The following is a 57,671-nucleotide window of genomic DNA, read 5'->3' as shown; positions in this document are numbered from 1 at the left end:
CGCGCAGTTGGGCGCAATCAAACCGTCGAAGCTTCGGCTCGCGGATGGCGAACCCGCAACGGAAACGGACGGCGTGACGCAAGGCTGGATCACGTTCGAAACGGGCGTCGCGCGCGGCAACGGCTTTATCCGTCTGAAGGAAGGCCGGATCTGGACACTGCTCACCACAATGGCCGAGCTCAAGGGTCATGAGGAACCCAAAGGATTGCGCCGGCCGATGGGCGCCGAACACGGTGCGCGTCGCGACCGCACGAGCTGGAAAGAGCGGCGCGAGGCCGAGCTCGACGCGCTCGGCGTGTCGGAGGAACCGTATTGCCTGATCGTCGGCGGCGGCCAGGGCGGCATTGGACTCGGTGCGCGGCTGCGGCAGCTCGGCGTGCCCACCATCATCGTGGATAAGAACGAAAGGCCCGGCGATGCATGGCGCAAGCGCTACAAGACGCTTTGCCTGCACGATCCGGTCTGGTACGACCATATGCCTTACCTGCCCTTCCCGGACAACTGGCCGGTCTTCACGCCGAAGGACAAGATCGGCGACTGGCTCGAGATGTACACGAAGGTCATGGAACTGAACTACTGGGGCTCGACCGTGTGCAAATCGGCGCGCTACGACGAAGCGAACGGCGAATGGATCGTCGAAGTGGAGCGAGCCGGACAGCCCATCACCTTGCGGCCGAAGCAACTCGTGCTCGCGACCGGCATGTCCGGCAAACCGAATATGCCGAGTTTCAAGGGCATGGATGTGTTCAAGGGCGAGCAGCATCATTCGTCGCAGCACCCCGGGCCGGACGCGTATCAGGGCAAGAAGGTCGTCGTGATCGGCGCCAACAATTCGGCTCATGATATTTGCGCGGCGTTGTGGGAAGCGGGTGTCGACGTGACGATGGTGCAGCGCTCGTCTACGCACATTGTGAAGTCCGATTCGCTCATGGATCTCGCACTCGGCGACCTGTATTCGGAGCGCGCGGTGTCCGCGGGCATGACAACCGCCAAGGCGGATTTGACCTTCGCATCCATTCCGTATGCGATTCTTCATCAGTTCCAGATTCCGGTCTTCAATGCGATTCGCGAGCGCGACGCCGAGTTCTATGCGCGCCTTGAAAGAAGCGGCTTTATGCTCGATTTCGGCGATGACCACTCCGGCCTCTTCATGAAATATCTGCGCCGCGGCTCGGGCTACTACATCGACGTGGGCGCGTCAGAACTCGTCGCCGACGGCAAGATCAAGCTGAAAAGCGGCGTCGACGTGGTCGAACTGAAGGAGCATTCCGTACTGCTTAGCGACGGCAGCGAACTCGAAGCGGATCTCGTTGTGTACGCAACGGGTTACGGATCGATGAACGGCTGGGCGGCGGACCTCATCTCGCGCGAGGTGGCGGACAAGGTCGGCAAAGTGTGGGGCCTTGGCTCGAATACGACAAAAGACCCGGGGCCGTGGGAAGGCGAACAGCGCAACATGTGGAAGCCCACGCGGCAGGAGGCGCTGTGGTTTCATGGCGGCAACCTGCACCAGTCGCGACATTACTCACAATATCTGTCTTTGCAACTGAAGGCGCGCATGGAGGGTATCCCGACGCCGGTATTCGGATTGCAGGAAGTGCATCACCTGTCGTAGGCGACAACGCTTAGCGGCCGGCTCGTCGTTTTGCCGGCCGCTCTATGCACTCATTTCCGCGAGAAGGAAATCGACCAGTGCGCGTTGATGTACATTCAGCACGCCGCCGGAACTGACGAGCGCGAGCTCTGTCGGCGGCAAAGGCGGAAAGCCGCTGCAGACGCGGTGCTCGGGAAGTATTGCTGTGGTGGGCAGAACGGAAATGCCGAGGCCCGAAGAAACCGCCGCCTGGATACCCGTCAGGCTGTGACTTCCGAATGCGACGCGCCAACGCCGATGGGCCTTGTCGAGCCCGCGAATCGCACGTTGCCGGTAGACGCAGCCTTGCGGAAAGAGGGCGAGAGGAACGGGTTCGTCGGAAGACTGCTCCGGCGCTTCTGCATTCGCCCCTTGCACCCAGACTAGCGACTCGGGCCAGGATGCGAGGCACTCGCCGCTCCCCGGCTCCCGCTTGATCAGTGCAATTTCTATTTCACCACCCGACAGCCTGCGCTGCAGGTCTGCACTCATGCCGGCCACCGTTTCAAGCCGCACGCCCGGCCTCGTTTTCACGAAACCCGACAGCATCGCCGACATGCGGCGCGCGTCGAAATCTTCCGGCACGCCTATGCGAAGCGGCGTGACTGCTACGTCGCTTGTCAGCGCGTCCTGAGCTTCCTGCGCGAGCGCAAGCAGACGTCGCGCGTATTGCGCGAGCAGTTCGCCGTGCTCGGTGGCCGTCACCTGATTGCCCGTGCGATCACGCATCAGCAAGGTGCGGCCAACCAGTTCCTCCAGCCGCCGCACCTGCTGACTCACCGTGGATTGCGTGCGATGCACGCGCTCGCCGGCACGCGTGAAGCTGCCCTCGTCGACGACGCAAATCAGCGTATTCAGGAGATCGAGATCAAGCATGAGAGGCTCGCTTCGTTATTTGCGATGCAACTGACGTTAAGAGGTTAATTTAATTTTCCAATAACTGTCAATGCGCCTAATCTGGACGCCATTCGCAGAACCCATCACTCCAGGAGCCCATTCAATGTCATTGCACAACACTGCACGCCCACGCTGGCTCACGTTCGACTGCTATGGCACGTTGATCCAGTGGGACGAGGGTCTGCAGGCGGCGGTACGCGAGATTCTGCAGACAAAGACCGGTCACAACGTCGATTCAGCGAAAGTCATCGAGGTTTATGACCGGCATGAACACGCACTGGAGCAGACCGCGCCGCATCGGTCGTTTCGCGAAGTGGCAGGCGCCGGTCTGCGTCTTGCGCTCGCCGAACTCGGTTTGGAGAGCAATCAAGAGGATGTACGCACGTTGACGGATCGCATTTCAGCCATGCCGGCGTTTCCGGAAGTGGTCGACACATTGCGCCGACTCAAGCAAGATGATTATCGGCTGTGCATTGTGTCGAATACCGACGACGACATCATTGCGGGCAACGTCGCACAATTGGATGGCTTGATCGACCGCGTGATTACCGCGCAGCAGGCGGGCGCATACAAACCCGACCGAAGGTTATTCGATTACGCGCACGCGCAACTGGGTGTGACGCGCGATGAAGTCGTGCATATTTGCGCGAGTCCGCACCTCGATCATGCGGCCGCGCGCGACGTGGGCTTTCGCTGCGTATGGATCGATCGGGGAACGGGCCGCACGCTGTTGCCCGATTACACGCCTGACGCAACGCTTTCTACGCTCGATCAGGTGCCTCTGCTTTTTGCTACGCTCGGCTGGTAACTTTCAGGAACATCCATTATGGCGCACACGCTTTCTTCCATTGGGTCGGCGAAATCGTCGTCGACCTTGCGACTCGAATCCGACGCCGTCAGCGAGGCGCGCGTTGAGCTCGCCGCCTGCTTTCAACTTGCGGCGCAATACGGTTTCGAAGAAGGAATCTGCAATCACTTTTCCGCGGTCGTGCCCGGACACGACAATCTTTTCTTCGTGAATCCGTATGGTTATGCGTTCTCGGAGATCACGGCATCGCGACTTCTGATTTGCGATTTCGACGGACATGTCGTGGCCGGTGAGGCCAAGCCCGAAGCAACGGCGTTTTATATTCACGCGCGTTTGCATCGGCTGAAACCCCGCGTGAAAGCCGCTTTTCACACACACATGCCAAATGCGACGGCGTTGTGCCTGCTCGAGGGTCCGCCGCTGCTGTGGCTTGGGCAAACGGCGTTGAAGTTCTACGGCCGCACTGCCGTCGACGAAAGCTACAACGGCCTCGCACTGGACGACTCGGAAGGCGACCGCATTGCGCAGACAATCGGCGACGCGAATATCGTGTTCCTCAAGAATCACGGCGTGCTGGTCGCAGGCGAGAGCATTGCCGAAGCGTGGGATGACCTGTACTACCTGGAACGCGCGGCGGAAGTCCAGCTCAAGGCCATGAATAGCAATCGCCCACTCAAGGCGGTGCCGCACGAAGTCGCGCAACGTACCTATGAACAGATGCGCGCCGGCGACAAGGAAAGCGCACGTGCGCACCTGAACAGCGGCATGCGCGAGCTACGCAGGCGCAAAATCGCATTCGAGCAGTAGAGCTATTTACGTGCTCTATGCGCGGAGGCAAGTGCATCGAGTCCTGCCATCACGAAGCGCGTAAAGTCTTCCACCAGCGCATTCTTGTCTTTTCCAACGGCAGGCAGCAAGGCTGCCTGCACCTGCCGCGGCGCAATCATCAACGCGATGCAGGGAAGCACGCTGAACATCAACGCTCGCTGCACGGCCGGCTCATGCGGATTCAACTGCAGTACTTCCCCGACCAGGCCGAGCAAGACAGTTGCCTTTGGCCGCACCGCCTTTTCGATGAGCGCAGGCATGGCCGGCGACGGCGACAGCACTTCGCGCAGCATCAGCATGAAACCCCACGGCGCGCCTGGGCCGGCCGAAAGCCCCACGAATCGCGAGATAACCGCGCGCAACTTGTCCCGCGGATCGCCCGGCGCTTCTGTCAGCGCCGACAATTCGTCGAGGCTCACGACCTGACGGTGCGCTTCCACGAGCGCCGCTTCGTACAGCGCCTCGCGACTGCCGAAGTGGTAGTTCACCGAGGCCATCGGCGTGCCCGCGCGCTCGCAGATTTCCTTGCTGGTGGCGTCGGCGAAACCGCGCGCCGCGAATACCTGGCCTGCGATGTCGAGCAGATGCTGGCGAGTTGCCGCGCCGTCGGGACGGCTCGCGCGCTTTGCGCGTCCTGATTCTTCCGCCTGTTTGCGCTGCTTCACTTCTTTCTGCTGCTTTGCATGTTCCGTGCGCATCGTGCGCGCCGCCGCTGTGGGTGTTCTCGCGGCTTTTGCCTCCTTGGCCCGGTCCGTCATTCTTGCAGGGGTGCTCGCGCGTTTCGTCGGCATGAGGGTGTGAAGGCTCAGAAAAATAGTTTGAATTCGAATTTGAATTCACATATATTTCATTGTACTTCATCCGGGTGGAAGACAAGCAATGAAGTACTCCATCAACTGGGCAAAGCGGCCAGTACGGCTGTGGATCATCGGCGCGCTGCTCGCGGGATGCTCGCATCGCGAGCAGAACGCATACCAGGGCTATGTGGAAGGCGAATACGTGTATCTTGGGTCTTCCCTCGCGGGCAAACTCACCCAGCTGCAAGTAGCTCGCGGCGAAACCGTCAAAGCCGGCACGCCGCTCTTCGCGCTCGATTCCGTCGACGAAACCGCCGCATTGCAAGAGGCGCAGCAGCAACTCGCGGCTGCGCGTTCGCAATTGGCCGACATCCAGACCGGCAAGCGCGTGCCGGAGGTCGACGTCAACCGCGCGCAACTGGCAGAGGCTGTAGCGAACGCACGCAAGGCGGCGCTGCAACTCACGCGCGACGAGGCGCAGTACAGCGCGGGCGGCATTTCGAAAGCGCAGCTCGACGATTCGCGCGCGAACGCTGACGCCCGCTCCGCGCAAGTGCGCGAACTCACGAGTCAGGTGGAAGTGGCGCGCTTGCCTGGACGCTCGCAGCAGATCGGCGCGCAGCAGGCCCAGGCCGCCGCGGCCGAAGCCGTCGTCGCGCAGGCTCAGTGGAAGCTGGACCAGAAACGCGTGAACGCGCCCGCCGACGGGCTCGTCTACGACACGCTCTATCGCAGCGGCGAATGGGTGCCGGCCGGCAGTCCTGTCGTGCAGATGTTGCCGCCGCAGAACATCAAGGTGCGCTTCTTTGTGCCGGAGACGCGGGTCGGCGCACTCGCACCAGGCCGCGCAGTGTCGATACGTTGCGACGGATGCGCAGCGGATTTGCCCGCCAAAATCACTTACGTGTCGAATAAAGCCGAGTACACGCCGCCGGTCATCTATAGCAACGAGAGTCGAGCGAAGCTTGTGTACCTGATCGAAGCGCATACCTCCGTTGCGGACGCAACGAAACTACATCCGGGCCAGCCGGTTGCGGTGGTGCTCAAATGAAAACCACTGCGCCCGAGTATGTGATCGACGTGCACGGGCTGAACAAGCATTTCGGCGACAAGCATGTCGTCAACGACGTGTCATTGCAAGTCGCGCGCGGCGAAATCTTCGGTTTTCTCGGCCCGAACGGCAGCGGCAAGACTACGTCCATCCGCCTCATGTGCGGACTGCTCACGCCAGATTCCGGCACAGGCACATGCCTTGGCTACGACATCCGCCGCGAGAGTGCAGAGATCAAGCGCAATGTCGGCTATATGACGCAGCGCTTCTCGTATTGGGAAGATCTGACCATTCGCGAGAATCTCGACTTCGTCGCGCGCATTTACCAGATGCGCAACCGTCGCGAGGTCGTCGACAAATCGCTCGAAGCACTCGGGCTGCAAAGCCGCGCCAGCCAGCTTACGGGGTCGCTGTCCGGAGGCTGGAAGCAGCGTCTGGCGCTTGCTGCATGCATGCTGCACGAACCGAAACTGCTGCTGCTCGACGAACCAACCGCGGGCGTCGACCCGACAGCGCGCCGCGATTTCTGGGAGGAACTGCATCGGCTCGCGGCGCGCGGCATCTCCGTACTGGTGACTACGCATTACATGGATGAAGCCGAGCGCTGTCACAAGCTCGCCTATATCGCATACGGCAAACTGCTCGCGCAAGGCACGTCGAAAGAAGTGATCGACTCGCAGGACCTCGCCACATGGTCGATCCAGGGCGAACGTCTCAGCGAATTGTCGGAGAAACTACGTGCCATGCCGGGTGTCGATCAGACCGTCGTGTTCGGCTCCGCGCTGCATGCGAGCGGCCGCGACCATGCAGCGTTGGAGCGCGCGCTGAGGCAGGCCACCGCCGGCACGCAGCTGCGCCTGCAGCCAATAGAAACAGGACTCGAAGACGTGTTCATCCATCTGATGAGTCATTCGCGAGACAATGTCGGAGCGCGATCGTGAGCGCAGTCACCGCCTTTTCGTTGACGCGCTGGTGGAGCGTAGTACTCAAGGAGTTCCTTCAGCTTCGACGCGACCGCGTCACTTTCGCGATGATTGTCGGCGTGCCCATCGTTCAGCTCGCGCTATTCGGTTTCGCCATCAACACCGACCCGAAACATCTGCCGACGGCTGTCATCGTTCACGATCAAAGCGAGTTTTCGCGCAGCTTTATCGCGGCAATGACGAACTCGGCGTATTTCGACATTGTCGAAACGCTGCCCAACGAAGAAGCCGGGCGCCGCGCGCTCGCCCAAGGCCGCGTGCAGTTCGTGCTGAACGTCCCCGTCGATTTCTCAAGGAAACTGCTGCGCGGCGAACGCCCTGCGCTGCTTGTCGAGGCCGATGCAACCGACCCCACTGCAACGCACACGGCCGTTGCTGCTCTACCCAATCTCGTTCAGCCCGTCGCCGACAAGGACATGATCGGCCCGCTCGCGCACCTGAATGGCGGGCAAAGCGCCTTCAGCGTGCAGGTTCACAACCTGTACAACCCGGAGGGGATCACGCAGTACAACGTGGTTCCGGGCCTCATGGGCGTTATTCTCACCATGACGCTCGTCATGATGACGGGTCTCGCCGTTACACGCGAACGCGAACGCGGCACAATGGAAAATCTGCTCGCCACGCCGGTTCTACCCATCGAGGTCATGACAGGCAAGATCGTGCCTTATGTAGCCATTGGCCTGATTCAGGCGTCGATCATTCTGCTCGCGACGCGCTTCGTGTTTCATGTGCCCTTTGTCGGGAGCACAGTGGCGATTTATCTGGCCGCACTGCTCTTCATTGCCGCTAATCTCACCGTGGGCATTACCTTGTCCTCGCTTGCGCAGAACCAGTTGCAGGCCATGCAACTGACTGTGTTTTACTTTCTGCCGAATATCCTGCTATCCGGTTTCATGTTCCCGTTCGCGGGCATGCCGCAATGGGCGCAATTCATCGGCAATCTGTTGCCGCTAACCTATTTCAATCGTCTCATTCGCGGCATCCTGCTCAAGGGAGACGGATGGACGGACCTATGGCCGTCGGTATGGCCCATGGCACTTTTCACTGCAATCGTCATGGCGGTTGCACTGCGCTTTTACCGGCGCACACTCGACTAGGAAGAAACGCATGAAAACGTTCCTTGTTGTGTGCGCGATCGTCTTGAGCGGCTGCGCAGCAGGCCCGGACTTTCATACACCGGCCGCGCCGGACATCCAACGCTACACACAAGACACCCTGCCCGAACATACGGCCACATCCAACGGCCCCGCGGGCGCGGCTCAAAGGTTTGCGACGGCGCTTCGTCCCATACCGATGTGGTGGCGCGAGTTCGAATCCGACGCGCTGAACCGTCTCGTGGATGAAGGCTTGCGCCACAACCCGACACTCGGCGAAGCGCGCGCGAGGCTGCGTGAGGCGCGCGAAAATTACACGGTGCTTGCCGGAACGACGCAATTCCCGAACATCGACGCAACCTTTTCCGGCGCGAGGCAACAGGTCGATCCTGCTGCGTTCGGTATTCCGCATGTGGAAACTCCCAGGCCGTTTTCGCTGTTCAGCGCATCGGTCAGCGTGTCGTATGTGTTTGATATCTTCGGCGGCAATCGTCGTGCACTCGAGTCAGCCATGGCACAGGTCGATTACGCGTCGTATGAGCTGGAGGCCGCGCGATTGAGCATAGCGGGCAATATCGTGGCCACCGTCGTGCGGCGCGCATCGTTGCAGCAGCAGCTTGCGCTGACGCGGCGCCTTGCGGATGCACAGGCCCATCAACTGTCGATCATGGAAGCGCGTCTCGCCGCTGGAGGCGTTTCGCAACTCGACGTGCGCGGCCAGCGCACACTGTTTGCGCAGACGCGCGCATCACTGCCGCCGCTTGCCACACAGCTTGCAGCCGCGGATCACGAGTTGGCCATTCTGCTCGGCAGAGCGCCGTCACAAGCGGATTTCGACGAACTCACTTTCGATGCGCTGCACTTGCCCCTCAAGATTCCCGTCACGTTACCATCTACATTAGCCCGGACGAGGCCTGACATCATGGCGGCCGAGGCGTTGCTGCATCAGGCAAGCGCGAATGTCGGCGTCGCAGCCGCCAACCTCTATCCGCAATTTACATTGTCGGCCGGAATGGGCTCGGAACGCACACGAATCGGCGACATTGTGAATGGCCTGAACGTGTGGAACATCGGCCTCAATCTGACACAGCCACTCTTTCACGGCGGCGAATTGCATGCGAAGAAACGCGCGGCAGAGGCGGCCTATGAAGGCGCATTCGATAACTACCGGCAAGTCGTACTTCAGGCGTTGCAACAAGTGGCCGACTCGCTCATCGCGCTGCAAAACGACGCGCGCGAATTGCAGGCGCGCGCCGAGGCCGCGGAGGACGCGCAGGCAAGCCTCGACATCGCGAGTCGTCAATATGCGGCAGGCGGCATCAGTCAGTTCGCTCTTCTGGCTGCCGAACGTCAGTGCCTGCAGAGTTCTATCGATCGAACTCGCGCGCAGGCGAACCGTTTTACGGACACCGCTGCGTTGTTCCAGGCACTCGGCAGCGGCCTGACACAGACCTCGGCCGACAGGACTCCGTGACGCAGCGCGAGTTTTGCCCGGTAGCTACAATTGCGCTTCAATAGCCGCTTTATCGATAACCGACCATACCTGTCCGATTCTCTCGCCGCGAAATTCGTAGAAAACGTTTTCAGTGAAAGTCACTTTCCTGCCGTTGACGCCGAGGCCGAGAAACATGCCCTTCGGAGTGCAGTTAAAACGCAAGCGGGCCGCCACATACGCGGGATCGGCAATCAGGAGCTCGATGTCGAAATGTAGATCGGGAATCTCGTGGAAATCGCTCTCAAGCATGGCGCGATATCCTGAACAGCCGATTCGCCGGTCGTTGTAGTAGACGTCGTCATGCACAAATTGCGGCAACTTCTCCCAGTCCTGGTGATTCAGGCAGGCAATGTAACTTCGGTAAATGTTGGAGAGGTCGAGTTCATTCATGGCAATCGTTCCGTTCCTGCTCAACAAGGAAAGCCGCGAATTCCCCGCCGCGCCGTACGGCAATAAGAGCGCGCGACGCGCGGCATAACCATTGCTGGGTTCATGCGATACGGCGCGCCCTGTGCCGCTTCAATGGACGCATTGCACCACTATGAAACCATTCCTTCTGTGCACCGCGATTAGCGCGGTTCTGCTGACCACCGTGGCGGGCTGTAACCGCTCTGGATCCGCGTCGTCCGATCAGACGAGCGGCGCAACCGCCGTAAGCGGCGCCGCGCAAAGCGGACCAGCGGTATCGGCGCCTGCTACAGCAGCAAGCGATGCACCCGCCGGCGCGAGCCAGTAGCGCTGTTCGGCCGCACACGCCGTGCGAGCTTAACTCCACGCGTTTATGCGATCCGCCTGGCGGGAGGAATAGCCGTTGCTAAAACACTGGCTGTTGTCGCGCTTTTCCTTCCACTCGCATGAATACGGAGTCCCTCATGAATGCCATTGTTCTGAATCAGCCCAACGTTCGCCCTGAAAGCAATGCAATTGCGGCTTACGAGTTCGCCGAAAAAGCCGTTGCCGGCTTTGAAAAAGTTGTCGAATTGAACGTACAGGCCGTCAAGACTTCATTGTTCGAACAACGGGCGCTTGTCGATGCGACGCTGTTATCGGAGTCGATGGATCAGATAGTCGATTTGCAGTTCCAGCAAGTGCCCGCAGCGATCAAAAAGGCCTGTGCGTACTGGGCACACGTCGAGGACATTGCCGTCGACACGCACAATGAACTCGCGGGCGTCGTACAGGACAGCCTGCAAAGCTACTTGTCCGCACTCTTTTCGTTGCTCGATAGCGCGGTGTCGATAGGCATGGGATCAAATGGCCGCAGCAACGTCACGAGCCCGCTTGCCATCGAACAGCCGCCGGCCCCGCCGAGCGAACCTGTGGTGATCGTGGACAGTTCGGGTAATGTCGTTTCGTCAAGCCCGCGGACCGACCTGCACTAGGTTAGACCACGGCGGCGCGGCCAGTCGGCGCGTCGCCGACGGCCGCTCAGTCAGGTGCCGCGCGCCACTTCGATAAGTTCTTTCACGCGTCGGGCAATATGGGTCAATATGTTCTGCGACGAAGCGGCCTGTTGCTTGCGATGCGGCATACGCTGCAAATCGTCCCAATCGCTTTCCAACGCACGCGCGTGGCTCTCCGGCGCGAACGGCCACTCCATGGCGACCGCGCGCACCGGCGCATCGCGACGACCTTCTCCGGAGCGCTCGACATAGGCATTGATAGCCGCCGCTTCCCGCACCGCCGCCTCTCTTGAAGCTGCCGCGATGAAATCGTCGGGCCCTTCAATATGGACGCACCACAATTGTTCGCTCACGCGACGTTCCTTGCCGGGTTCTGTCATAAGGGACCGGCGTTCAGCAGTTCCCACTTCAGGTCAGAAAAGCAGGGGCCCTGAGTTGCCTCACTGAACTTTACATCGTTGTGCTCGCCGTTCCATTCCATTACCTGCACCTTACCATCACTGTCCACCGTCACGTCCCACCCGATGCAGCGCGCAAAGGGCACCTTCCGATGAAGCAGCAGCACCGTATCGACGCAATCGCGGAATGCGGGCATCGTGAGGCCGGCGAATCCGATCTTCGAATCGGGGTGCTCCCGCGTCGCGCCCCAGTCCGTCAGCAAGCCTTGTTGCGCCAGTTCTCCTGTGACGAGGTCAACGGGCACGCACACTTCGTCATCCACACTAATGTGCGTATGACGCGCTCTGCCGAGCCTCAGAAATGCCGCGCGAAGCGACGTACGACCGAGATCGTCCACCGCCGTCGTCAAGCGCAGGGTGGCAACGGAGTTGGGCGCAAACGCGCTGAGAAGCGGGTGCTGAACGATGAACTTCTGAATGACGCCGTTGCCGAGCGATTTGATCAGACCGCAGTCGAACGATTGACGGTCGAAGAAATGAATGCCCTTACCTTGCGCCGAGCCGTCCAGTTTGAAGACGACTTTGTCGCTCTCGCGGAAGACCACATGCTCGAGCTCCTGCTCCGGCACCACCACATTGCGATCCGTAAAGAAAAGACCATTCGCGAAGTAAGCGATGTCGGGAAACGCGTCACCGCCGAAGATCACGCGGGACATCGGCTTCAGGTTCGAGATGCGCCCGTAGCCGCCTTTCATGCTGGGCACGACTACGCCGCCGTAATAGTTGTCGGGAATCCAGCCTTCCTTGAAGGTCCCGCTAAAGGCGGCATAAACGCGCAGCCAGGGCGCGTAAACGGCGTCACCGAATACGTCGCGCGCGTAGGTATCGGCGAGCTTGAGGTTGGCCGGATCGGGCGGACCATATTTTTTCTGCAGTAAGCGCATAACCTGTTTCGCCTGCGCGCCATGCACCTGGTGGAACGCGTATCGGCCCACCTTCTTCATTGAACGCCTGACTACTCTTTCAACGTCGTTTAGTCTCATAGTCCGCCCAGCGAGCCGATTCACGTATGCAACTCATGTACTGCAGGATCCATGCCGCCACCCGACGAATGGATCAGTAAGCGTTGGGATGATGCAGTCCCTTGAATATGGTCGCGCAAATGATCTTGACGTCCAGCGCGAACGACCAGTTTCTCAGATAGTACAGATCGTGGGCTACACGGCCTTCCATCTTCTCGATTCGATCGGTCTCGCCGCGGAAACCGTTGATCTGCGCCCAGCCGGTGATACCGGGCTTGATCCGGTAGCGGTGAATATAGCCCGACACGATGCCCTGATACAGGTCGTCATGTTCGAGGGCGTGCGGTCGCGGACCCACCACCGACATATCGCCGCGCAGCACATTGAAGAATTGCGGCAATTCGTCGAGGCTCGTGCGCCGCAGGAAGCGTCCGACAGGCGTGATGCGTGGATCGCCGCGCGTCGCCTGTTCCAGCACGCCCTGCTTCTGCTCGTGCAGGCGCATGCTGCGGAACTTGTAAATCATGAAGACGCGTCCATCCGCACCCTTACGGCATTGCTTGAAGAACACAGGACCGGGCGAACTCAGTTTCACCGCTATCGCACACGCGAGAAGAATGGGCGACACGGCAATCAATGCAACCAGTGCAAAAACGCGGTCGAAGAGCTCCTTTTTTACCATTGCATTGGGCGGCAAAGGCGACGCAGCCAGATTGATGGTGGGAAAACCAAGCAGCTCGGTCACGCTTCCATCGAAGAGAGCGAGCGCCCGCACATCCGGCATGAAACGCACATTGATCAGGTCGTTGCGAAACTCGTCGACCAGCTCGAGAATCGCACGCTCTTCCGACAAGGGCAGCGCGAGCCACACTTCGTCCACCTGCTGTTCGCGCACGTACCTGGCAAAGGCCGCGCGCTGGTCGAACATCGGCACGGCACTGGTGGTCTTCTTGCCGGGGCGCAGGTTGTAGACGGCGCTGGCGCGAAAGCCCGCTGCGGGCTGCTTCTCCATTTTGCGCAAGATTTCGTCGCAATGGTCGCCGCATGCTGCAATGGCGACTTTCTGCAAGTTGAGCCCCGCATTGCGCACACGCCCGAGCAGCACGTGAGTCACCATGCGGCCCGCGATCATCGCGCCGCCCGCGATCCCTGTCCAGTAAGCGAACCAGAGTCGCGATACGAAGTCGATGCGGTGCAGCGAAAACATCAATGCAAGCGCGCAGGCCTGAACGACCAGCCAGCCGAGCGCCACCTGTCCCACCAGAACGCGCTTTGAACGGCCGCGCCACGACTGATAGACGCCCAACGCAGGAAACACCGCGAGTGAGAACGCCGCCGCAAACGCGACGAATGCCAGATAAAAGTTATGTTGCGCGACGTCGTCGAAACGGATGTGAGAAGCGACGACCGCACCGCCCAGGATCATCGCGACGTCGAACACTCTCGCCAACAGACCGGTAATCAATCGCATAGCCGCCCCCTCAAACACGCTGTGGTTCGCCACGGTCGATCAACCCGCACGGCCATACTTGTCGTCGAACCGGACGATGTCGTCCTCTCCCAGATAGGCACCGGACTGCACTTCGATAATCTGAAGCGGAACGCAGCCGGGGTTCTCAAGACGATGGCGAACACCGAGGGGGATATACGTCGACTCGTTTTCGCCAAGCAGGAATTTTTCTTCGCCGCGCGTGACGAGTGCGGTGCCGCTCACGACCACCCAATGCTCGGCGCGGTGGTGATGCATCTGCAAAGACAGGCGTGCGCCCGGCATCACGACAATTCGCTTTACCTGGAAGCGGTCGCCGTGATCGATCGAATCGTAAAAGCCCCACGGACGACGCACTTTTCTGTGAGCCTCCGCTTCCGGCGATTTTTCGGCCTTGATGCGCGAGACAAGACCCTTGATGTCCTGCACATGCGAGCGATCAACCACCAGCACGGCATCGTCTGTTTCGACGACGATCAGGTCCTGGGTGCCGACACAGGCGACCAGGCGGCCACCTTGCGAGCGCGCATAGGTCGCCGTCGCACCCTCGAACAGCACGCGCCCGCTCGATGCGTTGCCGCATTCGTCCTTTTCCATTGCCTGCCACACAGCGTCCCAGGAGCCCAGATCGGACCATCCCGCCTGAAGCGGCACGACAATGCCCGCGAATTGCGATTCAGGCTTGCCGATGTGCTCCATCACGGCGTAATCGATCGAGTCCGACGGCGATTGCAGGAATGCTTCGGCGTCCGGGACGACACAACCGTCCGTGAGCTTCGCCCCTTCGTACGCTCGCACGCACGCATCGTGGATTTGCGGCTGGAATTGCTTGATGACCGCGAGCCACACGGAGGCCCGCACGACGAACATGCCGCTGTTCCACCAGTAATTGCCGGATTCGACATATTGCGCCGCGAGTTCGGGCGCCGGCTTCTCGACGAAGCGTTCGATACGATGCGCACCATCGTTCAACGCAGCGCCGAGGCGGATGTAGCCGAAACCCGTGTCCGCACCGGTAGGCGGAACGCCGAGGGTGGCAATCGCACCTGCGTCCGCATACGCTGCTGCAATTTCTATCGCCTTGTGAAGGGCCTTGAGGTTTGCAATTGCGTGGTCGGCAGGCATCGCCACCAGAATGACGTCCTCGCCTTCAGACGCCGCGGTGAGCGCAGCCAGGGTCAGCGCGGGAGCCGTATCGCGGCGCCCCGGCTCCACGACGATGCGCGCGTTCACGCCGCTCTCGCGGGCCTGTTCGTAAGTCGCGAAGTAATGTTCCGCGCCGCATACGATCACCGGCTCGGGCGCTACCTTCCACAGCGGACTGAAGTTGTCCATGCGCCCCATGGTAGCTTGCAGCAGCGTCCTGTCGCCGATCACGTCGATCAACTGCTTGGGAAACTGCTCGCGCGAAACGGGCCATAGACGCGTGCCGGAGCCGCCTGCGAGAATGACCTGGGAGAGCGTGCGGCATTCCTGCGACGCTTCGTTTCGAGCCTCGACGTGCTGCTCGTTAGCGGGTGCAAATACTTTATCCATTCTTATAGCTCCTGAGCATGCAAGCCGGACAGCAATTAATCGCATAAGCGCCGACGAAATAGGCTCAACGTCGGCACTGCTCCGGTCTCACATGTGATCAATGACGGGATGTGGGCATCAACGGGCTCGGCGAGCCGTCCTGTCCGCGCAAAGCTAGGAATGTGTCCCGGTTCTCTCCCGCCGCTCGCAAGGGAAAAACGGCACACATATCGGCGTGGCGCCAGAATGCAGATGCCACTGAAGCATTACTCGATGTGATCAATCATAGTCACCTCACGCTGCACCACAGCAATGGTGGCGCGTTCAGTTGAGGTTTTGGCCAGCCTCGTGGCATTAGCGTGCGCAGCCGCGCAGATGGCCGTTCTTAGTGGCCTCGCGTGTGCGCTACCGCGTGGAAATCAGTGCCTATACGTGGTACCTTCGTGTAGTCGCTTCGCGCAGCACCTTCATGGCAGTGCGAACTTCCTTCGTCCAAACGTAGGACCCCGATCCTGTTCAGGCGTGCTGCCGGTTGGCGCGCCGCCTCTCCAACCAGGTTGTGTTCGCACGTAATGGCACTGTCATTGCAAGCTATGCGCCATTTGTTTTTCGGGAGTCGCAATGGCTTACATTTCGCTACTTGCGCTGTTTCTCACAGTCACGAATTTCGTGCCTGTCAGCGCGGTCGGCTTCGTGCCGATCTTCGTGTACTCGTGGCGTTTTTTTGGTCGGCGTTATCCGGCGTTTATTACGCCGTTGACGGCGCTGACGGTCCTTATCGTCGTCTCGACGCTGCTCTACGACCCGAAATCGTTCACCGAATTCGATTTCTATCGGCGTGACGGTAACTTCTTCATTTCGTATGCTCCCATTTTTGCCGGTTGCCTGTACGTCCATCGCCTCGATCTGAACAAAGTACTTCGCGCGTTCTTCATCTTTGCGGTCGGCATCAACATTCCACCCTACGCTGTGTATATCGTCAGCACGGGGCTGCTCGGCATCTTTACCAATCCGGACAACAGCTTCGGCAGTTACTTTATCGCCCGTAATGCCGCTGGGGGCTTCTTCGCTATGCTGTTCTGCCTGGGCGTGGGGTGCTATCTGCAAAAGCGCAGCAGACTGGTGCTGGCACTGCTGGCCATGAACGCGCTCATGCTGTTTTCCACGTACAGCCGGGGCTCGCTGCTGGGCGCGGCCGTCGTACTGCCCTACCTCTATTTCGGCCGCAAGCGCTGGTTCCTCACCGCCCTGATGGGCCTCCTGATAGTGGGCTCTCTTGCGATGGCGGTCTACCATACCGACCCAACCGTCGACTACATGGGCTACCCATTCAGTATCCACAATCAGGACGCCAAGGTCGCCAATCTCAACATTCGCTACGAATGGCTGTGGCCGCGCGCGCTAACCTACTTCGAGCAAAGCCCCATTGTGGGCCTCGGCTTTGGTTCGTTCGACGACCATATCGGCCGTGTCACCTCCTACTTCCACCTGTTCGGTGCGCCGTCGGAGATTCTGGTCGATCATAGCGATTCGCACGCTCATAACTCGTACCTGAACTTCCTCGCCGAAACAGGCGTGATTGGCCTCTTCCTCGTGCTGAGCTTCTTCTGGAAGCTTGTGGAATGGAGTAAACTCGGCGCGGCCGCCGGCGCGCTGGTGGGAGGCGGTCAGAACTTCGCGGCATTCCGCTTCGTCGAAATCTCTTCCATCTGCCTGCTGGTCATGGCGGCAACGGAGCATCGCCTCGTGTCGCCTTCCAACGTTCTGATTCTCTCGCTCGTCATCTCGCTGCTGCTCGCCTCGCAATCGGCCAATGCGATCTTCGCAGAATTCCATCGACGGAACTCGTTGATCCGCTCGCGCGTCTGACCGACAGCACGCCCACTTCGTTACGCCGGCACGCAAGTGTCCCGGTGTAACGAACCCAACAAGAACGAGAACGCTATGTGGACTTTATTCACCAACATAGGCGATGCGGCCGTCACCTTACCGGTGGCAGCTGTCTGCGCCTGCTGGCTTGCACTATTGGACGTCAGACTGGCCTGCCGCTGGGCCGCAATGCTCGCGGCCGGCATCGCCCTTGTCGGCGCGAGCAAGGTCTTCTACGCCGGCTGGGGCATATCGTTTCCAGTGTCCGATTTCCGCATGATCAGCGGTCACGCCATGCTGTCCACCTCCGTCTGGATGGTCGCCCTCGCATTGCAACTGAAATGGTGGCGACTGCCGGCGTTTCCGGGCATCGTGGCAGGCCTTGGCATCGGCGCACTGACCGCTGCGTCGCGTGTGATGGATCTTTCGCATTCCGTGCCGGAAGTGGTCACGGGCTGGATCCTCGGCGCGCTCGTCGCCTTGCTGTTTCTGCGAAAAGCGCTTGCAGCGGATTTCGAAGGTGCGCGGCCCGCATGGTCGGCCGCGAGTTTTCTGTGCGTGTGCGTGCTCGCGTATGGGCACCAGGCGCCGCTTCAGCGGCTCATTGAAACGCGTTCACCGCAATTGCATAGCCATGCTCATTCGATCATGGCCTTTGCAGGACGCGTTAAATACCGCATTCAGTCTTACGAGGGCACGCTCGCGAGGTGACGTTTCTCGTCCGCGGTACGTTCCCGTACGAGATACGGACGAAGCTGTTCGATCGAGCTGCGCAAAAGCCGCGCGTCGATGAAGTCCGTCAATGCCGTCTTGAAGTTCTCGGTCGAGAATCGTTCGGCGTTCTGGCGGCAATTCACCGGATCGAATAATGGCGCATTGCGCTCGAAGCGCGTCACGGCCTCCAGCAGCGACTCCGCTGTCTGCTCGCCGAAGAAGACGCCCGTAGGCTGCTCGAGAGGCAGGCCGATAACGGACTCGAGTGCGCCTCCCCTGCCGAATGCAATCACCGGCGTGCCGCACGCCTGCGCCTCGACGACGGAAATCCCGAAGTCCTCTTCCGCCGCAAAAACGAATGCGCGGGCGCGGCGCAAGTGGTCAACGAGCACGTCCAGAGGCTGATGGCCGAGTATGGTCACATTCGGCCCCGCAAGCGCTTTTACGCGCTTCATTTCCGGGCCGTCGCCGATCACCACGAGCCTGCGCTCAGGCGTCTGCGAGAAGGCCCGCACGATCAGATCGATGCGCTTATAGGGCACCATTCGCGAGGCCGTCACGTAGAAGTTCTCTTTCTGCGTGCACATGACCATGTTGTCGAGGTCGACAGGCGGATAGATGACCGTGGCATCACGCTGATAGGCCTTCTTGATTCGCCGCGCGATGAAATGCGAGTTCGCCAGCAGATGATCGACGCCGTTCGCCGAGCGCGAATCCCAGCCGCGGATGTAGTGCAACAGCGCGCGCGCCATGATCGACTTCAGGCCCTTGTTCAGGTGCGATTCGCGCAAGTACTGGTGCTGCAGATCCCACGCATAGCGGATAGGCGAATGCACATAGCTGATATGGATCTGGTTAGGCCCTGTCAGCACGCCTTTGGCCACCGCGTGCGAGCTCGAAATGACGAGGTCGTAGGCAGACAGATCCAGCTGCTCGATCGCAATCGGCATCAGCGGAAGATAGGCGCGGTAGCGCTTGCGCGCAAACGGCATGTTCTGAATGAACGATGTGTTGACGGGCTTGCCTTTCACGCAATCGCGGTCTTCGAGAAAGTCGACAATCGAAAAGATGTCCGCTTTCGGAAAGCACTCGATGATGCTCTTCAATACCTTTTCCGCGCCGCCCGAAACTACCAGCCAATCGTGAACAATAGCGACTTTCACTTCTACCTCCCTCTGAGATTACGCACCGGACGCTTCTTCTTTGCCGGCAATCCGGTTCACTCGTTCTGGTTTCATTCGTCCTTGCTCGCGCTTGCCTGAGCTCTCGCGCCCCACGCAAAGCCCAGCATGCCGGCGGCACGGCGCGCGCCCGGCACGAGTCCGACCAGTTCAAGCCGGACCATGATGACCATCAGGATCACCGCGAGCGCCGCTTCGCCGGCTACGCGGGCCATTGCCATGCCCATCGCGCCAAAGCGCGGTGCAAGAATCAGTGCCGCGGCGAGATTGAAGACCCCGGAAGCGAGTCCGGCGAACGCCAGCAGGCGGTCTTTCTTGCGCGGAACGATTACATAAAACGCCACGAATTCATTGAACGCGACGAATGGGAACATCCAGGCGAAGCATTGGAGGATGCGGGCGGCGGGCTCGAATTCCGCGCCGAGAATGAGCGGCAGAACGAAAGGCGACAACGTCAGTGCGCCGCAAAATACGAGCAATCCGTAGCCGAGCAAAAGCGCTGCGCCGCGCCGGGTGGTGGCATGCGCACCCTCCTTGTCGCCGTGGGCGAGCTGCCGCGAAATAGTCGGCACGAACACTTGCGACGCCGGTCCCATCAGGCTCAGCGCGATCGTGGCAAAACGCTCCGCCGCGCCGAAATAGCCGACCTGCGCGGGCGTCGACAACAGCGTGAGCAAGTAGGTGGACGATGCCGTCAGGACCACCGAACCCGACGAGTAGCAAAAGAGCATCGTGGAGTTGCGAATGAGCGGCAACACGCCGTCGAATTTCAGCCGCGGCAGTCCCAGTTGCGAGGTGGTGATGCCATACGAAATGATCGACGACGCGACACCCGCAATCAGCAGGCTCGCCAGCACCCACACTGAGTCGGCCGGCACTCTCACGAGACTGAGTACCAGAACGAGGCTTACGGCAAAGCCGAATACCTCGATCATGATCGGCGTGCGAAAATGCTGCCGGCCCTGAAACAGCCAGCCGAGGTTCATCGCGGAGACAATGCCGAGCAGTGTGGCCAGTACACCGATAAGCGGTCGCTCCGACAATGTCGGCGAGCAGAAGGTCGCAATCAGACCGATCGATCCGCCCAAAACAGCGAGTACGAGCCGCGCACTCACATGCAATGAATAAATCGCATTGCACTCCCTCGCCGAGTGCGCCTTGGCGACTTCGCGCATGCCGACGAACACGAAGCCGTAGCTCACGAGCATCCAGATGACGTTCATGAGCGACATCGACGCGAGCACGCGCCCGTACTCGGCAACACCCAGAATTCTTCCGTAAAACGGCACCACGATGATGAGGTACACGTACCTCATCAGATATCCGCCGTAAACAAACGCAATGACGCTTGCGCTGTCTCGTCTTTCCATTCCGTTCTCCAAAAGCGTCTCCCGACCTTAGCGCTGTGCCACGCGGCGGCGAGCAAGCGGGTTCGATATATAGCGAACCACGAAGTCAGAAAGCGGCGAGTACGGCACGAGGCACAAGCCGGAAAGTACCAGGGTCCCGAATTTCTTCTTCACGCTCCAGAACGGATTGGCCAGGATCGCGTGAAAATAGCCGCGCGAGTCGCGCATCATCCAGCGCCACCGATGAGCGAGCGTGGCGCGATAGACGCTCGAGCAGAAGATCGCTTTTTCATGGCCGAAATCATGGAATGTCGGCGATAGCTCGATGCCCAGACGCGACTTCGCAATGTTGCGCAGGATCGCCCAGCGCATACCGAGCGCCTTGGGCGCTTTAGATATCTGCTCCGAGTTCGCAAAGGAGACGGTGCCGCCATCCGCGTTATGCACGCGATAGCCCCCGAGCGATTTGCGCAGCGTGGCCACTGGACCAACCAATGCGGCACCGTAGATCGCGAAGAAGTCGGCGCCGTAACGATTGATTCCCGGCGCAGGCACGGGAAAAACCTGTTTGAGCGCGCTCACCCGGTAAGCATTGCCCGATGCGGGCGGCGATGGATACAGCCAGCCTGCCTGCAATAGTTCTCCGCAGTTGGCGGGCGGTTCGGTATTCGGCACGTAAGCACCTGTCGGTTGTCCACTGGCGTCCATCACGTCGAGCCGGAACTGCACTTTTGCCCATGCACCGCTCGAGAAGACCTGCATGACTTCCGATACGGCGCTCGGATACAGAATGTCGTCCGAATCGAGGAGAATGGCGTACTCCGTTTGAAGCGCGCCGATCGCACGGTTGTAGGCGGACACCTGTCCGCCGTTTTCCTGGAAGATCGCTGTCACACGGCTGCCGTACTGCTCGATGATGGCTCGCGAGCCGTCGGTCGAACCGTCGTCGAGCACGACAACCTGCGTGCCCGGATAGTCCTGGTCGAGCGCGGAATCGATCGCAGCCGCTAGATAGCGCTCGTAGTTGTAGTTGCAAATGACAACTGTGACCTGGTTCATGGCATTCGACGCTATCTGAGGTATTCGGTGAATCGGAGTTGCTACGCAAACGAACGGACTGCGATATAAGCGAGGTGAGTCGGTGGATCGTTTCCCGCGCCATTGACCCGCTCAGGCACCTTGAAGCCCAATTGCAGACCGTCGTTACTCCAGGTGGTCGTCATCGCGTCAGGTGCACTTACCGTGCCTGTCAACGCGTCTATGAACTCAATCTTTACTTCGCGCGACGGGGGACGCTTCAGGCCCGCCACAGTCACCGTTCGCCAGCCGGGCGACGCATTCACCTGAAGCACGATGTCGCCGCCAGAGCGCAATCCGCTGCCCGCCGCACCTGGACCAAATTTCAACGGATTCGCCAAACTTGCCAGCGGGCCCGAAACAGTCTGATGAAGCACGACGAGGCTTCTCCCCGACACGTTGTAGGTCCGTACGGGCGGGCCGCGATGAGTCAGACGAAAAGGCTCGTAGCCGTCCCAGTGATAGATCATCGAAACGTATTTGTTCGGATCGTCCCAGTTGTGATCGAGCGCCCATACCGCGAAATCGAAAAAGTACTCCGGCAGGTAATGCGGATCCTTCATGTACGCATCGCCGATTTCGGTTTGCCAGATGCCTCTCGCCGGCCCGTTCTTCACGTAGCGCTCATACAGCTCGTTGAGATCGCTGACACCGAGGTAGTGCGTGTCGAGATAGTCGACCCAGTCCAGCATCCGTTCGTTGGAAGCCGCACTTCTATACTCGAGCCACTTGCAGTAATTCGACAGGCCGCCCTGATCCGGCCAGCCGCCGTAGACGACATAGGCGTTGTACTTGCGAATGATGCGGGCGGCAGGCAGGTGGATCCGCTCCACGTAGTCCTGCATCGCACGCTCGTACGGTCGCGCGTATCTGTCGTCCTTACTGAAATTCGGACCGTGCCAGAAGGTTGCCTGCTGCGCGCCGCCCGACAATTTCCCGGCCGCCTCATTCCAGATCTGGAAGTAGCGCAGATTGAACGGCGGTGCGGAGTACTTGCGCACGGCTGCCTCCACGTAGCGGGTCCACGCGCGCACATCCACCGGCGCGGAATTGCTGTCGCCCGGCACCATGGCATTCCACGGCGCCGTATAACCCAGGATCAACAGCGACTTGATGCCATTGCGGTTATTCAGAAGCAGTGCTGACGGAAGATCGTTGTCGAACTGCGACCCCGTCTTGTCGACACGGATGATTTCTTTCGGCGAGTCCGGCTGGCCCGGGCCTACCGAGTCGCGGCCCCAGCTAATGCCCATTTGCCGCCACATTTCGACATCGCGGCTGGCTCCCGCCCAACCGTTTGCGCCGATCAGGTCAGTTATCCTGCGATCGCCGGTGCTGCGCCCTTGCGGCGCTGCGCTCACCGACGGCGAAGTTTTGCCGTACACAAGCGGTACTGCGGCGCCCACGAGAGCCGCAAGGGTTTGCAACGCCCGACGCCTGCCGGCACTCTTCCGAATGCGATACATAGGCCTGCCCACCGCCATGCGCTAGCCCGCCGACGCGCTGGCCGGCACGCCCGAGAGCCGGACGCCCGCCTGCCCCTTGAGGATCTCCAGCACCGCTTGCGCCGTCATGTCCCAGCGGAATTCGCGGGCACGCGCGTATCCCAGTGCCTTGTAGCGTTGCCGGAGCGTATCGTCCGTCATCATGAGCGAGATCTTTGCTGCGATGTCGTCTGCCGATGTCGCGTCGCAATACAGCGCGGCTTCCCCACACACCTCGGGAATCGACGTCCGCGACGAAGCAACCACCGGACAGCCGCAGTACATGGCCTCGAGCGGCGGCAATCCAAATCCTTCGTAGAGTGACGGAAACACGAGGCATCCGGCGTTTTCATAGAGTGCTTTCAATTCGCCATCAGTCACGAAGCCGGCCCACACCACTCTTTCTGACTGCGGCTTTTCTTCAGCGAGCTCGCTATTGAAAATGCGCGTGTTCTTGCCGCCCACCACGACGAACTTCACATGGTCGAGATGGCCGAGCTTTTCTATAGCTTCGAGCACGCGTTGCAGGTTCTTGCGCGGATCGAGGCTGCCGACCACCACGCAATAAGCGTCCTTGACGAGATTCAACCGTTCCAATACCGCCGGCTCCGAGCTGACCCGATCAAGATGATCCGCAGCGGGATGCACCACTGCCACGCGCGACTCGTCGATCTTCAGGTGATGGCAGATGCGCGATCTGGAGAACTTCGACACAGTAAGAATCAGCGGCTCCATTCGCGGCAGCACGAAAAAACACAGGCGATACCACAGCACGAATTTCTTTGAGAATCCGCCGGGCACGTCGTATACCGCCATGTCGTGAACCATCACCACCTGGCGGCGTTTCACGATGGGATTCGTGTTGCACAGATTCAGAAGCCTCACGCCTCTCGCGGCAATGGGCAGCGTGATCTGTTCCCACAGCGTGCCGCGCAACCATGGAAAACGCCGTTGCCATTTCAGCCCCGCGCCTGGCTCCCGCGCATTGCGCGGGACGTAGATTTCCAGGTGCTCCCCTGCGGGAACCCGCATTTGCATTGCTCTCGTCAATTCATACGCGACTCGCTGCACACCCGTGACCGGCTGCGAAGTGAATTTCCCGTTGATTGCAAACGCCATCAGCTTCTCCGTTTTGCGAATTCATCGAACCACGGTGACAACGCACTCACGCTCCGGCAGATCCGCTGGCGGGTTCCGCATCGCCGTAGTCGCTCGCGTAGTTCGTCGCATAGCCATAGGTGCGAGTACTGCGCCGCAGCGGAATGCCGTTGAACACGGCGCCGGCGATGCGGCCTTCCGCGCGCTCCATCTTTTTGATGGTGTCTTCAATCTCCTCTTCGCTTTGCATGCCCGAGCGCAGCACGAGCAGCGACGCGCCGGCTTCGCTGGCAATGATCGAGGCGTCGGTGACCGCGAGGAATGGCGGCGTATCGAAGATCACCAGATCGAATTGCGAGCTAAGGCGTTCCAGCACTTCCTTGAAGCGCGGTCTCGCCAGCAAGGCGGCCGGATTGTCAGGACGCGATCCGCACGAGAGGAACGACAGACCTTCAATCCCCGTATGCCGGAGTGCATTACGCAGTGGCATGCGGTCGGAGAGAACTTCGGAAAGTCCGCCGCGGTTGCTCTGATTAAAGAGCGATGCCAGATGACCGCGGCGCATATCCGCATCGATTAGAAGAACTCGAGCGCCGATCTCGGCTTGCAACGTGGCGATATTGGCCGCGACAAAGCTCTTGCCCGCGGAAGGCGTGGGCCCGATCACCATCAGAATGTTGTTGCGAGAATGAGCGAGGTCACGCGCGAGAGAAGTGCGCACCGCGCGCAGCGCCTCCACGGAGGTATCGTTCGGGAAACGTTCCGCCAGCACTTTCGTGCCGCCGCCCGCGATCTGGATCTCGGATGCGCCGCCGGCTGCCGGCTGCGGCAAACCCGCGCGTGCCGGCGCACCGGGCAGCGACTTGGCTCCCGGATTGGTCCTGTCGAGCAACGACTGCTGCTGGCTAAAGAGAATCTCGCCGAATACCGGCATGCTCATTCTGCGTTCGACATAACGCGGATCGGTCACGCCGGTCAGCACATGGCGGCGCATGAACACCAGCACGATGCCCGACACGAGACCCAGCGCGAGGCCGCCGGGCAGCACGATCAGCGGCTGCGGTTTGACGGGCCGATGCGGCGTAATGGCCTGGTCGACGATATGGGCGCCGCCAGTCGTACTCGCACGACGCACCTGCAATTGCTCCGCCTTTTGCACCATGCCGAGGTAGATCGTTTCGGCCACCTTCTGCGCGCGCAGAAGATCGACGCTCTCGCGCTCGGACGCCGGCATACCGTTGAAGTGGCCGTTGAAATTCGCTTTCGCGCTGTTGAGCTGTGCGAGTTGCGTATCGACGCTCTGCACCCAGCGGCTTTGCGGCGTATAGCGCTCGAGCAGTTGCGTGCGCTGCAATTGCAGTGTCGCGATCTGCCTATCGATGTCGAGGCCGCCCTGCAAGTACGCTTGCGCCTCGGCAGTCGGCTGCATCGATTGCGAATTGGCGCGGAAAGCCTTGAGCGCTTCCTCGGCTTTTCTCAAGTCGCCAAGAAGACGCGGAAGTTCTCCGTTGATGAACGCAAGCGTCGTCGTATCGTTGAGTTGGCGACTCGCAATCGCCGTCGCGAGATATTGCTGACCCAACGCATTCGCGACTTCGGCTGCCTTCGGCGCGCTTTTGTCCGTGTACTCGATCTGAATGAGGCCCGAATCTTTCACCTTGTCGCCGACTTTGATGAGGCTGTCGAAACGCTTGATGGCGTCCACCTCATTCCACCGTACGACCGTGAACTCAGTGCCGGGTCGTGCGACGAGTTCTTCCACGCGCATTGAAATGCCATTGCTTGTGATCGGCTTGCCGACGGTGCCGTGAAGGAAGACCTGATCCTGCGGGCCGCGCAATTCGTATGTGTTGTCTTCACCCGCGACCAGCGTCATTTTTTCTTCTTCGAGATCCTTCGGCACGTCAAGCGTACCGATCTTGACCTGCTCGCCTCCCCATGCGTAGGACTTGAGTCCCAACCATGGCCGCGAGGGCTCGCCCGGCGTCGCGAACTTCTCCGCGATGTCGCCGAGCACCGGCAGTTTGCGCGGAGTCACCGAGACGTCGAAGCGAAAGCGTTGAATGACCGGTTCGAGCACCGAGCGGCTTCGTATCACGCCTATTTCCGTCACCGGCGAGGGCGCGGGCGGTGGCAGGTTTTCCTGATTCTGGAGTGCAAGGCCGAGCGCATTCGGCTCCGGAGGATCGACGCGAATCAGTACGTCTGCGGAATAAATCGGCGACGCAATCAGCAGATAGGCGGCAGCCAGGCTGAAAACGACCACCGTGGTCAGTACGATCTCCCAGATATGGTCGCGCATGAGACGAAGCATGGCACTCGCGCTGAGCTGGCCACGCTCTGTACTACCAGTCGCAGGGAGCGAATTCAGAGGATAGTAGTCCACCGGTTTGATCCTTCCATGTTTGATGGGCACAGTAATGAGTCGACACCGCCTGGCTGCACCAACGGTCCGCAGTCCAGAGCCGTATCCGGCAGGAATGCGTATGGCGTAGCGCGACGCCTGGTCGGAGCTACGTCATGGTTTTGCCAAGCCAAGTGGCTGTCCACCTGCTTGAACGATCAAAGGCTGCGCCGCAAGCAGCACGGCTCGCCCCGTCTCCAGACTCTAGAATCCCCCAGATAGCGGAACGACAGCTTGACGCCGCGCCTCGCCTTTATTTCGTACTACAAATGGTTAACGTGTTCAATACACCGACAGCCCGCACGACTTGCTTCGCCATACGCAGCGCGGCCCCGGACTCGATTGAGCGGTGCCTCTTCGTACGTCGTCAGTGCAAAGCACTTCAGGACACGGCAATAACTACACCTCAATCGACCCACACAAGCGAAAAGGCGAAGAAATTGCGCATTACTGGCATTCGATAGCGCCTACAAGGGCAAACCGCTATTGCTACAGTTGCTGCAGTGAAGCATAGCGCCCGTGCGAATAAGCGTATGCACAGCGGCATAAATTCGGGTGCTATTGGCCGATTCCGCCGAAGCCATTTCTGAGCAACACGCAATCTGCAAAGTCTTGTAGCTATGTGCAATGGATGTAACAGAGTGATACCAGCAACGCCATTTCCTGTCACATACATTTAGTGACACTTCAGTGCTTATCGGACAGCGCGAATGGCGGCGACTCGCTCGTTATGCCTTATCGGACGGGGCTTTCGCGCGGAAGCGTCTTGCGACCCTCAATAACCGCTTGAAAATGATGCGAAGCAAATCTTGCTGACTCAAGGGCCTTTTTGTATGGCTTTATTTAGGCAATCGAGGTAACAATTTCCCCAATCATCCCTATTGCGCCAAAACACCATCGATTACCGGCCAGGTTCGCCAGCCTGATTCGAGTACGCTAATCTCGTCACGTAGACAGTGATTCACCCTGTTTGGAGAACTAAGCGTGACGACTTCCACCGATTTTCTTTCGTCGTACCTCGATACGCACCGGCGCGGTCCAAGAGTGGCGACGCGGAAGCCTGCAAAGCACATCGGGCTTCTAGTTTCGCAGGAATGCTCGATGGCCACTGCCGGAGCAATCGGCGACGCGTTCCGGCTTGCAAACGAATTGTCAGATGGTGCCGCCGACGACTCGCCCTATCGTCTTTCAGTACTGTCCGAAAGCGGCGGACTGGTGACGAGTTCGTCCGGCATTTCGATCTGGACCCAAAGCATCGAGCGCAATCGGCTCGGCGATTTCCATGCATTGTTTGTGGCGTGCCGCGACGCTGCACGCGCGCTCGAGTCCAATGACCGACTGCTCTCATGGATAGCGCGTCAAGGCTCGATTGCGTCGTTCGACATCCAGCAAGGTGCGAACCTGATGGTCATTTGCAAGGACCCGATGCATTCCACCGTGCCGATCTTCCTGTTTGACGATGCGCCCACTACCGCGAGAGCCAATAGCGCGACGCCGACGGATCTCGCACTCGCGCAGATCGAGCGAGACCTGAGCACCGAAGTGGCCCGCAAGATTGCCGACATGCTGCAGACGAATTACGTCGAGTCCGACAAATTCGAACTGGACGATGCGAGCATCACCACGACAACGGAGAAGATCCGCGAATCGGCGCGTTGGATCAAAGAGAACTACAGCAATCCCATTTCCGTTGCGAAGGCCGCCGAATGTGCGGCGATGAGCAAGCGCAACTACCAGCGCCGCTTCAAATTCGAGTTCGGCATGACGCCGCTCGAGTACCTGTTGCGCACGCGCTTTGAAGTCGTCCGCGCCATGCTCCGCAATACCGATTTGCCCGTCGACAAGATCGCGAGACGCTGTGGCATGGGTGACGGCAATCGGCTGGGCCGACTCTTCAAGGAACGCTATGGGATGTCACCCACGCAATTCCGCGCGCAGCAGCGCCTCGAAGTGGCCGAGCGATGCGTGGCGATCGACGATTGACGGCTGAGGCCGACGCAGACGGGCGACGCGCAACTGTTACGTTGCATGGTCCGGCTGCGCACGCGGGTCGGATACCGACCCGCTATTCACCAGGGACTGAACAATGACAACAACCAAGTCAGTGCACTTCCCCAGCGACGCCGCTGTGCCGGCAGAGGTCGCACGCCATCACGGTGGGGAGCGTAAAGAGTCTCTCACAAGAAGGCTGAAAGAAGCGGCCAAATCGATGTTGCCCGCACCCGTGTTTCTCAGCCTGCTACATCATAAGGAAATTGGCCGCTATCCCAACCTGTTTCGCCCCACCACGTTCAACGAAAAGATCCTGCAGAAGAATCTGCGGCCGGACCCATGGTTCGTCGAATTGACCGACAAACTGACGGTCCGTGATTACGTGGCGAGAAAGATCGGCGAACAGCACGTCATACCGCTGCTTGCCGCACCGGAGGCCTTCACGGAAGAAGTATTCGATGCCCTTCCAGACGCGTTCGTCATGAAAGCCAATCACGGCAGCAGCTATGTGGAGGTGGTCAGAAGCAAATCCGCCACTTCATTCGAGCGACTGCGAGACCTGTCGAACTACTGGCTGACGCTCGACTTCTACAAGATCGCCCGTGAAAGCCATTACCGCCAGATCAGGCCGCGCATCTTCTTTGAAAAACTGTTGCTGGACGAGAGCGGCCAGATTCCCGCGGACTACAAGCTGCACTGCTTCGGCGGCCGAACCGGACAGCCCACCATCTACATCCTGGTGATCTCGGACAGGTTTGGTGGGAATACTCGGGGCGATGTCTACGACGTCGACTGGAATCATCTGGACATCGCCATCGGCTACTACAAGCGCAGTCCGATGCCAGCGCCGCGCCCACAGAACCTCGATGCCATTCTGCAAGCCGCCACGAAGCTGTGTGAGGATTTTGACTATGTTCGCGTGGATCTCTATGCGCCGGACAACCGTGTTTACTTCGGCGAGCTAACGTTTACGCCGGGCGCGGGCGTTCTGCCTTTCACGCCGGACAGGATCGACTATGAGTGGGGAAAATTGGTGCCGGACACCTTCTGTCGCTGAAAGATCGCAGTTGCCAATCGCCCGCGCATGCAGGGAAAATGCCGACGCAAATCAACCTGGCCTCGCCCTGCAGGCAGGACGAGAACCAGGTTGATTGACCGTGCAGCGAAGTCAGCTCAGGTGTCGGCGTGCGCGGACGTGAAGCTCGTGAACGCGTTGTAAGGCGCGTCGATCGGCTTGCCGTTGATCATGATGCCGTACGTGCTGTTGCCGCTATCCAGAACGTAGTACATGACCGACTGGATGTTGTGGCTCTTGCGAGCGTCGTAGAACGCCGCGAGTCTGTCCGAGATGTAGGTGCCGCGATAGCTCGCCGACTTCTCCGGACCCGTGTTCCACTCGGTGACGATAAGCGGGACGCCGTAACGGGCCTTGCAATACGTCGCCAGATCAAATCCCGGACCGGCGCCGTCGGTGCCGATGTCGAACAGGTCGCCGTACACTTCGTAATTGTGCCAGGTCGTGATGTCCCAACGCACCTGCGGATAGCCGCCGCTTCCGTCAGGCTGCCGGCCGTCCCACAGCGCGTCTGACGCACCCACGTCTGCCACGCAGAAATTGATGCCGCACTTCGCGGACGGCTGCACCGACTTGACGCCGTCGATCATGCCGCGCATGACACCGCGCATGATGGGCCAGTTCCGATTGTTGAAGTCGCTCGCCTTGGAGCCCGCGTACGTGAAGTCCATCACGGTCGCGTCTTGTCGGGTCAACTCGTTGCCGCATTCATAAATCGTCACGCCATACGGCTGCAGCGCCTTGGCTACAGTGGCGGCGATCGAGTAGCCGCGATCGTAGGCGACGGATTCGCTCGCCATCACCCCGCCCGACTCATATACGCCCTGGTCGATCAGCACGAGCAGCGTGAGTCCGGCCGACTGGAACGCCTTGGCAAGCTTGATAACCGCATTCAGGTCCTTGGGATCGTCCGTGACGCCCACACGATAGCTCGTGCAATTCATGCCTTTGAGAATCGACACGATCTCATCGGGCGTGTAGTTGTAATCGGCGTGACCGTTCATGCCATAGAAGCTTCCCGGCGCCGGTGCCACGTCGATGCGCGGATCGTTGCAAGGCAGCCATTCCTCGGCGACGTCCGCATTCACGTAGAACTGCCCACCCGTGCCGCAATGCCAGATCTTGCCGCCATACCAAAGCACGAGAGAAACGTCATACGTGTTGCCGACGGTCGAACCGTTGCGGTAGATGACGCCATTGGCGAGCGTCCAGACGTCGCCGGCACTGTCGGTGATCGAAGCCGCTGGCGGCATGGCCGTGCCGCTGGCCGACGCGGAAACGGAGCGGGCTTTCGCCACAGGATTTGCGGACACTTTGGCCGTTGAGCTTGCGTTACCGTCTGCGGAGCCACCGCCGCCACAGGCGCTAAGAAGATAGCTACCGGCAAGGGCCGTTAGGCCTCCGATGAATTGTCGTCGTTTAACCATGTTTGTTTTTTCCACTGTCGAGAAAATTCTCGATAAAAAATCAAAAGTTAAATTTTCGAAGTTCGATGAGAACTACGTTTCTTTGGCCCACTCTATTATTAGTTCGTTGTGCTTATAATGCACAATCGTACGGTGCGCCATTAGCACCTTTCAAAAGCGCCATCACATTGCCGCAGACAACGTGGAATAACCTTGTTCGCGCGGGAAAGGCTCCGCCCGCCGCGATGCGCTTAACGCCGCGATATATTGATAATCTTCTGGAAAAACCGCTTGCGGCCTAACTGCTGCCAAGCCGAACCGCTGCCGTGCCAACCTCTTACCAGCTGCGCCGGAACGCCGCTCGCTCGGAAAGTTGTTCGCTTCTGCGTTGCGACCGGGGTAAATCGTACCCGCTAATGCAGGGCCGGTCACATGGAAAGTAGTGCTTTTCGGCCAAAAAGCAGGAATCTTTCCGAGAACTTCGCATCGCGCGAAAATTCCTGCTTTCTGATGATGATCGGAAGATTAGATGGACTTAACGTTTAGGAATCCGACCCTAGAAACATCTTTTCAATCGGTGCATTTCGACAGTAATTCTTTCTTTGGCGCGGCGGCGTCGCTTCATCAATAAGAAATAAATGCCATCATCAGACGAAACCCAAGTGAAACGCAGTAACTGTCCAGCAAGTGCCGGATGGAATTTTCCGCAATGAAACATAGTACGAAATTTCTTTTCTCGTGGTTAACGCTATCTTCGGTCTCACTGCTCGAAGGGACCGCCAACGAACGCCGTTGTAAAGCACACTCAACGCGGTGCGCGCCTCAAGCGCCGGTGCGCCGCAAAGCGTGAAACACGACAGGCGATCGATAGAATCGGCCCGTGCACACCATCAACTCGCGAGGAGCCCCTTAAAATCGGAAACATGAATAATGCTGGCGCTCGATAAACGCCGAGAAGCTCCCGGACAGACAAAAATCAGGGGCGATATTTGATATGCAGGGATATTAGCTAGCGGTGCGAATGGATATTGCAAACGTCGCGTTGCGCTGCTGTCGGTTTTTTTATTCGGCGCTTTCACAACTGTTGCGCAGACTGACGCGCAAGAGAGACCGCGGCGGCGCGCGTCATGGAAACCAGGGTTGCGCGGAGTCCGGTCGACCGCACTCCCCACAGCAACGGCTGATGCAACTCGTTGCCCCGTCTAGCGGGACATCATGTTCATGCTGACATTGTGCATAACCCACACGGTGCCGCCGATCAGGAACAGCGCGGCCAGCGCCGTATAGGCGAGCGCCATGACGTTCCAGCGCTGTCCAGCCGACATGTCGACATGCAGAAAAAACGCCAGGTGCACGACTATTTGCACGAAGGCGAGAACCGACAGTGCGATCATCGCCGTTTGCGCGGGAAAAGCACCGCGCATGACTAGCCAGAATGCCGCCGCGGTCAGCACGACTGAGAGCACGAAGCCGCAGACGTAGCCTCGTACGCTGCCATGGCTCGAATTCGCCGAAAGTGATTGCATGTGAGCCATTACAGCACGCTCCCCAAATAGACAAACGAGAAAACGCAGATCCACACAATGTCGAGGAAATGCCAGAAAAGACTGAGACACGTGAGACGCGTGAGTTGGCGCTCCGACAATTCCGGCGTGCGCACCACCTGCACGGCCAGTACGGCCATCCACACAAGTCCGACCGTGACATGCAGGCCGTGCGTCCCGACTAACGTGAAAAACGACGACAGGAACGCGCTGCGGCCGGGGCCGGCGCCCTCTCCAATGAGATGCGAGAACTCGCGCATCTCCAGAACGAGAAACGCAAGTCCGAGCGCAAACGTGACAGCGAGCCAGCCGAGTACGGCAGCAGACTTGCGGCGCCGTGCTGCCAGCATGGCAAAACCGTATGTGATGCTGCTCAACAGCAGCGCGGCAGTCTCGACGGCGACGCCGCCGATGTCGAATAGGTCCTTACCCGAGGGGCCGCCTGCGAACTGATTCGACATGACCGCAAACACTGCGAAGAGCGAGGCGAACAGCACGCAGTCGGTCATCAGATACAGCCAGAAACCGAACACCGTGTCCGACGAACCGTGGTCGCCGTGCGCGTCGTCGAGCGAAAGGGAAAGTGTTTTGTGCGACATCGATCAGGCCTCCACGGCTTCCAGTTCGCGGCTCTCTACCGCAGCGGCGGCAGGGCCGCGCTTCCCTTCGATTTCCCGCACTGTATCCGCGGAGATGTAATAACCGCCGTTGTCGCCGAAGCTGCGCACAATCAATGTGGCCACAATCGCGAGGAGTGCAGCGACGGCCAGCCACGTGATGTGCCAGACGCCAGCAAACCCGAGCGCGAGACTGAACGCGCCAATGAACAAACCGGCACTCGTATTCGACGGCATGTGAATGTCGCGATACACCGGCACTTTTGCGTGATGGCTGCCGGCCTCCTTCATGTGCGCATAGGCGTCGAGTTCGTGTACGGTCGGGATGATCGCGAAGTTGTACACCGGCGGCGGCGACGCGGTCGCCCATTCGAGCGTGCGGCCGTCCCACGGATCGCCCGTCGTGTCCCGGTACTCGGGCTTCTTGCGGTTGGCCACGCTGACCCACACCTGCGCGACCTGGAAGGCCACACCCACCGCGATCAAAGCGACACCGCAAGCGGCCGCAATCAGCCACGGATGCCACGCCGGATTGTCATAGTGGTTCAGGCGCCGCGTCATACCCATGAAGCCCAGCACGTAGAGCGGCATGAACGAAGCATAGAAGCCCACGAACCAGCACCAGAAAGCGCACTTGCCGAGTTTCTCATTGAGCTTGAAACCGAATGCTTTCGGGAACCAGTAGTGAAACCCGGCCAGGTAGCCGAAAACGACCCCGCCGATGATCGCGTTATGGAAATGCGCGATCAGAAAGAGACTGTTGTGCAGCACGAAGTCCGCGCCGGGAATTGCCATCATCACGCCGGTCATGCCGCCAATCGTGAACGTGATCATGAAGCCGATCGTCCACAATACAGGCGCGGAAAATTCAAGGCGTCCCCGATAGATCGTGAACAGCCAGTTGAATATCTTCACGCCGGTGGGAATGGCAATGACCATTGTCATGATGCCGAAGAACGCATTGACGTCCGCCCCCGAGCCCATCGTGAAGAAGTGATGCAGCCAGACAAGGAATGCCAGCACCATGATTGCGCAGGTTGCATAGACCATGGTCCGGTAACCGAACAGCGGCTTCTTCGAGAACGTCGCAATCACTTCCGAATAGATGCCGAACGCCGGCAGCACGAGGATATAGACCTCCGGATGTCCCCATGCCCAGATCAGGTTCAGGTACAGCATTGCATTGCCGCCGGCTTCATTCGTGAAGAAATGCATGCCCATGTAGCGGTCGAGGCCGAGCAGCGCCAACGCCACCGTGAGAATCGGAAAGGTCGCCATGATCAGCACGTTCGAACACAGCGCAGTCCACGTGAACACGGGCATTTTCATCAGCGTCATGCCGGGCGCGCGCATCCGCACAATCGTCACGAAGAAGTTGATCGCCGTGATCAGCGTGCCGACGCCGGACAACTGCAGGCTCCATATGTAGTAATCGACGCCTACCCCCGGACTGAATTGCAACTCCGACAACGGCGGATACGCGAGCCAGCCGACCTGAGCAAACTCGCCGATCACGAGCGACAGATTCATCAGGATCGCGCTGATTGCCGTCATCCAGAAACTGAGCGAATTGAGAAACGGGAACGCGACATCACGCGCGCCGATCTGCAACGGCACGACCAGATTGAACAGACCGACCATCAACGCCATTGCCATGAAAAAAATCATGATGACGCCATGTGCGGTAAAGATCTGGTCGTAATGATGCGGCGGCAGATAGCCCGGCGAGTGATAGGCGAGTGCCAGTTGCAGACGCATCATGACCGCGTCGATAAAACCGCGCACCAGCATCAACACCGCGACGACGATATACATCACACCGATCTTCTTGTGGTCCACGCTTGTGAGCCACTCGTGCCACAGCCATTTCCATTTATGGAGCCGGGTCAGTGTCGCGACCACTGCAAGCACCATGACCAGCATCAGTGCGCCCGCCCCCATGATGATGGGCTGGTCGAACGGGATCGCGGAGAGTGTCAGATTTCCGAACATGTGCTAACCCTTTGTACGGCAATTGCTGTTCTGCAGATCAAGGACATTACCGTTGTTGTATTTGGCAATGATGTTGTTGAAGAGCCTCGAATCGACTGAGGAGAAGTACCCCACAGGCTCCTTCTCGCTCGGTTGCGCGACCGAGTTATACGCATTCATATCGAGCCTGCGCGGCGAGGCTTTTACTTTTTCGACCCACGCGTCGAACTGCGCAGGCGTGACGGCAAGCGCGCGGAACTTCATGTCCGAAAAGCCCTTGCCGCTATAGTTCGCGGAGATACCGGCGTAATCGCCCGCATGGTCGGCGATCAGATGCAGTTGCGTCTGCATGCCGGCCATCGCATAGATCTGGCTGCCCAGTTGCGGAATGAAGAACGAGTTCATCACGGAATCGGAGGTGATCTTGAAGTCGACTGGCGTACCAACCGGGAACGCCAGCTGATTAACCGAAGCGACACCGAGTTCCGGATAAATGAAGAGCCACTTCCAGTCGAGCGCCACCACCTCGACTTTGATCGGCTTGACCGCCGATTCGATCGGCCGGTAAGGGTCCAGTTCGTGCGTGGTATTCCAGGTCAGGATGCCGAGGAACAGAATGATGAGCGTGGGTACGGTCCACACCACCGTTTCGATCGCGGTGGAATGCGCCCATCTGGGCGCATAGGTCGCGTTGCGATTGCTTGCGCGATAACGCCACGCGAACACGAGGATCATGACGATCACCGGCACGACGACTATCAGCATGGCCATTGTCGCGGTACTGATCAGCGACTTTTCCGCCATGCCGACGCTGCCCTTCGGATCGAGCACGTCCAGTTTGCTGCATCCCGAAAGACACGCAACGAGCCCAGCCCCCAAGGGTATCGACACCCGTTCAAAGGTCTTATTCACCATATCTGCCTGATTTCCATGGACCGGTCTGAAACGCTACACAAGGTTCTCGCGATGAAGACCAGACCACTACTTCATGCGCCGTCGCATTCTAAAAGCGCCGTTGAATCGGAGACATGATCTCGGACAAGCTAAGTGCAATCGCGGCACGCCGGGCCTCTGCGCGAGGTGCGACACAGCGTTTGCAGCGCATACGGAGAAAAAGACGAGAGGAAGAGAAGAGTTGCAACGCCTCTGGACACGCGTCGCGAATCCCGGCGGTGTGCGAGAAAGACCGCCGGCGTATGACAAAGCACCGTCGCGCCTCGTCGAGCAAATAGCCGAAGCGCGCTTACGTGGTGGCGCGCCGAATGATCTCGAAGCCTACGTCGGTCACCCTGTTTTGCGCGGAACCGGCGAGCCGGTCCAGCAGGCATCGCGCGGCCGTGAGCCCGATGCGTGTTCCGTCGACGTGCACGGAAGTGAGTTGCGGCGTCGTCTCGGTCGCGAACTCCAGGTCGCCGAAGCCGCAGATTGCGAGTTGCGACGGTACGCTCAGCGCCAATTGCTGGGCCGCGCTCAATGCGCCTATCGCAAGGAGGTCCGACCCGCAAAACACTGCGTCAATATGGCGCGCCTCTTGGATCAAACGCGGCAGCGCCGCTTTGCCAATCGCCACCGAACTCGGCGGCGCGACGAGAACTTCGGGAATATCGTCGATGCCTGCCCGGGCGAGCCGTTCGCGAAAGCCACGGCGGCGCGCAAGTGCACGCTCGTCGTTGGCCGACACGAGGGCAGGCTTGCGCCTGTTCGTTTGCAGAAAATGCTCCGCCACCGCGACGCCGGTCTGGTAATGCGAAAAGCCGACCAGCATGTCAATAGGCTGTTCCGTCATGTCCCACGTCTCGACGATCGGAATACCGACGTTCGCAAGCCGCGCGCGCAGCGAATCCGTGTGCGCGACGCCCGTGAGCAGCACGCCTTCCGGGCGCCGGCTCAGCACTGCGTCGAGTAAAGCCTCTTCGCTCGAACCGTCGTAGCCGCTCAACGCGAGCAACACCTGGTAACCCGCACGCGACATGGCCTCGCTGAATACCTGAATCGTGTCGGAAAAGAGCGAATGTGCAATGGTCGGCACAATCGCGGCAATCAGCCGCGAGCGCGACGACGACAGACCGCCCGCCAGCCGGTTGGGTACATAGCCCAGTTTTTGCACGACCTGCCGGACGCGTTCGAGCGTTTCGGGCGCCACCGTCTCCGGACTGTTGAACACGCGCGACACGGTGATCGGCGCAACGCCCGCCTGCGCGGCGACATCGGTGATGCGCAAGCCTTTCGGACCGCCGCGGACGCGCCTCGCGGGCGCTGCCGCGTCGGGCAGATCGGCGCCGATAGTTGCGGGCGGTTCTTTGTTCGGCATGGTTGCTGACAGAAGAAAATGGGTCGCGCGTATTCTAAACTGTGCCGAGCCGCGCTAAAGCCCGCCACGTCGCGGACGGTTCAGCTCAGCGCGCGACAGGGCAAAGGGGCTCACCTCGCTCACTCGGTCACCGCCACTGCGCTTTGCGTCACGCGGGCGCTCTTATCGCGACGCAGAATAAAGACGGTAACAACGGCGAAAACAAGCAGACAGGTCGCCGGAATCAACATAGGCGCCTTGACGCTGCCCGTAGTCTGCCGGACCCACGGCACGAGGTTCTGTGCGATAAAGCCGCCAATATTGCCGAGAGAGTTGATCGCGGCGATGCCCGCCGCGGCACGCGCCCCGAACAGGAATTTCGGCGGCAAGGTCCAGAAGCACGGAATCAGCAGATACATGCAGGGTGCGCCGAAACACAGCGCGATGAAGCGCAGCGTGTTGGTGGGCAGAAACACGGCGCTCGCAAAACACACGACGCCAAGCAGCGCCGAAGCCAGCATTGCAATCAACGCGCGATTACCGACGCCACGCAGCCTGGAAGGCAGCCATGCCAGGACGATCGTCGCCATCAACCACGGAATGATGTTAAGCAAACCGTTGGTCGTGTTGCTCACGCCGAAGCCCTTTACGAGGGTCGGCAGCCAGTAGCTCACGCCGTAGACGGAAATGGACAACATCATGTAATAGAGCGCCATGCCGATCACGCGCGGCTCGGTGAGCACGCTCAGCAGCGAATCGCGCGTCGCGACGCTCGCCTTGATCTGCGCGCGCTCGGCGCCGAGCGTGCTGGTGAGCCAGGTTTTTTCGTCGGCGGAAAGAAACTTCGCTTCTTTCGGCGATGCGGGCAGCAGGAACAGCACGACCACCGTCAACAGCACGGAGGGCAGCCCTGTCACGATGAAGACGAGCTGCCAGCCTTCGAGACCCGCGAGGCCGCCCTTGTCCAGCAGCCAGCCGCAGACCGGCGCGCCGAGCATATTGCCGAGACTGCTGCCCACCGTGAAATAGCCGAGCATGCGCACGCGGTGCCGCGCCGGGAACCACAGCGTCAGATAGTAGATCACACCAGGATATAACCCGGCTTCCGACGCGCCGAGCAGAAAACGCAGCACGTAGAACATGGTAGCGTTCGTCGTGAAGGCGAGCAGTATCGTCACCACGCCCCACGTGAACATGATGCGCGCCATCCAGCGCGGCGCGCCGTACTTGTGCAGCATCACGTTGCTGGGCACTTCAAAAATCAGGTAGCCGATAAAAAACAGCGACGCACCGAGCCCGTACGCGACTTCGGAAAGCCCGAGGCTGCCGAGCATCTGCAGCTTCGCGAAGCTGATATTGGAGCGGTCGATATAGGCGACCAGATAAAGCAGCCCCAATAGCGGCATCAAGCGGAGGGCGAGGCGGTTGATCAGACGCGATTCGGCAATTTCCGGTGTCGTGGTGCTCACAGTGTCTCCTACGGCCGCGTACTTCGCGCGAGCCTGTGTTTCGCGATGAATGAGGCGTGAATGCCGCCGGCGAGCGAAAGGGCCGCGCCGCTTACGGCTGTTGTGCGCGCCATTGCGCGTAAGCGGCCATGGTTTCCTCGTTGGGCGGATAGGTGCCGCGCAACGGGCGCCCTTCTTCGATACGCTTTGCGATGAACACTTCGAGCTGTTCCTGCTCGGCGGCGTCGCGCGCGACGTCAGCGGCCATCTCGCGCGGCACGATGACCACGCCGTCCACATCCGCCACCACGACGTCGCCCGGATACACCGGCACGCCGCCGCACGCGATCGGCACATTCATGTCAACGGCATGATGTTTCGCGAGATTGAGCGGCGCGCTCGCGCCCGCGCACCAGATCGGCAAGCCCAGCGCCGCGATCGTCCCGCTGTCTCGCACGGGGCCGTCCGACACCATGCCCGCGACACCGCGCTTCGCGAGGCGCAACGCGAGAATCGAGCCGACGGAGGCCACCGCACGCTCGCCGCGGCAATCCTGCACGAGCACGCTGCCGGCGGGCGCGGTCTCGACGGCCTTGCGCTGCGGATGGTCCGGGTCCTGAAACACGCCGACGTGATCCAGATCTTCACGCGCCGGAATATTGCGCAGCGTGAACGCCGGGCCGACGAGATTCGGCGCGCCCGGCGCGGGCTTCACGAGCGGCGCGACGCCTTGCAGAAACATGTTGCGCAAACCGCGCTTGAAGAGCTGTGTGGTCAACGTAGCCGTGCTCACGTGTCTCAGTTGGTCGAGCGTCGCATCGCTTACGGCTATTTCAGATGCAGTCATAAGGACTCCGTTTTAATTAGTGGATCTCGGGTTCGCCGCGCTTCGCAGCGGGGGTGTCATGCACCGCCGCCGCGGCCGGCTTCACCGGCTCTTCCAAAAAGTCGAAGTCGCAGCCCTTGTTCGCCTGCAATACGTGCAACTGATGCATCACGCCGAAGCCGCGCTCGAAAGGCAGCTTCGGCGGTTGCCACGCCGCTTTGCGCGCGGCGAGTTCTTCGTCGCTCACTTCCAGATGCAAGCGCCGCGCGGCCACGTCCAGTTCGATGATGTCGCCGTCCTTCACGAGCGCGAGCGGTCCGCCGACAAACGACTCCGGCGCCACATGCAGGACGCAGGCGCCGTAACTCGTGCCGCTCATACGCGCGTCGGAGATGCGCACCATGTCGCGCACCCCTTGTTTCAGGAGCTTTTGTGGAATCGGCAGTTGCCCCCATTCGGGCATGCCCGGCGCGCCGACCGGGCCCGCGTGCTGCAGCACGATCACCGAATCGGCGGTGACGTCCAGTTCTTCCATGTCGATGCGCGCCGCCATGTCCGCGTAGTCCTTGAACACCACGGCGCGACCGCGATGCTTGAGCAGATGCGCTTCCATCGCGGCGGGCTTGATCACGGCGCCGTCGGGTGCCAGGTTGCCGCTCAGCACCGCGAGGCCGTCGCTTGCCACCACCGGGTTGCTGCGCCGGCGGATCACGTCGTCGTTGAAGATTTCGGCACCCTTAATGTTTTCGCCGAGCGTCGAGCCGTTGACCGTCATCTGCGAACCGTCGATCAGATCGCCCAGCTCCACCAGCAGCGCGCGCAGGCCGCCGGCATAAAAGAAGTCTTCCATCAGATATTGGCCCGATGGACGCAGATTGCCGATCACTGGCGTGATGCGCGAGAGTTCGTCGAAGCGCGCGGTCGTCAGGTCGATACCGGCGCGGCGTGCAACAGCCACCAGATGCACGATCGCGTTGGTCGAGCCCGACATGGCGAGGACGGTGGTCACCGCGTTATCGAACGATTTCGCAGTGAGAATGTCCGACGGCTTCACGTCGGTCCACACCATCTCGACAATGCGCTGCCCCGTCAGCGACGCGAACTGCGCATGGCGCGAATCGACGGCAGGAATCGACGAAAAGCCCGGCAGCGTGAGGCCGAGCGCTTCCGCCGCGCTCGTCATCGTCGAAGCCGTGCCCATCGTCATGCAATGGCCGGGCGAGCGCGCAATGCCGCTCTCTATACCCTTCCACTCCTCTTCGGTGATCTTGCCCGCGCGCAATTCGGCCCAGTATTTCCAAGTGTCCGAACCGCTGCCGAGCGTGCGGCCGTTCCAGTTGCCGCGCAGCATCGGACCCGCGGGCAAAAAGATGGCCGGCAGGTTCATGCTGATCGCACCCATCAAAAGGCCCGGCGTCGTCTTGTCGCAACCACCCATCAGCACGCAGCCGTCGAATGGATAGGACTTCAAAATTTCCTCGGTCTCCATGGCGAGGAAATTGCGGTAAAGCATCGTCGTGGGCTTCTGGAAGGGCTCGGCGAGCGTCATGACAGGCATCTCGACCGGAAAGCCGCCGGCTTGCCAGATGCCGCGCTTGACTTCCTCCACGCGCTGCTTGAAGTGCGTGTGGCACGAATTGATCTCGCTCCACGTGTTGACCACGGCGATCACCGGCTTGCCCATGTAATCGGACGCGTGATAGCCCATTTGCGCAGTGCGCGACCGATGACCGAACGAACGAAGGTCGTTCACGCCATACCAGCGATAACTGCGCAACTCCTCGGATGTTTTGCGGTTCGCCACTGCCGTCTCCATGGTATCGCTACCATCCTGTTGCACACGGTGCGGCAGGACAGGAGCTTTCGGGAATGAGGCCGATGGTAGCGATACCATGGCCGGCTGTCGCTCAGGGATATCACTGAGCCGGCCACCCGTCGACAAGATGCACGAGCCGTTGAAGCAACGGGGGCTGCATTACATCGACCGCACCATGCCGGGAGCCACGCAGCTCGAAGCGGTGCCGTTCAGGCCCGCTCCGAAGTCCGCTTCAAATCCTCGATGATCCACTCGAGGCACGCCTGCGCCAGATCGTCGAGCTGACGTCCCGCGAGTGTGATGACCTGGAGTCTTCGTTGCGCGAGCAACGGGTTGTCGAAGGCAATGGCAGTGAGATGGTCTACGGCGAGGCGTTTCGCCACCGACACATAGCCCGACGGCATGATCGCGTTCGGCACCACCTGCGCGAAACGGTAGAGCGCGGCGACGTAGCGGCTCGTCATCATCGGCTCGATTTCGATGCCCTCGACACTGCATGCAATGTCGAACAACTGCCGGTTGGTCGTGCCTTTGTCCTGCAGCAGCACCGGATACGCGGCGAGATCTTTCAGCGCGACCGTCGTCCTGCTCGCGAGCGGATGATCGTCGTGCATCAGCGCCATCACCGGCGCGCGCTGCGTGAACTGCACGACCACACCCGGCTCGGGCTTGAATGTGAAGGCGAGCGACATCGACGCCTCACCGGATAACAGCATCTGGCTCGCGCGCTCGGAAGGCACGACTTCCAGCTTGATGGTCACGTTGTGATGCTTGTCGCAGAACGCGCCTAGCGAGACAGGCAAGAAGTCGAAAGCAAAACCTTCGGTGCACGCAATGGTCAGCGTGCGCGCGCGGCGCCGCTCGTCGCCCTGGATTTCATCGAACACCGCCTGCGCGTCGGTGAGCGTGCGCTGCGCGTGACGAAAGAGCAGTCGCCCCGCGTGCGAAAGCACCATGCCGCGCGCGTGACGCTCGAACAGAGGCACGCCGATATCGCCTTCCAGCTTCGCGATATGCCGGCTCAACGCGGACACGGTGAGGCCGAGCTTCTCGGTCGCCGAAGTCAGCGAGCCGGTTTGAGCAACGACCGAAAAATAATAAAGCGAAGGCTCCAGCAGTTTGCGCATGGCGTCGATGAGCGAGGCGGCCAGCAGAGACGCGTCGCAGGCCGAGGTTTGCGTTGAACGCAAATGTACCTTGTTTGATTGCGAATACAAAAATACTTGCGCCCCGCTAATCTGGGGACACCGGATTTAAATCAGCCCCACGACCATGTCACGACAAAGCGCTCTCGCCCTCGCCCGTTCGCATTTCGACAGCGGCGACTTCCTCTCGACTTTGAGCCGGCGCGTCGCCATTGCGACGGAAAGCCAGCGCGCCGACGCCGCGCCGCTCTTGCGCCGTTATCTTTCCGACGAAATTGCAGGCGCACTCAACGCATTAGGGTTTACCTGCGAGATCATGGAAAACCCTGTGCCCGGCATGCCGCCGTTTCTGATCGGCGAACGCATTGAATCTCCGGCGCGCCCTACCGTGCTGCTCTATGGCCACGGCGACGTGATCGACGGCGACGCCGACAACTGGACCAACGAACGTTCGCCGTGGCAAGTGCGCGTGGAAGGTGAACGCTGGTATGGCCGCGGCATCGCGGACAACAAGGCGCAGCATTCCATCAATCTTGCGGCGCTGTCAGCCGTTTTCGCCGAACGCGGCGAGCTCGGCTTTAACGCGAAGATCGTGTTCGAAATGGGCGAAGAAGTGGGATCCCCGGGGCTCGACGCAATCTGCGCGAACGTGCGCGAGCGCTTGTCCGCCGATTTGCTGATCGCCTCCGACGGACCGCGCCAGCGCGCCGCCTCGCCCACCGTTTTCCTCGGCTCACGCGGCGCATTGCATTTCAGATTGCGCGTGGCCAATGCATTCGGCGCGCGGCATTCCGGCAACTGGGGCGGCGTGCTGGCGAATCCGGCAACCGTGCTCGCCAATGCGCTCGCGAGTCTCGTCGACGGTCACGGCAGAATTCGCGTGAACGGACTACTGCCGCCGCCGATTCCGCCGCAAGTGCGCGAGCGCGTCGCGCATCTGCAGGTCGGCAGCGACGAGGGCGATCCGCCGCTGTCGGTGAATTGGGGCGAGCCGGGCCTCACGCCCGCCGAACGCGTCTTCGCATGGAACACCCTTGAAGTGCTGGCGATGCAGGCCGGCAATGTGGCCAACCCGGTGAGTGCGATTCCGCGCGCGGCAGAAGCCGTTTGCCAATTGCGCTTTGTGGTCGGCACCGACTGGCGGTGCGCGAAGGAGCTGATCGAGTCACACCTCGCACGCGAAGGTTATAAGGATATCGAAGTAACGATCGAAGCGTCAGGCAACGCGACGCGGCTCGACCCAAACGACCCGTGGGTGGCATTCACCGAGCGCTCGATCGAGGCATCGACCGGCAAGCCGGTGACGTTGCTGCCCAACCTGGGCGGTACGATTCCGAACGAATGTTTCGCCGACACGCTGGGCCTCGCGACGATCTGGATTCCGCATTCGTATCCCGGCTGCCGTCAGCACGCGCCCGACGAACATGTGCTCGCACCCGTCATGCAGGAAGCCTTGCAACTGATGACGGGCGTGTTCTGGGATCTTGGCGAGCCCGATGTGCCGCACGCCGGTTGACGCAGCCTGGGTACGACCTGGCACCGCCTAGCCACGGCTTGCACGATTTCCGCTATTTCCGACACCCTGGGCCTCTCGCACGGAACACACATCATGAATTCGACTGTTATCGAGGATCGCGTGCAACCGACAAGCACCACGCCCATGCGGCGTTTGATCGTCGCAACGAGCATCGGCAATGCGCTAGAGTGGTTCGACTTCGCCGCGTATGGCTTCTTCGCTGTCACGCTCTCGAAGCTCTTCTTCCCCGCGCATGACGAAACCGTCTCGCTGCTGCTGACCTTCGGCACCTTCGGTCTTTCCTATGTGTTCCGGCCGCTGGGTGCGCTGTTGCTCGGCCGTTACGCGGACCGGCACGGCCGCAAGGCAGCGCTGCTCGCAGCGCTTGCACTCACCACGATCGGTACGCTGATCTGCGCGGTGATTCCGACGTATGCATCCATCGGCATCGCGGCACCCTTCGGTCTCATGACGGCACGCATTCTGATCGCGTTCTCGACCGGGGGCGAATTCGGCAGCGGCACCGCCCTCATGATCGAGCAGAAAAGCAAGCGCAAGTCGTTTCTCGGCAGCTGGCAGTTTTCCAGTCAGGGCATGAGCACAGTACTGGCCTCCTGCGCGGGGCTCGCGCTCAGCACGCAGCTTTCGCCCGCGCAAATCGAATCGTGGGGCTGGCGCGCGCCCTTCATCTTCGGGCTGCTGGTTGCGCCGGTTGGCCTGTATATTCGCAAGCACATCGACGATACGCTGCCCGCCGCCGGCCACGCCGCCACGCACAATGCGCCGGTGCGAGAACTGCTTGCGCACAGCAAGGCCCGCATTCTGATCGCCGCGGGCATCATGGCCGTCTCCACGGCCGCGAGCTATCTGATGATTCTCTATATGCCGACGTATGCGGTGAAGCAGCTTCATCTGCCGGCATCGACGGGATTCGCGGCCACGGTGGTGACGGGTACCATTCTGATGGTGTTCACGCCTCTCATGGGCCACCTGTCGGATCGCTATGGGCGCAGCCGCATGATGGTGATCTCCGCGATCGCCACGCTGGCCACCATCTATCCGTGCTTCGTGTGGCTCGTCAAAAGCCCTTCATTCGCAGTGCTGATTTCCATCATGGCGCTGGCCGGCATGCTGAAAGCGATCTATTTCGGTCCGCTCGCCGCCGTGCTCTCGTCGCTCTTTCCCACCCACGTTCGCAGCACGGGCCTCGGCTTCAGCTACAACCTCGGCGTGATGGTGTTCGGCGGATTCACGCCGTGGCTCGTCACCGCGATGATCGGCGCGACGCACGACCCGTTGTCGCCCGCCTTCTATCTGATGGCGTGCGCCGTACTGAGCCTCGCCTGCGTCGGGCTTTACCACTTCAGGCTCGTCAAGCACATCTGAGTCGCGAACATGCTCACCCAAACCATGGAAAAGCTCGCCATGCACCACGCCAAATCTGCGGATGATTTTAGCGGCTGGCTCATGTATCACTCCGTTGGCGTGTATCCCGGCCACCGCCAAGCGATGACCCGGGCGCTCGCCGAGTTCGCCGCAAGCTGGTGCGCGCCCGACGACAGCCGCTGGGACGCTGCCCTCGCGGCTCGCGGGGCACTGCTGACCGATTGGGCCGCCCTGCTCGGCGCACAGCCGGCCTATGTGTTCGGCGCGCAAAATGTCACCGATACATTTGCACGCTATCTTGACGGTCTCGCCGATGAAACGCTGCGCGGCCGCACCGTGCTCATCGCAGCGGACTGCTTCCCGAGCCTGCATTTTCTGCTGTCGGGCGTGGCTGCAAGGCGAGGCTTTACGCTGCGCACCGTTGCCGTGCGTCAAGACGAAGGGTATGTGCGCGACGAAGATTTCATCGAAGCATGGACCGCAGATGTCGCGCTCGCGCTCGTGACATGGGTGTCGTCGCTCACGTCGAAGCGCGTCAACTTGGCCGCAATGTGCGACCACGCGCGACGCCGCGGCAGTCTCGCGGCGCTCGATGTAACGCAAGGCATCGGCATTTTGCCCTTCGACCTGAACGCGACGCCGTTCGACTTCGTCTGCGGCTCCACGCTCAAGTGGCTGTGCGGCGCGCCGGGCACAGGGCTCGGCTACATCGCGCCGCATGCGCTCACGCAAGGCGCCGCGCCAGCCGTACGCGGCTGGTTCAGCCAGGAAGACCCGTTCAACTGGAACATCGACGCATTCGCCTATGCATCCGACGCGCGCCGCTTCGACACCGGTACGCCGTCAGTCCTGCCGTTCGTCGCATCGCAACCCGGCATGACGTGGATGCGTTCCCAGCCGCGGGGCAGCGTGCGCGAGCACAACCTCGCGCTATGCCATCAACTGATTGCGATGCTCGATCAGAAAGGCTACCGCCTGCTGTCCCCGCGCAACGACAACGAGCGCGGCGGCAGCATCATGGCCGAAGCGCCCGCGCACCTGAATACGGCGCAACTGGTCGTGCAACTCAAGCACGCGGGCGTGTTCGTCGATTCGCGCAGCCGCACGCTGCGCTTCTCGCCGGGCGTTTGCACGACGTCCGCGGGACTCGAACGGCTTGCGCAATGCTTGCCGCGATGAGATTCGCGCGCGCTCTTTCGCGAGCGCCGCGCCGCATTGGCATCGCCTGCGTGCTGACGGGGCCGCCGGTGTGCGCATGCATCATGCGCCACTTCTGCCCTTTCAAACCAAATGCGAATTCCCATGAACTCATCTTCTCAGGTCTGCGGCGACGTAGAAGCCGCTATCGTGGGCGTGCAGGGCTTTCTCGTGCCCATGAACTGCACGGACCTGCCGGCCACGATGCACTTTTTCATCGCGCGGCTCGGCTTTCGCCTCGACGCGATCTTTCCCGCCGATGGCCCGCGCGCCGCGATTCTTTCGTGTGACGGCTTCAGGATCAAACTAGGCCTCGACATCGCCGACGGCGTGCGCACATTGCAGGTTCTGTGCGACGACCCCGCGCAGCTGCCGGGCGATGCACGCGATCTGATTGCGCCGAACGGCGTGACGGTGCGCCTCGTCCACGCCAATCCGCCGATGACGCTGCCGTGCACGCGCCAGCAACTCGTGCTCGCGCATGCGGACGGCGATGCGCAGTGGAGCGTCGGGCGGGCTGGTATGCGCTATCGCGATCTTCTGCCCGAGCGCCATGGCGGTGCATTCATCGCGTCGCACATCCGCATTCTCGAAGGCGGGCCGGTGCCGGATTACGTGCACTTCCACAAAATCCGCTTCCAGACTATTTTTTGCCGCAAGGGCTGGGTGCGGCTCGTCTATGAAGACCAGGGCGAGCCCTTCATCCTGGACGCCGGCGACTGCGTGCTTCAGCCGCCTGAAATCCGGCACCGCGTGCTCGAAAGTTCAGCCGGCGCCGAAGTGGTCGAACTCGGCAGTCCCGCCGATCACATCACCATGGCCGACCACGACATGACGCTGCCGACGCGCTTTTTCAGGCCCGAGCGCGACTTCAACGGACAGCGCTTCGTGCGCCACATTGCGAAGGACGCGAGCTGGAAACCGTGGACTTCGCCGGGTTTCGTCGTCGCGGACACGGGCATTGGCTCGGCGACGAACGGGCTCGCGGGCGTGCGCGTCGTGCGCACGGCCCACAGCAGCGAACCGGCGACACGCCGGCATAGCACCGAATTCTGTTTCTTCTTCGTGCTGGCAGGCAGCCTCGAGGTCGCTCAAGGCGAGCAGCGCTGGCATCTCAAGGCCGACGACAGCATCGCGATTCCAGGCGATCTCTCCTACACGCTCGCGCAGTGCAGCGCGGATCTCGAACTGCTTGAAGTCACGCTGCCTGCGGATTTCTCGTTGACCTGATTTCAGCAAGCAAGAAGAAAGACGCGGCGCTCATTCGAGGCGCCGCACCTTTGTCGTGCCGCGTTGCACCAGGAGTCCATGCTGTTCCTCGCCCGTCCGCCGTGAAATTCAAATTTCCATTATTTCGCCATGCTAATTAACAGAAAACTACTGCCCTACGCTGTCATTCTTTCCGCTTGCAGCATCTCGCAAGCCCATGCCAGTTCCGTCACGCTTTACGGGCTTATCGATTACGGTGTGAACTATCAGAGCAACAGCGGCGGCGGTCGCGTGATCGGCGGGTCGAGCGGCATCATGCAAGGCTCCCGCTGGGGCTTCAAGGGCGTCGAGGACCTCGGCGGCGGCCTTTCGGCGATATTCACCCTGGAGAACGGCTTCGATCTCGGCAAAGGCTCGTCATTGCAGGGTGGAAATCTGTTCGGGCGGCAGGCGTTCGTCGGCTTGTCAAGCGAGACTTACGGCACGCTCACGCTTGGGCGCCAATACGACTCGCTCGTCACCTTCGTCGAGGCGCGAATGAACTCGGCGAACTTCGGCGGCGGCACGACCGCGCATCCCGGCGATCTGGACAACCTCAACAACAGCAAGCGCGTCAACAACTCCATCAAGTACACGAGCCCCAGCATGGGGGGCTTTACAGTAGGTGGCGTCTACGGCTTCGGCGGACAGGCAGGCGACTTTTCGCGCAACCAGATATGGTCGGCAGGTGTCGGCTACGAATACGGCAGCTTTTCTGCAGGCGCCGCGTTCATGAACGTGCGCAATCCCAACCAGTCGTACTTCACCAGCACGCCGACCAATGTAGCCGGCACCAATCTGAACAACCTGAGCGCGAGTCCGGTGTACAGCGGCTATGCGTCGGCGCACACCTATCAGGCCCTTGCGGCGGCCGGCCGCTATACGCTCGGTCCGGCGACCTTCGGGATCGTGTATAGCAATGTGCAGTTCAAGAATCTCGGCGATACCTCGTCGGGCGCGAATCTGCTGCGTCTGTCCGGCACGGCGAAGTTCGACACCGCGGAGTTCAACCTGACCTATTACTGGACGCCGCTTCTGCTGAGCGAGTTCGTGTATAGCTACACGCGCGGTTCAGGTGTCGGCACGATCGGCAGTTCGCGATACAACAATGTGTCGCTCTCGCTGGACTATTACCTGTCCAAACGCACAGACATATACGTGATCGGCAGCACGGAGTTTGCCGGCGGGACGGACTCCACCGGCAAGGCGGCGCGCGCGACGCTCAATGCGCTGAGCGCGTCGTCCACGAACCGGCAAACTTTCATCCAGTTAGGAATCCGTCACAAGTTCTGACAGGTTCGGGACCGCGCCGCGGACCCGCACCGCCTGGTCCTACCTGAGCGGCGTAACCGCGGATACGGCCGCGCGGACAAAGGCAAGCAACGGCTCGCTTGTCCACGTGCCGGCCATCAGTTCGGGCTCGTTTTGCAGCGCTTCACGGAATTTCATGTGCGTCGCGGGGTTGTCGCCCGCATAGCTGCGAAACAGCTCGAGCCAGCGCAACGCGAGTTCGCGGCCCTGCGGCGAATCCGGCGCGATGCCGGCGTCGATCGCATCCCGGACATCCGCCATTAATTGCGGCCATTCCATTGCGCGCGAGCCGTAATGCGCGCGCATGAAACGGCTTTCCTCAGCAGTCAGATAGCGCTCGTAAATCCGCATCTTGGTTTCGGAGAACGCGCGCAGCACATAGTCGCGCAATGCCGTAGATATGCCGAGTGTCTCCTGCATCGAAGGCTCGTTGTCATGCATCACATTCAGCTTTGCGAGGAGCCGCGGATCCCCGCTGGTATCGCGTACCAGCAAGGTCATCCAGCTAACCGACAACGCGCGCGGCGTTTCGCTTTCGGGCGGCACACCCGCATCCATCTGCGCGCGGACTTCGGCGACGAGATCGGCCCACTCGGGATCCGGCGCCTGCGTCTTGCGATACATCGGCATACGCGCGAGTTCGTCTTCAGTAAAGTATTTGTCGTACATGGTCATCAACTCCAGCGTGGAAAGCCAGTCGGAGAGGTCGGGCTCGTTGCCCGCGCGCAGCGTGTCCTGCAGCGTTTGCAGCCGCACACGCAGCTTTGTCGCCTGGACGATCTGCTGATCCAGCATGGCGACCTGCCGCGCGACGATCGTGGCGAGCGGCGTATCGGGGTCGGCCAGGTAGGCGCCAATGTCCGCCAACGCAAGACCGAAACGGCGCAGCGCCTGGATGCGATGCAGGCGCGCAATATCGTTGCGGTCGTACAGACGGTAGCCGTTCCCGGCGCGCGCCGAAGGCTTGAGCAGGCCGATCGCGTCGTAGTGATGAAGCGTGCGCACCGTAAGCCCGCTGCGCCGCGCCAGTTCCCCTACCTTCAACAGCATTCGACCTCCCTCTCTTACACGCGTTAGAGACTAAGGCCTCACGCTACGTCAGGGTCAAGGGCTATGTCTAGTGAGCGCGCGCGAGGAGGCGAGGCGGTACGAGCGCGTGGGCTGCTGAAGGCGGTGCGTTCAGCCTCGCGGTCAATTGTCGGGATGGCTCGCGACGGCGCTGACAAATGCGTTGTACGTGAGGTTGACTGTGACGCCGTCGATCATGAGGCCATACGTGGTATTGCCGCTGTCGAGTTCGTAGTACATCGTCGACTGGATGTTCTTCGTTTTTCGTGCCTGGTAGTAGCTGGCATAGCGCGAGCTGATGTAATCCGCGCGATAGGCCAGCGTCTTCTCTGGTCCCGTATTCCACTCGGTGAGCAGAAACGGCATACCGTAGCGCGCTTTACAGTAGGTAGGCAGATCGAATCCCGGGCCCGAGCCGTCGGAACCGATGTCGAAAATGTCGCCGTAGACTTCATAGTTGTGCCATGTCGTCATGTCCCAGCGCACTGTCGGGTAACCGCTCGTGCCGTCCGGTTGCGTGCCGTCCCACAAGGCATCGGCGGCGCCGATATCCGCCACACAGAAGTTGATTCCGCATTTCGCCGCCGGCTGCGCGGCCTTCACGCCGTCCATCATGCCGCGCATCAGACCGCGCATGATCGGCCAGTTTGCGTTGCTGAAGTCGACCGCCTTGGTGCCCGCATTCGTGGAGTCGAGAATGATCGCCGGGTCGCGAGTCAGTTCGTTGCCGCACTCGTACATGACCACGCCGTACGGCGCGAGCGCGCCTGCAACCGTCACGCCGCATGAATGCCCCCGGTTGTACGCCGCTGATTCGTTGGCGAGCAGCGCGCCGTTCGCGTCGCGCATGCCGATCTGGATGAGCACGAAGAGCGTGAGTCCCGCCGACTGGAACGCCTGCGCGAGTGCGACGACCGCGGCGAGCTGGGTCGAATCGTCGGTGACGCCGACGCGATATGTCGAGCAGCCCATGTTCTGCATGATCGACACGACCTGGGCCGGCGTGTAGCGGTAATCGTAGTGCCCGTTGATGCCATGAAATGTGCCGCTTGCGGCCGCCACGGGGATGCGGGGATCGGCGCACGGTAGCCATTGGTCGACATCGTTGCACACGTAGAACTGCCCGCCCGCCGCGCGATACCAGACCTTGCCGCCGTACCACAACAGCAGCGACACGTTCGAGGTCGCACCGACCGCGACGTTGTTGCGAAGCACGACGCCGCTCGCGACAGTCCAGATTGCGCCGGCTTTATCGATGATGTACGACGCGTTGGGGATGGTCGTGCCGTCGGCAGACGTAACGCCGAGCCGCGGGTCGCCGCACGCGTACCAGGCTGAACCGCTCCAGCCGTAGAACTGCCCGCCCGTGCCCTGATGATAGACAACGCCGCCGTACCACAGCAGCAGCGAGACGTTGTACGTGTTGCCCGCCTTGACGCTGTTGCGGTACACCGATCCGCTGACCACGGTCCAGACCGCCGCCTGGTTGTCGACGATGGATGCCGCAGGCGGAATGGATGTGCCGTCCGCCGAAGCCGGCGTGCCGCTGTTCGACGCGCCGTTCTTGCCGTTCGATCCTGCCGAGGTCCCATTGGTCTGCGTGCTGCCTGTGTTTCCGGTCCCCGCCGTGGTGCCCCTGTTGCCCGTGCCGGCGGTGCCCGTTGTCGCGCTGCCGGCCGAGCCGGAGGTTGCGCTCGTCGTGACGCCCGCGCTCGTCGCCTTGCCATCCCCAGCGCCACCACCACCGCCGCCGCATGCGCTCAGCACATAACTGCCGCCGGCAGCCGTCAGCAAGCCGAGAAACTCACGTCGTTTAACCATGGCAAGACAATCCAACGCCGGGGACGCCCGGACAAAAATCCGCGAAATACAAGGTGGGTTGCGCGTCCGCGAGGAATCAGGCGTTTTCATATTCGTTCGGCATCCTCATTAATCGGCGATGAACGCCGACAACAGGATCGTCGCGAATAATGGGGCCCGGTCAATTTTCCCGCCGGCAGCTTGAAACGCTCTTCAAGCATTGCAACTGATGCCTGGATGTCGGCAGCGAGGGACCGCTTGTGTAGGGCTCGCGCGAAAAAAAACGAATCTTCCGCGAGCGCTGGATACGCCGGAACGATCTGCTTTGCGGCAGACTGAAGAGAAAGAGGAAAGAAGGGGTGCCGCGGCTGCCGGGCAGCCGGGCGAATCGGCTAGCTGCGCACGATGCCGGTGAGCGGCTTCACACCGCCCGTCCGCCCGAACAGCACGCGCGCCGTGCGTTGCGGGTCGAGACCGAGGGCTTCGCCCGCCGCGCCCGCAATCAGCGCATCGAGCGAAGCAGTCGGCTTGAGGTCACGGCCTTCATACAGGTCGCGAGACGCGAGCCCCGGCCAATCGGCGACGAGCCGCCCGCCCGCGACCGCGCCGCCCAACACCATCGCCACCGATGCCGTGCCGTGGTCGGTGCCCTCGGTACCATTCGCCGCCGCCGTCCTGCCGAACTCGGTCGCCACCAGCACGGTGGTGTTGCTCCACGCTGCGCCCATGCCGTCGCGCAAGGCCGCCAGCAGGGTATCGAGCGCTTTCAACTGATTGGCGAGGCGCGCGTTCTGCGCACTGTGCGTATCCCAGCCGCCGGTTTCGATCATCGCGATGCGCGGCCCGTCGTCGCGTGCGAGAAAGCCTGCGGCCAGCTTGCCGACGCTCGCCGGGTCCTGGCGCGCGCCCGCGTTGCTCGCGAGCCCGCGTGCCGTCATCGCCGATTCCCATAACGGGCGCAACTGCGCGTCGTCGTCATAGAGTTGCGAAACGCGCATCAGCAGATCGTCTGGAGGCTGCGGTAGCCCGGACGGCGCATACGAAGCGACGGCCGCCGCGCCGCGCAGCGCCATGGGCACCGTAGGCGCGAACGCGATGGCGGTTTCGCGCGCGGCAGGCAGCAGTCCGGCGAGCCGGTTCAACCAGCCGTCCTTCACCTGATACGGCGACGCGCCGCCGGTTTCGAGCACGTTCTGTCCGTCGAAATGCGAGCGATCGCGATACGGCGACGCCACCGCGTGCACGAACAGCACCTCGCGATTAGCGTACATCGCGGCCATTTGGGTGAGCGCGGGATGCAGCGCAAAAGTTCCGTCGAGCCGGTGAGCGCTGGCCGGATCGATGGCGAGCGCGCCGCGCAACGTCGCATACGCCGGCTCCGCGTAGGGCACGACGGTGTTCAGGCCGTCGGCCGCGCCGCGCTGGATGATGAAAACAAAACGGCGCTCGGTGACGACGCGCGCGAAAGCGATGCGCGGCGCGACGAGCAGCGCGCCTGCTCCGGCCGCGGCGATCCGCAGAAATTGACGGCGTGAGGACATGGTGTTCATCTCCGTTGAAAGTCGGGCGAGACCAGCAAAAGTGCAATCGCCGTGGAGGCACTTTCGGCCCGCGCAATGGCCAATGCGGTGGGCGCGCCCAGCGAGCCGGGCAGCAACACCTGGCCGAGCGAGCGCGCGTCGAGCCGGTCGCCGACGCGCGCCGCGAGGCGCTGCGCCAGTTCGACCCGGCGCACCAATGCATCGGGCGCCGCCCAGCTTGCAGCAATATCGTCGTAGCCCGCGGGCGAGCCCGGACGCCAGACCGGCTGGCCGAGTTGGGCGAGAAGCGGTGCGGCCTGCACATTGCCGAGTTCTTGCCAGCCGAGGCCGCGCATCGACGAAATCGCCCACTCCCACGGCGTCTTGAATTTGACGGGCGTGGGCGCCCAGGCTTCGCGCAGGTCGAGCAAGGCACGGTAGACGGTGGGCAGGTCGCCGCCGCTCATCTGGAACGCGCTCGCCAGCTTTTCGCTCGCGCCCGCGGGCGGCGTGTCGGCGATGAAATGACGCGCCAACTTCGTGCCGATATGCTGCGCGGTCGCGGGCGCACTGGCGAGGTCACGCAGAATCGCGAGCGCCTGCTCTTCGCCGCGCTGATCATAGCGGCGGCCCATCACCGTGCGAACACCGGGCTCGTGCAGCGCCTCGCGAAACACAAAAGTGCCCGGCGCCGCGGCCGCCTGCGCCGCTTGCACCGGCGGCTTGCCGGGCATACCTTGCATGCCGGAAGGGCGCGCATTCATGGGATCGGCCACGACACTCCAGCCTGTCAGTGCACGGGCGAATTCCGTGACGTCGTCCTGGCTGTAGCCGCTGCGCACGCCGAGCGTGTGCAGCTCCATGATTTCGCGTGCGAGGTTTTCATTCAGACCGGGCTTGCGCTCCGGATTACGCGCCGCCGCGTGCATCGCCGCCATGCTGTCCGGCCCCACCGAGCGCGTCTGATCGAGGAACAGTTGCATCGCCGGATGACGCTCGACAGCCACCAGCATGTCCTCGAACCGGCCCAGCACGTGCGGGCGGATCGCCTCGGCTTCGAACGAGCCGGCGAGCGCAGCCACAGCGGGCTTTTCGGTCGATACCGCGAAGTGGTTCGCCCAGAAATGAACCAGCCGTTCGACGAAAGGCGTCTTCGTGGTCAAGGCGCTCACGACGCGCGCATTCACCGAAGCGCGGTACGTATCGCGTATTTCCACACGCATTGCTTTACGTTCGGCATCCTTATTGTCTTGAGCAGCGCTTTGCGAGGCCGCCGGCTGCTTGCCTGGCGCGCTGGCCTCTGCGTTGCGTTGTGCGTTGCCTTGCACATTGTTCTGCGCCGGCGCGCTCGCCGCGCCGGGATTGGCTTGTCGTTGCTGACGCAACCGAAGCCGCTCCTGCTCCAGTTCGCTCGACAGCACAGCCGAGTCCGGCTGAGCGGCCCATGCAGCGGGCCTCGGCTCGTATTGCTCGAATTGTGCGAGCAACCACGCTTTGGGCTCGGCGGGCGGTGTGTCGTCCGCACGCGCGCCAAGGCCGAAGCGGTTCAGCGCAATCGCGGCAGCGGTCAGATCAGGTGAGGTAGTCATACAGCCCTCTTCGGCATTCGATACTGCTTGAACGTTCGCGCGACAGAAGATCCGTCGCCACGATCAGCCATTTTTTCACTCGCTCGCAGCTTGATTGGCGGATGCGGAACTGGCCGGCCCGGCGCCCTTGGCATTCGCTTGCGGTTCGCGCCACTGTCCGCGCAAGCGCAGGCTGTCGGCGAATTCCACGCGTTCCTGCGGCGACAGTGTGGCGGCGAAGTCCGCCACACTGCTTTCCACTGTCGCGCGCAGGTTGCTGTCTGCCGCACGGGTGCGTGCCAGCGCTGCGTCGAGCGCGGCGCGGTCGAGCTGCGGCGCGGCGAGCAGACGCAACACCTCGCGGCGCGCTTCGCGCGCCTCGCGCCCATACTGGCGCCCTTCGCGACGTCCATTCTTCAGGCTGTCGGCGAAGGCCTTCTGGCGCGCAGGCGAGAGCGTCTCTGCGGCAAAGCGCAAGGCCCGCTGCTGTGCGGCGAGCGGCGCCGCGGCTTCGCGCGCCGCATACCATCGATACACGCCGCCGGCGATCGCGCCCAACAGAAACACATTGAGGACGAGCGACACCGCCAGCACGACTTTCCACGACCGGCTGTTCATTCGCCGCTCCAATCGGCGGACGACCCACCGAAACTCGATGTCAGGTAAGACTCGTGCACGGACGGTACCGCTTCCGTCAAAACAAAAAACGACACGGCCAACGCTCCGGCCACGCCGCCCAGCAGTCCCACGCCGGCGACGGCCGCGCCCGACCACCACCACGTGCGCCGCTGTGAAGCCGGCCGACGCGCGGGCGCACTGGCGACGATGCGCTGCTGCAATGCCGCGTCCGGCGGCGCCGCCGCGTCGGCTGCGAGCCACGCGTCGAGGGCGGCCGCTTGTGCGAGCCACGCGTCGGCTTGCTGACGATGCCTCTGCGCCCACGCCTGCCCCGCCGCCCGCTCGGCTGACGGCCAGCGGCGCGGATCGGCGCCATAGGCTTCCACGATCTGATGAAATCTTTCGGGCGTCATGACTTGTCCTTGCTAAGGCCGCTGCCGGCCAGTTGAACGCGAAGGTTGCGGCGCGCGCGGGCGAGCAGGCTTTCCAGCGCATCGACGGTGATGCCCATCAGCGCGGCGGCGTCGATGTTCGACATCTCCTGGTAGTAGCACAGCACCAGCGCCTCGCGTTGCCGCGCGGGCAATGCGGCGAGGGCTGCACGGATGCGCTCGTCGCGAGCCCGTGCTGCGAGCCGCACATCGGGCAATGCGGCGGGATCGACTTCTTCGGGCAGCTCGTCGCGCAGCTCTTCGCGACGGCCGCGCAAACGGTCGTAACAGAGATTGAGCGCGACCCGATGAACCCACGTGTCGAACTTCGCCTCGCCTTCGCGCCAGCGCGCCGCGTGTTTCCAGATCCGCACGAACACCTCCTGCGCGACGTCTTCCGCTTCCATGCGATCGCCCAGCATGCGGGTGGCGAACGCGAGCAGACGCGGCAGTTTGCGCGCGACGAGCGTGCGCACGGCCGCCGCGTCATGACGGCCGACCTGTTCGAGCAACTCCGCGTCCGGGTCGCGTTCGCTCAAGGCGTGGCGCTCCCGGGCGCACGTGCGGTGCAATTCACGTCGGCTTCAACCTCGCAGTTTGGTTGCGCGCGCAACGGTGGCCCGATGCGCGCGGCAGTCGGAACCGCCGCCATCAATACACGACGACTGCCGGACGATAGTAGACCGGCCGCGCTGGATACACCACACAGCCCGCCAACATCGCCGCAAGCAGGAATATCACAAGTGTTTTCATGACAGTCGCCTGACAGGTTGCGCAAAGCCGTTCACGCCCAATGACCTTCGACCCAGCGCCAGTGCGGACCGCGCTGCACCCAATGGCCGGGCACCCAGTGATAGCCGGGGCGCACCGTCTGCCAATGGCCGGGCACCCACACATAGCGGCCGCGATACCAACGCCAGCGGCCCTGATCCCACACGTAGCCCGCGCGCGGCGCCGGCACGACCTCGACGCGCGGCGGCGGCGGCGCCACCGGCGCGACGATCACGGCCTGCGCGAGCGCGGGCGCCGAGGTGAGCGCAGCGCCAGAGGCTAATGCGGCGGCAAGCACGAGGCTCGCGAGCCGAAGCGGTTTTGTCGATGTCATGCTGGTTTCTCCCGTTTGAATATCGAAGCACGATGCGGCTTCGTTTCCTCTTGAACGGAGCAGCTTCGAAAATCCGTCGCTGGATTTTCACGGACCAGCGCCCCGCTATGATCGCTGACGAACTGATCGCCGCCCAGCCACCGGCTCTAATTGCCTTCGGGGCAAGGCCAGCGGTACGCGGCAA

Annotated in this window: 48 protein-coding genes (1 of these 48 running past the window's edge); 17 read left to right on the top strand and 31 right to left on the bottom strand. The window is 61.3% G+C overall.

Going from position 1 to position 57,671, the window contains the following annotated elements; genetic code table 11:
- Positions 1-1,615: the 3' portion of an NAD(P)/FAD-dependent oxidoreductase gene (locus tag HV711_RS05890; protein ID WP_035478230.1), read on the top strand. The gene continues 188 nt to the left of window position 1, outside the view; only the last 1,615 of its 1,803 coding nucleotides appear in the window; its start codon lies beyond the left edge, outside the window; its stop codon occupies positions 1,613-1,615.
- Positions 1,616-1,657: 42 nt separating this feature from the next.
- Here the strand turns inward: HV711_RS05890 and HV711_RS05885 are convergent, their stop codons facing one another.
- Entirely contained in the window at positions 1,658-2,509 is an 852-nt protein-coding gene (locus tag HV711_RS05885; RefSeq protein ID WP_013591926.1) for a LysR substrate-binding domain-containing protein, read from the bottom strand.
- A 124-nt stretch (positions 2,510-2,633) separates the two neighbouring features.
- Between HV711_RS05885 and HV711_RS05880 the strand changes: the two genes are divergently transcribed.
- Both HV711_RS05880 and HV711_RS05875 read left to right on the top strand, forming a co-directional pair.
- Complete coding sequence (locus HV711_RS05880) at positions 2,634-3,338, top strand: haloacid dehalogenase type II (RefSeq protein WP_035478228.1); 705 nt, start codon at positions 2,634-2,636, stop codon at positions 3,336-3,338.
- A gap of 18 nt (positions 3,339-3,356) precedes the next feature.
- Complete coding sequence (locus HV711_RS05875) at positions 3,357-4,145, top strand: aldolase (RefSeq protein ID WP_035478224.1); 789 nt, start codon at positions 3,357-3,359, stop codon at positions 4,143-4,145.
- A gap of 2 nt (positions 4,146-4,147) precedes the next feature.
- Here HV711_RS05875 and HV711_RS05870 read toward each other — a convergent pair whose 3' ends face one another.
- Positions 4,148-4,957: a TetR/AcrR family transcriptional regulator gene (locus tag HV711_RS05870; protein WP_082201391.1), complete on the bottom strand. Its 810-nt coding sequence runs from the start codon at positions 4,955-4,957 to the stop codon at positions 4,148-4,150.
- An 88-nt stretch (positions 4,958-5,045) separates the two neighbouring features.
- On the opposite strand from HV711_RS05870, the gene HV711_RS05865 reads away from it, so the two are divergent.
- From HV711_RS05865 to HV711_RS05850, 4 genes are read left to right on the top strand one after another with little or no spacing between them, the layout of a single operon-like run.
- Positions 5,046-6,014 (top strand): HlyD family secretion protein, encoded by a 969-nt coding sequence (locus tag HV711_RS05865; protein ID WP_035478222.1) that lies wholly within the window; start codon positions 5,046-5,048, stop codon positions 6,012-6,014.
- Entirely contained in the window at positions 6,011-6,955 is a 945-nt protein-coding gene (locus tag HV711_RS05860) for an ABC transporter ATP-binding protein (RefSeq protein WP_035478220.1), read from the top strand. The genes HV711_RS05865 and HV711_RS05860 overlap by 4 nt, the downstream gene beginning before the upstream one ends.
- Positions 6,952-8,094 carry an ABC transporter permease gene (locus HV711_RS05855; protein ID WP_013591920.1) on the top strand — a complete coding sequence of 381 codons (1,143 nt, stop codon included), beginning with the start codon at positions 6,952-6,954 and terminating at the stop codon, positions 8,092-8,094. Before HV711_RS05860 ends, HV711_RS05855 begins: the two co-directional genes overlap by 4 nt.
- Before the next feature lie 10 nt (positions 8,095-8,104).
- Positions 8,105-9,565, top strand: a complete 1,461-nt coding sequence (locus HV711_RS05850) for an efflux transporter outer membrane subunit (protein ID WP_035478218.1) — start codon at positions 8,105-8,107, stop codon at positions 9,563-9,565.
- Between the two features lie 24 nt (positions 9,566-9,589).
- Here HV711_RS05850 and HV711_RS05845 read toward each other — a convergent pair whose 3' ends face one another.
- Positions 9,590-9,976: an ester cyclase gene (locus HV711_RS05845; protein ID WP_035478217.1), complete on the bottom strand. Its 387-nt coding sequence runs from the start codon at positions 9,974-9,976 to the stop codon at positions 9,590-9,592.
- Positions 9,977-10,458: 482 nt separating this feature from the next.
- On the opposite strand from HV711_RS05845, the gene HV711_RS05840 reads away from it, so the two are divergent.
- The gene (locus tag HV711_RS05840; RefSeq protein ID WP_013591917.1) at positions 10,459-10,968 is read left to right on the top strand and encodes a phasin family protein; all 510 of its coding nucleotides are present in this window, start codon (positions 10,459-10,461) and stop codon (positions 10,966-10,968) included.
- A gap of 50 nt (positions 10,969-11,018) precedes the next feature.
- Here HV711_RS05840 and HV711_RS05835 read toward each other — a convergent pair whose 3' ends face one another.
- From HV711_RS05835 to HV711_RS05820, 4 genes are all read right to left on the bottom strand, one after another.
- Positions 11,019-11,369, bottom strand: a complete 351-nt coding sequence (locus HV711_RS05835) for a hypothetical protein (RefSeq protein ID WP_013591916.1) — start codon at positions 11,367-11,369, stop codon at positions 11,019-11,021.
- Positions 11,366-12,391 (bottom strand): sugar-transfer associated ATP-grasp domain-containing protein, encoded by a 1,026-nt coding sequence (locus tag HV711_RS05830; RefSeq protein ID WP_013591915.1) that lies wholly within the window; start codon positions 12,389-12,391, stop codon positions 11,366-11,368. Before HV711_RS05830 ends, HV711_RS05835 begins: the two co-directional genes overlap by 4 nt.
- Before the next feature lie 112 nt (positions 12,392-12,503).
- Entirely contained in the window at positions 12,504-13,880 is a 1,377-nt protein-coding gene (locus HV711_RS05825; RefSeq protein ID WP_013591914.1) for an undecaprenyl-phosphate glucose phosphotransferase, read from the bottom strand.
- A gap of 39 nt (positions 13,881-13,919) precedes the next feature.
- A complete protein-coding gene (locus tag HV711_RS05820) occupies positions 13,920-15,434 on the bottom strand; it encodes a mannose-1-phosphate guanylyltransferase/mannose-6-phosphate isomerase (protein ID WP_035478216.1) in 1,515 nt (504 codons plus the stop codon).
- A 600-nt stretch (positions 15,435-16,034) separates the two neighbouring features.
- Here HV711_RS05820 and HV711_RS05815 point away from each other — a divergent pair.
- Together HV711_RS05815 and HV711_RS05810 are read left to right on the top strand one after the other, a co-directional pair.
- Positions 16,035-17,282, top strand: coding sequence for an O-antigen ligase family protein (locus HV711_RS05815; RefSeq protein ID WP_014973160.1), 1,248 nt, complete (start codon positions 16,035-16,037; stop codon positions 17,280-17,282).
- A gap of 75 nt (positions 17,283-17,357) precedes the next feature.
- Positions 17,358-17,993, top strand: a complete 636-nt coding sequence (locus HV711_RS05810; protein WP_035478214.1) for a phosphatase PAP2 family protein — start codon at positions 17,358-17,360, stop codon at positions 17,991-17,993.
- Here HV711_RS05810 and HV711_RS05805 read toward each other — a convergent pair.
- The 6 genes from HV711_RS05805 to HV711_RS05780 form a co-directional block, all read right to left on the bottom strand.
- A complete protein-coding gene (locus tag HV711_RS05805; protein WP_013591910.1) occupies positions 17,969-19,159 on the bottom strand; it encodes a glycosyltransferase family 4 protein in 1,191 nt (396 codons plus the stop codon). The genes HV711_RS05810 and HV711_RS05805 overlap by 25 nt on opposite strands.
- Before the next feature lie 71 nt (positions 19,160-19,230).
- Positions 19,231-20,547 carry a lipopolysaccharide biosynthesis protein gene (locus HV711_RS05800; RefSeq protein WP_028360140.1) on the bottom strand — a complete coding sequence of 439 codons (1,317 nt, stop codon included), beginning with the start codon at positions 20,545-20,547 and terminating at the stop codon, positions 19,231-19,233.
- A gap of 27 nt (positions 20,548-20,574) precedes the next feature.
- Positions 20,575-21,585: a glycosyltransferase family 2 protein gene (locus tag HV711_RS05795; RefSeq protein WP_035478211.1), complete on the bottom strand. Its 1,011-nt coding sequence runs from the start codon at positions 21,583-21,585 to the stop codon at positions 20,575-20,577.
- Between the two features lie 41 nt (positions 21,586-21,626).
- Positions 21,627-23,069, bottom strand: coding sequence for a hypothetical protein (locus HV711_RS05790; RefSeq protein ID WP_175145019.1), 1,443 nt, complete (start codon positions 23,067-23,069; stop codon positions 21,627-21,629).
- Between the two features lie 21 nt (positions 23,070-23,090).
- Positions 23,091-24,206, bottom strand: coding sequence for a glycosyltransferase family 4 protein (locus HV711_RS05785; RefSeq protein ID WP_035478208.1), 1,116 nt, complete (start codon positions 24,204-24,206; stop codon positions 23,091-23,093).
- A 46-nt stretch (positions 24,207-24,252) separates the two neighbouring features.
- The gene (locus HV711_RS05780; RefSeq protein WP_014973155.1) at positions 24,253-26,499 is read right to left on the bottom strand and encodes a polysaccharide biosynthesis tyrosine autokinase; all 2,247 of its coding nucleotides are present in this window, start codon (positions 26,497-26,499) and stop codon (positions 24,253-24,255) included.
- A gap of 1,191 nt (positions 26,500-27,690) precedes the next feature.
- Here HV711_RS05780 and HV711_RS05775 point away from each other — a divergent pair.
- Positions 27,691-28,572 (top strand): GlxA family transcriptional regulator, encoded by an 882-nt coding sequence (locus tag HV711_RS05775; RefSeq protein WP_013591904.1) that lies wholly within the window; start codon positions 27,691-27,693, stop codon positions 28,570-28,572.
- Between the two features lie 103 nt (positions 28,573-28,675).
- The gene (locus HV711_RS05770; RefSeq protein WP_035478205.1) at positions 28,676-29,638 is read left to right on the top strand and encodes an ATP-grasp fold amidoligase family protein; all 963 of its coding nucleotides are present in this window, start codon (positions 28,676-28,678) and stop codon (positions 29,636-29,638) included.
- Positions 29,639-29,754: 116 nt separating this feature from the next.
- Here HV711_RS05770 and HV711_RS05765 read toward each other — a convergent pair whose 3' ends face one another.
- The 10 genes from HV711_RS05765 to HV711_RS05720 all read right to left on the bottom strand — a co-directional run bounded on the left by HV711_RS05765 (position 29,755) and on the right by HV711_RS05720 (position 42,764).
- The gene (locus HV711_RS05765; protein WP_013591902.1) at positions 29,755-31,083 is read right to left on the bottom strand and encodes a hypothetical protein; all 1,329 of its coding nucleotides are present in this window, start codon (positions 31,081-31,083) and stop codon (positions 29,755-29,757) included.
- A 1,181-nt stretch (positions 31,084-32,264) separates the two neighbouring features.
- Positions 32,265-32,597, bottom strand: a complete 333-nt coding sequence (gene cyoD, locus HV711_RS05760; RefSeq protein WP_028360146.1) for a cytochrome o ubiquinol oxidase subunit IV — start codon at positions 32,595-32,597, stop codon at positions 32,265-32,267.
- Complete coding sequence (gene cyoC, locus HV711_RS05755; protein WP_028360147.1) at positions 32,597-33,205, bottom strand: cytochrome o ubiquinol oxidase subunit III; 609 nt, start codon at positions 33,203-33,205, stop codon at positions 32,597-32,599. Before cyoC ends, cyoD begins: the two co-directional genes overlap by 1 nt.
- Positions 33,206-33,208: 3 nt before the next feature.
- On the bottom strand, positions 33,209-35,215 hold the full coding sequence (gene cyoB / locus HV711_RS05750; protein WP_035478203.1) for a cytochrome o ubiquinol oxidase subunit I: 2,007 nt from the start codon (positions 35,213-35,215) through the stop codon (positions 33,209-33,211).
- 3 nt (positions 35,216-35,218) lie between these two features.
- Positions 35,219-36,109: a ubiquinol oxidase subunit II gene (cyoA, locus tag HV711_RS05745; protein WP_013591898.1), complete on the bottom strand. Its 891-nt coding sequence runs from the start codon at positions 36,107-36,109 to the stop codon at positions 35,219-35,221.
- 328 nt (positions 36,110-36,437) lie between these two features.
- Positions 36,438-37,505, bottom strand: coding sequence for a LacI family DNA-binding transcriptional regulator (locus HV711_RS05740; RefSeq protein ID WP_035478200.1), 1,068 nt, complete (start codon positions 37,503-37,505; stop codon positions 36,438-36,440).
- 119 nt (positions 37,506-37,624) lie between these two features.
- Entirely contained in the window at positions 37,625-38,953 is a 1,329-nt protein-coding gene (locus HV711_RS05735) for an MFS transporter (RefSeq protein ID WP_035478199.1), read from the bottom strand.
- Between the two features lie 91 nt (positions 38,954-39,044).
- Positions 39,045-39,779: a ribonuclease activity regulator RraA gene (locus HV711_RS05730; RefSeq protein ID WP_035478197.1), complete on the bottom strand. Its 735-nt coding sequence runs from the start codon at positions 39,777-39,779 to the stop codon at positions 39,045-39,047.
- A gap of 16 nt (positions 39,780-39,795) precedes the next feature.
- Complete coding sequence (araD, locus tag HV711_RS05725; RefSeq protein WP_035478195.1) at positions 39,796-41,574, bottom strand: L-arabinonate dehydratase; 1,779 nt, start codon at positions 41,572-41,574, stop codon at positions 39,796-39,798.
- A gap of 209 nt (positions 41,575-41,783) precedes the next feature.
- The gene (locus HV711_RS05720; protein WP_244142658.1) at positions 41,784-42,764 is read right to left on the bottom strand and encodes a LysR family transcriptional regulator; all 981 of its coding nucleotides are present in this window, start codon (positions 42,762-42,764) and stop codon (positions 41,784-41,786) included.
- Between the two features lie 82 nt (positions 42,765-42,846).
- Here HV711_RS05720 and HV711_RS05715 point away from each other — a divergent pair, with 82 nt between their 5' ends.
- The 5 genes from HV711_RS05715 (at position 42,847) to HV711_RS05695 (ending at position 49,359) form a co-directional block, all read left to right on the top strand.
- Entirely contained in the window at positions 42,847-44,235 is a 1,389-nt protein-coding gene (locus HV711_RS05715) for a M20 family metallopeptidase (RefSeq protein ID WP_028360154.1), read from the top strand.
- A gap of 93 nt (positions 44,236-44,328) precedes the next feature.
- A complete protein-coding gene (locus HV711_RS05710) occupies positions 44,329-45,621 on the top strand; it encodes an MFS transporter (protein WP_035478194.1) in 1,293 nt (430 codons plus the stop codon).
- 9 nt (positions 45,622-45,630) lie between these two features.
- Positions 45,631-46,800 carry an aminotransferase class V-fold PLP-dependent enzyme gene (locus HV711_RS05705; RefSeq protein WP_051223934.1) on the top strand — a complete coding sequence of 390 codons (1,170 nt, stop codon included), beginning with the start codon at positions 45,631-45,633 and terminating at the stop codon, positions 46,798-46,800.
- 123 nt (positions 46,801-46,923) lie between these two features.
- Positions 46,924-48,048: a cupin domain-containing protein gene (locus HV711_RS05700; protein WP_051223932.1), complete on the top strand. Its 1,125-nt coding sequence runs from the start codon at positions 46,924-46,926 to the stop codon at positions 48,046-48,048.
- A 129-nt stretch (positions 48,049-48,177) separates the two neighbouring features.
- Complete coding sequence (locus HV711_RS05695; protein WP_035478193.1) at positions 48,178-49,359, top strand: porin; 1,182 nt, start codon at positions 48,178-48,180, stop codon at positions 49,357-49,359.
- 39 nt (positions 49,360-49,398) lie between these two features.
- Here HV711_RS05695 and HV711_RS05690 read toward each other — a convergent pair whose 3' ends face one another.
- The 8 genes from HV711_RS05690 to HV711_RS05655 form a co-directional block, all read right to left on the bottom strand.
- Complete coding sequence (locus HV711_RS05690) at positions 49,399-50,427, bottom strand: MerR family transcriptional regulator (RefSeq protein ID WP_035478191.1); 1,029 nt, start codon at positions 50,425-50,427, stop codon at positions 49,399-49,401.
- A 141-nt stretch (positions 50,428-50,568) separates the two neighbouring features.
- The gene (locus HV711_RS05685) at positions 50,569-52,266 is read right to left on the bottom strand and encodes a hypothetical protein (RefSeq protein WP_175145017.1); all 1,698 of its coding nucleotides are present in this window, start codon (positions 52,264-52,266) and stop codon (positions 50,569-50,571) included.
- A gap of 371 nt (positions 52,267-52,637) precedes the next feature.
- Positions 52,638-53,786: a DUF1501 domain-containing protein gene (locus HV711_RS05680; RefSeq protein WP_013591885.1), complete on the bottom strand. Its 1,149-nt coding sequence runs from the start codon at positions 53,784-53,786 to the stop codon at positions 52,638-52,640.
- Between the two features lie 5 nt (positions 53,787-53,791).
- Positions 53,792-55,354 carry a DUF1800 domain-containing protein gene (locus HV711_RS05675; RefSeq protein ID WP_035478188.1) on the bottom strand — a complete coding sequence of 521 codons (1,563 nt, stop codon included), beginning with the start codon at positions 55,352-55,354 and terminating at the stop codon, positions 53,792-53,794.
- A 75-nt stretch (positions 55,355-55,429) separates the two neighbouring features.
- Positions 55,430-55,951: a periplasmic heavy metal sensor gene (locus HV711_RS05670; protein WP_035478185.1), complete on the bottom strand. Its 522-nt coding sequence runs from the start codon at positions 55,949-55,951 to the stop codon at positions 55,430-55,432.
- Entirely contained in the window at positions 55,948-56,364 is a 417-nt protein-coding gene (locus tag HV711_RS05665) for a hypothetical protein (RefSeq protein ID WP_014973133.1), read from the bottom strand. The genes HV711_RS05670 and HV711_RS05665 overlap by 4 nt, the downstream gene beginning before the upstream one ends.
- The gene (locus tag HV711_RS05660; protein WP_082201389.1) at positions 56,361-56,954 is read right to left on the bottom strand and encodes an RNA polymerase sigma factor; all 594 of its coding nucleotides are present in this window, start codon (positions 56,952-56,954) and stop codon (positions 56,361-56,363) included. The genes HV711_RS05665 and HV711_RS05660 overlap by 4 nt, the downstream gene beginning before the upstream one ends.
- 212 nt (positions 56,955-57,166) lie before the next feature.
- A complete protein-coding gene (locus HV711_RS05655) occupies positions 57,167-57,487 on the bottom strand; it encodes a YXWGXW repeat-containing protein (protein WP_013591879.1) in 321 nt (106 codons plus the stop codon).
- Positions 57,488-57,671 lie beyond the last annotated feature (184 nt).

Source organism: Paraburkholderia phenoliruptrix (genome assembly GCF_902859825.1).
Classification (GTDB): domain Bacteria; phylum Pseudomonadota; class Gammaproteobacteria; order Burkholderiales; family Burkholderiaceae; genus Paraburkholderia; species Paraburkholderia phenoliruptrix.
This window is presented reverse-complemented; position numbering and strand designations above follow the sequence as displayed.

What these genes read in the sequence shown, in the direction of transcription:
- HV711_RS05875 (WP_035478224.1), top strand. Translation starts at nt 3,357, where the DNA reads ATGGCGCACACGCTTTCTTCCATTGGGTCGGCGAAATCGTCGTCGACC.
- HV711_RS05655 (WP_013591879.1), bottom strand. Translation starts at nt 57,487, where the DNA reads ATGACATCGACAAAACCGCTTCGGCTCGCGAGCCTCGTGCTTGCCGCC.
- HV711_RS05865 (WP_035478222.1), top strand. Translation starts at nt 5,046, where the DNA reads ATGAAGTACTCCATCAACTGGGCAAAGCGGCCAGTACGGCTGTGGATC.
- cyoC (WP_028360147.1), bottom strand. Translation starts at nt 33,205, where the DNA reads ATGTCGCACAAAACACTTTCCCTTTCGCTCGACGACGCGCACGGCGAC.
- HV711_RS05700 (WP_051223932.1), top strand. Translation starts at nt 46,924, where the DNA reads ATGAACTCATCTTCTCAGGTCTGCGGCGACGTAGAAGCCGCTATCGTG.
- HV711_RS05670 (WP_035478185.1), bottom strand. Translation starts at nt 55,951, where the DNA reads ATGAACAGCCGGTCGTGGAAAGTCGTGCTGGCGGTGTCGCTCGTCCTC.
- HV711_RS05770 (WP_035478205.1), top strand. Translation starts at nt 28,676, where the DNA reads ATGACAACAACCAAGTCAGTGCACTTCCCCAGCGACGCCGCTGTGCCG.
- HV711_RS05665 (WP_014973133.1), bottom strand. Translation starts at nt 56,364, where the DNA reads ATGACGCCCGAAAGATTTCATCAGATCGTGGAAGCCTATGGCGCCGAT.
- araD (WP_035478195.1), bottom strand. Translation starts at nt 41,574, where the DNA reads ATGGAGACGGCAGTGGCGAACCGCAAAACATCCGAGGAGTTGCGCAGT.
- HV711_RS05790 (WP_175145019.1), bottom strand. Translation starts at nt 23,069, where the DNA reads ATGTATCGCATTCGGAAGAGTGCCGGCAGGCGTCGGGCGTTGCAAACC.
- HV711_RS05705 (WP_051223934.1), top strand. Translation starts at nt 45,631, where the DNA reads ATGCTCACCCAAACCATGGAAAAGCTCGCCATGCACCACGCCAAATCT.
- HV711_RS05730 (WP_035478197.1), bottom strand. Translation starts at nt 39,779, where the DNA reads ATGACTGCATCTGAAATAGCCGTAAGCGATGCGACGCTCGACCAACTG.
- HV711_RS05695 (WP_035478193.1), top strand. Translation starts at nt 48,178, where the DNA reads ATGCTAATTAACAGAAAACTACTGCCCTACGCTGTCATTCTTTCCGCT.
- HV711_RS05820 (WP_035478216.1), bottom strand. Translation starts at nt 15,434, where the DNA reads ATGGATAAAGTATTTGCACCCGCTAACGAGCAGCACGTCGAGGCTCGA.
- HV711_RS05780 (WP_014973155.1), bottom strand. Translation starts at nt 26,499, where the DNA reads ATGCTTCGTCTCATGCGCGACCATATCTGGGAGATCGTACTGACCACG.
- HV711_RS05710 (WP_035478194.1), top strand. Translation starts at nt 44,329, where the DNA reads ATGAATTCGACTGTTATCGAGGATCGCGTGCAACCGACAAGCACCACG.
- HV711_RS05765 (WP_013591902.1), bottom strand. Translation starts at nt 31,083, where the DNA reads ATGGTTAAACGACGACAATTCATCGGAGGCCTAACGGCCCTTGCCGGT.
- HV711_RS05850 (WP_035478218.1), top strand. Translation starts at nt 8,105, where the DNA reads ATGAAAACGTTCCTTGTTGTGTGCGCGATCGTCTTGAGCGGCTGCGCA.
- HV711_RS05835 (WP_013591916.1), bottom strand. Translation starts at nt 11,369, where the DNA reads ATGACAGAACCCGGCAAGGAACGTCGCGTGAGCGAACAATTGTGGTGC.
- HV711_RS05675 (WP_035478188.1), bottom strand. Translation starts at nt 55,354, where the DNA reads ATGACTACCTCACCTGATCTGACCGCTGCCGCGATTGCGCTGAACCGC.
- HV711_RS05825 (WP_013591914.1), bottom strand. Translation starts at nt 13,880, where the DNA reads ATGCGATTGATTACCGGTCTGTTGGCGAGAGTGTTCGACGTCGCGATG.
- HV711_RS05680 (WP_013591885.1), bottom strand. Translation starts at nt 53,786, where the DNA reads ATGTCCTCACGCCGTCAATTTCTGCGGATCGCCGCGGCCGGAGCAGGC.
- HV711_RS05810 (WP_035478214.1), top strand. Translation starts at nt 17,358, where the DNA reads ATGTGGACTTTATTCACCAACATAGGCGATGCGGCCGTCACCTTACCG.
- HV711_RS05815 (WP_014973160.1), top strand. Translation starts at nt 16,035, where the DNA reads ATGGCTTACATTTCGCTACTTGCGCTGTTTCTCACAGTCACGAATTTC.
- HV711_RS05795 (WP_035478211.1), bottom strand. Translation starts at nt 21,585, where the DNA reads ATGAACCAGGTCACAGTTGTCATTTGCAACTACAACTACGAGCGCTAT.
- HV711_RS05840 (WP_013591917.1), top strand. Translation starts at nt 10,459, where the DNA reads ATGAATGCCATTGTTCTGAATCAGCCCAACGTTCGCCCTGAAAGCAAT.
- cyoA (WP_013591898.1), bottom strand. Translation starts at nt 36,109, where the DNA reads ATGGTGAATAAGACCTTTGAACGGGTGTCGATACCCTTGGGGGCTGGG.
- HV711_RS05785 (WP_035478208.1), bottom strand. Translation starts at nt 24,206, where the DNA reads ATGGCGTTTGCAATCAACGGGAAATTCACTTCGCAGCCGGTCACGGGT.
- HV711_RS05775 (WP_013591904.1), top strand. Translation starts at nt 27,691, where the DNA reads ATGGCCACTGCCGGAGCAATCGGCGACGCGTTCCGGCTTGCAAACGAA.
- cyoB (WP_035478203.1), bottom strand. Translation starts at nt 35,215, where the DNA reads ATGTTCGGAAATCTGACACTCTCCGCGATCCCGTTCGACCAGCCCATC.
- HV711_RS05740 (WP_035478200.1), bottom strand. Translation starts at nt 37,505, where the DNA reads ATGCCGAACAAAGAACCGCCCGCAACTATCGGCGCCGATCTGCCCGAC.
- HV711_RS05830 (WP_013591915.1), bottom strand. Translation starts at nt 12,391, where the DNA reads ATGAAGAAGGTGGGCCGATACGCGTTCCACCAGGTGCATGGCGCGCAG.
- HV711_RS05860 (WP_035478220.1), top strand. Translation starts at nt 6,011, where the DNA reads ATGAAAACCACTGCGCCCGAGTATGTGATCGACGTGCACGGGCTGAAC.
- HV711_RS05885 (WP_013591926.1), bottom strand. Translation starts at nt 2,509, where the DNA reads ATGCTTGATCTCGATCTCCTGAATACGCTGATTTGCGTCGTCGACGAG.
- cyoD (WP_028360146.1), bottom strand. Translation starts at nt 32,597, where the DNA reads ATGGCTCACATGCAATCACTTTCGGCGAATTCGAGCCATGGCAGCGTA.
- HV711_RS05880 (WP_035478228.1), top strand. Translation starts at nt 2,634, where the DNA reads ATGTCATTGCACAACACTGCACGCCCACGCTGGCTCACGTTCGACTGC.
- HV711_RS05870 (WP_082201391.1), bottom strand. Translation starts at nt 4,957, where the DNA reads ATGCCGACGAAACGCGCGAGCACCCCTGCAAGAATGACGGACCGGGCC.
- HV711_RS05845 (WP_035478217.1), bottom strand. Translation starts at nt 9,976, where the DNA reads ATGAATGAACTCGACCTCTCCAACATTTACCGAAGTTACATTGCCTGC.
- HV711_RS05800 (WP_028360140.1), bottom strand. Translation starts at nt 20,547, where the DNA reads ATGGAAAGACGAGACAGCGCAAGCGTCATTGCGTTTGTTTACGGCGGA.
- HV711_RS05690 (WP_035478191.1), bottom strand. Translation starts at nt 50,427, where the DNA reads ATGCTGTTGAAGGTAGGGGAACTGGCGCGGCGCAGCGGGCTTACGGTG.
- HV711_RS05685 (WP_175145017.1), bottom strand. Translation starts at nt 52,266, where the DNA reads ATGGTTAAACGACGTGAGTTTCTCGGCTTGCTGACGGCTGCCGGCGGC.
- HV711_RS05715 (WP_028360154.1), top strand. Translation starts at nt 42,847, where the DNA reads ATGTCACGACAAAGCGCTCTCGCCCTCGCCCGTTCGCATTTCGACAGC.